48 protein-coding genes (2 of these 48 running past the window's edge) are annotated in these 57,671 nt (G+C 61.8%); 19 read left to right on the forward strand and 29 right to left on the reverse strand.

Annotation, left to right across the window (positions count from 1 at the left end):
- Nucleotides 1–1,769, forward strand: partial view of a TonB-dependent hemoglobin/transferrin/lactoferrin family receptor gene (locus WFP36_RS12690; RefSeq protein ID WP_336980883.1) — the 3' portion only. The gene continues 373 nt to the left of window position 1, outside the view; the window shows 1,769 of its 2,142 coding nt (coding positions 374–2,142); the start codon falls outside the window, past its left edge; its stop codon occupies nt 1,767–1,769.
- Between the two features lie 22 nt (nt 1,770–1,791).
- Nucleotides 1,792–2,778: a DUF6607 family protein gene (locus WFP36_RS12695; protein ID WP_336980884.1), complete on the forward strand. Its 987-nt coding sequence runs from the start codon at nt 1,792–1,794 to the stop codon at nt 2,776–2,778.
- A gap of 178 nt (nt 2,779–2,956) precedes the next feature.
- Here the strand turns inward: WFP36_RS12695 and WFP36_RS12700 are convergent, their stop codons facing one another.
- From WFP36_RS12700 to WFP36_RS12710, 3 genes are read right to left on the reverse strand one after another with little or no spacing between them, the layout of a single operon-like run.
- Complete coding sequence (locus WFP36_RS12700) at nt 2,957–3,790, reverse strand: class I SAM-dependent methyltransferase (RefSeq protein ID WP_336980885.1); 834 nt, start codon at nt 3,788–3,790, stop codon at nt 2,957–2,959.
- Nucleotides 3,787–5,193: an FAD/NAD(P)-binding protein gene (locus tag WFP36_RS12705; protein ID WP_336980886.1), complete on the reverse strand. Its 1,407-nt coding sequence runs from the start codon at nt 5,191–5,193 to the stop codon at nt 3,787–3,789. Before WFP36_RS12705 ends, WFP36_RS12700 begins: the two co-directional genes overlap by 4 nt.
- 9 nt (nt 5,194–5,202) lie before the next feature.
- Nucleotides 5,203–6,333, reverse strand: coding sequence for a pyridoxal phosphate-dependent aminotransferase (locus tag WFP36_RS12710; RefSeq protein ID WP_336980887.1), 1,131 nt, complete (start codon nt 6,331–6,333; stop codon nt 5,203–5,205).
- A 489-nt stretch (nt 6,334–6,822) separates the two neighbouring features.
- On the opposite strand from WFP36_RS12710, the gene WFP36_RS12715 reads away from it, so the two are divergent.
- Genes WFP36_RS12715 through WFP36_RS12725 form a run of 3 tightly spaced genes read left to right on the forward strand, consistent with a single transcriptional unit; the run spans nt 6,823 to nt 9,602 of the window.
- Nucleotides 6,823–7,995 (forward strand): MalY/PatB family protein, encoded by a 1,173-nt coding sequence (locus tag WFP36_RS12715; protein WP_336980888.1) that lies wholly within the window; start codon nt 6,823–6,825, stop codon nt 7,993–7,995.
- A 9-nt stretch (nt 7,996–8,004) separates the two neighbouring features.
- Nucleotides 8,005–8,853: a glutathione S-transferase family protein gene (locus WFP36_RS12720; RefSeq protein ID WP_336980889.1), complete on the forward strand. Its 849-nt coding sequence runs from the start codon at nt 8,005–8,007 to the stop codon at nt 8,851–8,853.
- The gene (locus WFP36_RS12725; protein WP_336980890.1) at nt 8,850–9,602 is read left to right on the forward strand and encodes a glutathione S-transferase family protein; all 753 of its coding nucleotides are present in this window, start codon (nt 8,850–8,852) and stop codon (nt 9,600–9,602) included. The genes WFP36_RS12720 and WFP36_RS12725 overlap by 4 nt, the downstream gene beginning before the upstream one ends.
- A 12-nt stretch (nt 9,603–9,614) precedes the next feature.
- Here WFP36_RS12725 and WFP36_RS12730 read toward each other — a convergent pair whose 3' ends face one another.
- Nucleotides 9,615–10,514 (reverse strand): LysR family transcriptional regulator, encoded by a 900-nt coding sequence (locus tag WFP36_RS12730; RefSeq protein WP_336980891.1) that lies wholly within the window; start codon nt 10,512–10,514, stop codon nt 9,615–9,617.
- Between the two features lie 584 nt (nt 10,515–11,098).
- On the opposite strand from WFP36_RS12730, the gene WFP36_RS12735 reads away from it, so the two are divergent.
- The 4 genes from WFP36_RS12735 to WFP36_RS12750 are packed head-to-tail and all read left to right on the forward strand — an operon-like array spanning nt 11,099 to nt 15,997.
- The gene (locus tag WFP36_RS12735; protein WP_336980892.1) at nt 11,099–12,472 is read left to right on the forward strand and encodes a spinster family MFS transporter; all 1,374 of its coding nucleotides are present in this window, start codon (nt 11,099–11,101) and stop codon (nt 12,470–12,472) included.
- Nucleotides 12,469–13,632, forward strand: coding sequence for an alpha-hydroxy-acid oxidizing protein (locus tag WFP36_RS12740; protein ID WP_336980893.1), 1,164 nt, complete (start codon nt 12,469–12,471; stop codon nt 13,630–13,632). The genes WFP36_RS12735 and WFP36_RS12740 overlap by 4 nt, the downstream gene beginning before the upstream one ends.
- 55 nt (nt 13,633–13,687) lie before the next feature.
- Nucleotides 13,688–14,203, forward strand: coding sequence for a c-type cytochrome (locus tag WFP36_RS12745; RefSeq protein ID WP_336980894.1), 516 nt, complete (start codon nt 13,688–13,690; stop codon nt 14,201–14,203).
- 33 nt (nt 14,204–14,236) lie between these two features.
- The gene (locus tag WFP36_RS12750; RefSeq protein WP_336980895.1) at nt 14,237–15,997 is read left to right on the forward strand and encodes a pyrroloquinoline quinone-dependent dehydrogenase; all 1,761 of its coding nucleotides are present in this window, start codon (nt 14,237–14,239) and stop codon (nt 15,995–15,997) included.
- A gap of 4 nt (nt 15,998–16,001) precedes the next feature.
- Here WFP36_RS12750 and WFP36_RS12755 read toward each other — a convergent pair whose 3' ends face one another.
- The 8 genes from WFP36_RS12755 to WFP36_RS12790 form a co-directional block, all read right to left on the reverse strand.
- The gene (locus tag WFP36_RS12755) at nt 16,002–16,781 is read right to left on the reverse strand and encodes a sulfite exporter TauE/SafE family protein (protein WP_336980896.1); all 780 of its coding nucleotides are present in this window, start codon (nt 16,779–16,781) and stop codon (nt 16,002–16,004) included.
- 40 nt (nt 16,782–16,821) lie between these two features.
- Entirely contained in the window at nt 16,822–17,688 is an 867-nt protein-coding gene (locus WFP36_RS12760; RefSeq protein ID WP_336980897.1) for an MBL fold metallo-hydrolase, read from the reverse strand.
- Nucleotides 17,689–17,764: 76 nt separating this feature from the next.
- Nucleotides 17,765–18,538, reverse strand: coding sequence for a glutathione S-transferase family protein (locus WFP36_RS12765; RefSeq protein WP_336980898.1), 774 nt, complete (start codon nt 18,536–18,538; stop codon nt 17,765–17,767).
- An 89-nt stretch (nt 18,539–18,627) separates the two neighbouring features.
- Nucleotides 18,628–19,476: a 3-mercaptopyruvate sulfurtransferase gene (sseA, locus tag WFP36_RS12770; RefSeq protein ID WP_336980899.1), complete on the reverse strand. Its 849-nt coding sequence runs from the start codon at nt 19,474–19,476 to the stop codon at nt 18,628–18,630.
- 109 nt (nt 19,477–19,585) lie between these two features.
- Entirely contained in the window at nt 19,586–21,880 is a 2,295-nt protein-coding gene (locus WFP36_RS12775) for a TonB-dependent receptor (RefSeq protein ID WP_336980900.1), read from the reverse strand.
- A gap of 307 nt (nt 21,881–22,187) precedes the next feature.
- Nucleotides 22,188–23,081, reverse strand: a complete 894-nt coding sequence (locus tag WFP36_RS12780; protein ID WP_336980901.1) for a TauD/TfdA dioxygenase family protein — start codon at nt 23,079–23,081, stop codon at nt 22,188–22,190.
- A gap of 149 nt (nt 23,082–23,230) precedes the next feature.
- A complete protein-coding gene (locus WFP36_RS12785) occupies nt 23,231–25,339 on the reverse strand; it encodes a PQQ-dependent dehydrogenase, methanol/ethanol family (protein ID WP_336980902.1) in 2,109 nt (702 codons plus the stop codon).
- A 190-nt stretch (nt 25,340–25,529) separates the two neighbouring features.
- Nucleotides 25,530–28,658, reverse strand: coding sequence for a TonB-dependent receptor plug domain-containing protein (locus tag WFP36_RS12790; RefSeq protein ID WP_336980903.1), 3,129 nt, complete (start codon nt 28,656–28,658; stop codon nt 25,530–25,532).
- A 315-nt stretch (nt 28,659–28,973) separates the two neighbouring features.
- Between WFP36_RS12790 and WFP36_RS12795 the strand changes: the two genes are divergently transcribed.
- A complete protein-coding gene (locus WFP36_RS12795) occupies nt 28,974–29,486 on the forward strand; it encodes a MarR family winged helix-turn-helix transcriptional regulator (RefSeq protein WP_336980904.1) in 513 nt (170 codons plus the stop codon).
- Nucleotides 29,487–29,553: 67 nt separating this feature from the next.
- On the opposite strand, the gene WFP36_RS12800 is transcribed toward WFP36_RS12795, so the two are convergent.
- A complete protein-coding gene (locus WFP36_RS12800) occupies nt 29,554–30,501 on the reverse strand; it encodes a TauD/TfdA dioxygenase family protein (RefSeq protein WP_336980905.1) in 948 nt (315 codons plus the stop codon).
- Between the two features lie 321 nt (nt 30,502–30,822).
- Here WFP36_RS12800 and WFP36_RS12805 point away from each other — a divergent pair, with 321 nt between their 5' ends.
- Nucleotides 30,823–32,187, forward strand: a complete 1,365-nt coding sequence (locus WFP36_RS12805; protein WP_336980906.1) for an MFS transporter — start codon at nt 30,823–30,825, stop codon at nt 32,185–32,187.
- A gap of 300 nt (nt 32,188–32,487) precedes the next feature.
- Here WFP36_RS12805 and WFP36_RS12810 read toward each other — a convergent pair whose 3' ends face one another.
- Both WFP36_RS12810 and WFP36_RS12815 read right to left on the reverse strand, forming a co-directional pair.
- On the reverse strand, nt 32,488–32,937 hold the full coding sequence (locus WFP36_RS12810) for a DUF3237 domain-containing protein (protein WP_336981211.1): 450 nt from the start codon (nt 32,935–32,937) through the stop codon (nt 32,488–32,490).
- Between the two features lie 2 nt (nt 32,938–32,939).
- A complete protein-coding gene (locus WFP36_RS12815; RefSeq protein ID WP_336980907.1) occupies nt 32,940–34,232 on the reverse strand; it encodes a flavin-dependent oxidoreductase in 1,293 nt (430 codons plus the stop codon).
- Between the two features lie 197 nt (nt 34,233–34,429).
- Between WFP36_RS12815 and WFP36_RS12820 the strand changes: the two genes are divergently transcribed.
- The 3 genes from WFP36_RS12820 to WFP36_RS12830 all read left to right on the forward strand — a co-directional run bounded on the left by WFP36_RS12820 (nt 34,430) and on the right by WFP36_RS12830 (nt 36,951).
- Entirely contained in the window at nt 34,430–35,743 is a 1,314-nt protein-coding gene (locus WFP36_RS12820; protein WP_336980908.1) for an MFS transporter, read from the forward strand.
- Between the two features lie 219 nt (nt 35,744–35,962).
- Nucleotides 35,963–36,433: a DUF3237 domain-containing protein gene (locus WFP36_RS12825; RefSeq protein WP_336980909.1), complete on the forward strand. Its 471-nt coding sequence runs from the start codon at nt 35,963–35,965 to the stop codon at nt 36,431–36,433.
- A 2-nt stretch (nt 36,434–36,435) separates the two neighbouring features.
- The gene (locus WFP36_RS12830) at nt 36,436–36,951 is read left to right on the forward strand and encodes a nuclear transport factor 2 family protein (protein ID WP_336980910.1); all 516 of its coding nucleotides are present in this window, start codon (nt 36,436–36,438) and stop codon (nt 36,949–36,951) included.
- A gap of 8 nt (nt 36,952–36,959) precedes the next feature.
- Here WFP36_RS12830 and WFP36_RS12835 read toward each other — a convergent pair whose 3' ends face one another.
- The 4 genes from WFP36_RS12835 to WFP36_RS12850 all read right to left on the reverse strand — a co-directional run bounded on the left by WFP36_RS12835 (nt 36,960) and on the right by WFP36_RS12850 (nt 43,329).
- Entirely contained in the window at nt 36,960–37,748 is a 789-nt protein-coding gene (locus WFP36_RS12835; RefSeq protein WP_336980911.1) for an SDR family oxidoreductase, read from the reverse strand.
- 312 nt (nt 37,749–38,060) lie between these two features.
- A complete protein-coding gene (locus WFP36_RS12840) occupies nt 38,061–39,401 on the reverse strand; it encodes a spinster family MFS transporter (RefSeq protein ID WP_336980912.1) in 1,341 nt (446 codons plus the stop codon).
- A 54-nt stretch (nt 39,402–39,455) separates the two neighbouring features.
- Nucleotides 39,456–40,868 (reverse strand): aldehyde dehydrogenase family protein, encoded by a 1,413-nt coding sequence (locus tag WFP36_RS12845; protein ID WP_336980913.1) that lies wholly within the window; start codon nt 40,866–40,868, stop codon nt 39,456–39,458.
- A 112-nt stretch (nt 40,869–40,980) separates the two neighbouring features.
- Nucleotides 40,981–43,329, reverse strand: a complete 2,349-nt coding sequence (locus WFP36_RS12850; protein WP_336980914.1) for a TonB-dependent receptor — start codon at nt 43,327–43,329, stop codon at nt 40,981–40,983.
- Between the two features lie 192 nt (nt 43,330–43,521).
- Between WFP36_RS12850 and WFP36_RS12855 the strand changes: the two genes are divergently transcribed.
- The 3 genes from WFP36_RS12855 to WFP36_RS12865 all read left to right on the forward strand — a co-directional run bounded on the left by WFP36_RS12855 (nt 43,522) and on the right by WFP36_RS12865 (nt 45,655).
- Nucleotides 43,522–44,496, forward strand: a complete 975-nt coding sequence (locus WFP36_RS12855; protein WP_336980915.1) for a LysR family transcriptional regulator — start codon at nt 43,522–43,524, stop codon at nt 44,494–44,496.
- Nucleotides 44,497–44,823: 327 nt separating this feature from the next.
- Nucleotides 44,824–45,303: a DDE-type integrase/transposase/recombinase gene (locus WFP36_RS16815; protein ID WP_419716636.1), complete on the forward strand. Its 480-nt coding sequence runs from the start codon at nt 44,824–44,826 to the stop codon at nt 45,301–45,303.
- A 7-nt stretch (nt 45,304–45,310) separates the two neighbouring features.
- On the forward strand, nt 45,311–45,655 hold the full coding sequence (locus WFP36_RS12865; protein WP_336980916.1) for a hypothetical protein: 345 nt from the start codon (nt 45,311–45,313) through the stop codon (nt 45,653–45,655).
- Between the two features lie 52 nt (nt 45,656–45,707).
- Here WFP36_RS12865 and WFP36_RS12870 read toward each other — a convergent pair whose 3' ends face one another.
- Together WFP36_RS12870 and WFP36_RS12875 are read right to left on the reverse strand one after the other, a co-directional pair.
- Nucleotides 45,708–46,058, reverse strand: coding sequence for a hypothetical protein (locus WFP36_RS12870; protein WP_336980917.1), 351 nt, complete (start codon nt 46,056–46,058; stop codon nt 45,708–45,710).
- A gap of 101 nt (nt 46,059–46,159) precedes the next feature.
- Nucleotides 46,160–47,041, reverse strand: a complete 882-nt coding sequence (locus WFP36_RS12875; RefSeq protein ID WP_336980918.1) for a hypothetical protein — start codon at nt 47,039–47,041, stop codon at nt 46,160–46,162.
- 285 nt (nt 47,042–47,326) lie between these two features.
- On the opposite strand from WFP36_RS12875, the gene WFP36_RS12880 reads away from it, so the two are divergent.
- Both WFP36_RS12880 and WFP36_RS12885 read left to right on the forward strand, forming a co-directional pair.
- Complete coding sequence (locus tag WFP36_RS12880; RefSeq protein ID WP_336980919.1) at nt 47,327–47,875, forward strand: pseudouridine synthase; 549 nt, start codon at nt 47,327–47,329, stop codon at nt 47,873–47,875.
- A 74-nt stretch (nt 47,876–47,949) separates the two neighbouring features.
- Entirely contained in the window at nt 47,950–48,780 is an 831-nt protein-coding gene (locus tag WFP36_RS12885) for a 23S rRNA (adenine(2030)-N(6))-methyltransferase RlmJ (protein WP_336980920.1), read from the forward strand.
- A gap of 315 nt (nt 48,781–49,095) precedes the next feature.
- On the opposite strand, the gene WFP36_RS12890 is transcribed toward WFP36_RS12885, so the two are convergent.
- From WFP36_RS12890 to WFP36_RS12925, 8 genes are all read right to left on the reverse strand, one after another.
- Nucleotides 49,096–49,623, reverse strand: coding sequence for a hypothetical protein (locus tag WFP36_RS12890; RefSeq protein ID WP_336980921.1), 528 nt, complete (start codon nt 49,621–49,623; stop codon nt 49,096–49,098).
- The gene (locus WFP36_RS12895; RefSeq protein ID WP_336980922.1) at nt 49,620–50,000 is read right to left on the reverse strand and encodes a c-type cytochrome; all 381 of its coding nucleotides are present in this window, start codon (nt 49,998–50,000) and stop codon (nt 49,620–49,622) included. Before WFP36_RS12895 ends, WFP36_RS12890 begins: the two co-directional genes overlap by 4 nt.
- On the reverse strand, nt 49,997–51,532 hold the full coding sequence (locus WFP36_RS12900; protein WP_336980923.1) for an FAD-binding oxidoreductase: 1,536 nt from the start codon (nt 51,530–51,532) through the stop codon (nt 49,997–49,999). The genes WFP36_RS12895 and WFP36_RS12900 overlap by 4 nt, the downstream gene beginning before the upstream one ends.
- Nucleotides 51,533–51,614: 82 nt before the next feature.
- On the reverse strand, nt 51,615–52,751 hold the full coding sequence (locus WFP36_RS12905; protein ID WP_336980924.1) for an oxidoreductase: 1,137 nt from the start codon (nt 52,749–52,751) through the stop codon (nt 51,615–51,617).
- Between the two features lie 16 nt (nt 52,752–52,767).
- Nucleotides 52,768–53,628: a hypothetical protein gene (locus WFP36_RS12910; protein ID WP_336980925.1), complete on the reverse strand. Its 861-nt coding sequence runs from the start codon at nt 53,626–53,628 to the stop codon at nt 52,768–52,770.
- Complete coding sequence (locus WFP36_RS12915; RefSeq protein ID WP_336980926.1) at nt 53,625–54,974, reverse strand: spinster family MFS transporter; 1,350 nt, start codon at nt 54,972–54,974, stop codon at nt 53,625–53,627. The genes WFP36_RS12910 and WFP36_RS12915 overlap by 4 nt, the downstream gene beginning before the upstream one ends.
- A 74-nt stretch (nt 54,975–55,048) precedes the next feature.
- The gene (locus WFP36_RS12920; protein WP_336980927.1) at nt 55,049–55,741 is read right to left on the reverse strand and encodes a nuclear transport factor 2 family protein; all 693 of its coding nucleotides are present in this window, start codon (nt 55,739–55,741) and stop codon (nt 55,049–55,051) included.
- A gap of 8 nt (nt 55,742–55,749) precedes the next feature.
- Nucleotides 55,750–57,671, reverse strand: the 3' portion of a protein-coding gene (locus tag WFP36_RS12925) for a TonB-dependent receptor domain-containing protein (protein ID WP_336980928.1). Its footprint extends 925 nt past the window's final position; 1,922 of the gene's 2,847 nt are visible here — the last part of the coding sequence; its start codon lies off the right edge, out of view; its stop codon occupies nt 55,750–55,752.

Genomic DNA, 57,671 nt, shown 5'->3' on the forward strand with positions numbered 1-57,671 from the left:
ATGTCGATCTGGGCCTGGTCAAGCAGGTGGAAATCCTGCGCGGACCGGCCTCTGCGCTTTACGGCTCGGACGGGCTTTCCGGCGCGGTGGCCTTCACGCTTAGCGAGCCGCAGGACTTCCTCGACAATGGCGCCACTGTCGGCGGCCTTGCCCGCGCATCCTACAATTCGGCGGATAACGAGTTCACCGAGACCGCGATCGTTGCGGGCGGAAGCGAGCGGCTTTCCGCCATGGTCGCCTATACCCGCCGCGACTTCGACGAGCTGGACAACAAGGGCACGAACGACGTTACCGGTTCCGCCCGGACAACCCCCAATCCGCAGAACGGCCATTCCAATTCCGTACTCGGCCGGATCGTGTGGCAGCCAGGCAATGGCCACAAGCTGCGCCTGACGGGCGAATATACCGGCACCTACCTGTTTACCGATGTCCTGTCGGGCCTCAGCGGCACCGTGCTGGACCTGAAGGGCACCGACACCGGTAATCGCAGCCGCATTGCCGCCGACTGGACCTGGGAAGGCGAAGGCGCGGTCGATTATGCCCAATTGGGCGTCTATTGGCAGGATGCGGAAGACCGGCAGTTCACTGCCGAGGACCGCAACCCTGCTGTGGACCGCACCCGGCTCAACACCTTCGAGAACCGCGTCTACGGCGCCTCGGCCGAACTGCGCAGCAGCTTCGCTACTGGCGGGCTGGATCACCGCATCGTGTTCGGCGGGGATGTCAGCTTCACCCGCCAGGAGGGGCTGCGCGACGGCACGGTGCCGCCTGCGGGCGAGACCTTCCCGACCCGCGCCTTCCCGATGACCGACTTCACGCTGGGCGGGCTGTTCGTGGGAGACGAGATCTCCATCGCAGACGGTGTCCTGACCCTGTTCCCGGCATTGCGCTTCGATGCCTACAAGCTCGACGCCAGTGACGATCCGCTGCTGCCCAGCTTCACGGGCGCGGACCAGTCGGCTTCCCACCTCTCCCCCCGCATCGGCGCGGTGGTGAAGCTCTCGGAGAACATCCGCCTGTTCGGCAATTACGCCACCGGCTTCAAGGCACCCGAACCGGGCCAGATGAACCAGTTCTTCGAGAATTTGGCCTTTGGCTACACCTCCGCACCCAATCCCGATCTCGGCCCTGAAAAGAGCGAGAGCTTCGAAGGCGGCGTCCGGGTGACTACCGGAGACCTCAGCCTGTCCGCCACGGCGTTCCATGCCGATTACAAGGATTTCATCGCGCAGGAAGTGGTCGGCGGCTCCTTCACCCCGCAGGACCCGGCGATCTACCAGTTCATCAATATCGGTCAGGTCGAGGTCGAAGGACTGGAAGGCAAGGCCGAATATCGCGCGAAGAACGGCATCACGGCCCGCTTCGCCATCGCCTATGCCAAAGGCGACGAGATTCTGGATGGGGGCGGCAAGGCTCCGCTTGCCTCGATCGATCCGCTCAACCTCGTGCTCGGCCTCGGCTATCGCGATCCGGGCGGTGCCTTTGGCGGCGAAGTGGTGCTAACTCACAATTCCCGCAAGGAACTCGACCGCACGACCGGGGTCTGTTCCGGTGACTGCTTCCGCCCGGACGTCTCGACCATCATCGACGCGACAGCCTTCGTGAAGCTGGTCGAGGGGCTGACCCTGCGCGCGGGCATCTTCAACATCACTGACGAGAAATACGCCTTGTGGAGCGATGTGCGCGGCCTCGCCGCCACCTCCACCGTGACCGACGCCTACACGCGGCCCGGCCGCAATGCGAGCGCCTCGCTCAGCTTCCGCTTCTGAACTTCAACAGGGACATTCATCTATGAAACCGATCAAGAATTTGCTGGGCGTCGGGCTTGCCGCGCTTGCCCTTGCCGCCAGTGCCCCCGCATTTGCCCATGGTCCATTGCCGGAAGGCACACCGGCAGAGGAACGCGCCGCCTACGAGGCCGACCGGGCCGACATTCTGGCCATGGCGGGCGATTTCCGCGTGCGTTTCGACATGCAGGAATCCACTCGCTGGCGCAGCGATTACGAACCGATCCCGGCCAAGGTTTCGGGCGGATATGAAAGCGTGCGGGTGATCGAGGATACAGGCACGAAGATCGTGCTGCAGCACCTGCTGGTGGTGGATATCGAAGGCAAGAGCCACGTCATCAAGCACTGGCGGCAGGATTGGGAATATGCGCCGGAGAAGATCCTGGCCTATTCCGGCCCGGATAGCTGGATCTGGGAGGAAGTACCCGCCAACCTGCGCCACGGTCGCTGGTCGCAGACCGTCTGGCAGGTGGATGACAGTCCGCGCTATTCCGGCTGGGGCCAGTTCGAAACCCAGGGAGGCGTGCGCCGCTGGCGCTCCAGCTGGACGTGGCGCCCCCTCGCCCGCCGCGACGCGGTACGCCATCCGGTCTATGACCGCTATCTGGGGATCAACCGCCACCAACTGACGCCGGATGGCTGGATCCACTGGCAGGACAACACCAAAATGGGTGTAATCGGCGGCAAGCTGGAGCCGGTGGTGCAGGAATATGTCCTCAACACCTACACACGCTTCAACTCCTATGACGTGAAGGCCGCCGACGATTACTGGGCCGCAACCAAGGGCTACTGGGCCGCTGTGCGCGGTATCTGGGATGAAATCGCCGTGAAGAAAGGCGGCATTCGCGTGAAGGAAGAGGCCGAAACCGGCACCGTGATCTCCGCCCGCCTGCTCGAACTGGCAGACGACGTCATGGCCGGCAAAGTGAAGGAAACCAAGGCAATCGCGGAAGCCCGCAAGCTGATCGACGGGAATACCGGGGGCAACTGATCCCCGTCGGCCGCCAAGGGCTAGTGCCCGCCCCCGTCATGCAAGGGACCGGGGGCGGGCACTATCGCCTGAGGCCGCCTCGCGAGCCGCTGAGGGACGAGCCGCAGTTCCGCAGCGATGCCTTGTCCGGCAAAAGGCCGGACCTGCTGCTGGACGACAGGCCGCGCCTTGTTGCGGATTATTTCGCGACAGCGGAGACCAGCCAGGTTGCAGCAGGCAGAAGGACCCGATCCCCTACAAGATAACCCGACAGAAGGGTGCGAAGGCGCTGCACGAACTCGCTCCGTTCCTGCGCATCGAATTCAGCCGCGGCAAAGGAAGCCGGGCCGATATTCAGAAGATAGGAAACCGCATCGTCGAGCGGATCGGAGCCCGCACCCACGGCCATCCCGTAATCGAACGGCTCGAAGACGGCCTGGGTCCAGCCGGACCGGGCAAGCAGATGCTCGACCCACTGCCGGTCTGCAAAGGCTAGCGGCCCCGGCTGGCCCGCTCTCAACCTGACCTGAAAACGCTCGGGCAATAGGGCCAGTATGTCAGCGATCCAGCCATTTTCCTCGTTGGAGCGAAAACAGGAGAAGATCAGCCTGCCCCCGCCCTCGGTGAGCGACGCGAGATGGCCGAGCACGGCTTGAGGATCGTCGAAGAACATCACCACATGCCGCGCGACGATGAGATCGAACAGCGCTCCGTCATCCGGGCGGAATCGAGCCACGTCGTCGCAGATGAAACCTACGTCGGCCACGCCCGCCGCCCGCGAGCGGGCCTCCTCTATCAGTTCCTCCGAAATATCGACGCCAATTGCCTGCAGCCCTGGGTGGCGGGCTGCCAGTCTGATCGCGAACTCGCCCGCCCCGCATCCTGCATCGAGCATCCGCGTCATTGGCGCCGCTTCGCAGAGTTGTTCCATCCGCTCGGTCAGCCCGCCGAATGTCCGGTCGGTCATTGCCCAGGAGGCGGCCCATTTCCGTCCCAGGAAGCCCTTCCAGGCGTCGCTGTTCATCGAATTCATTCTGTTCTCTCCATCCGGGCAAGCGAACCCAGCTTCCTTGGCCGCTGAGCGATACGCTGGGCAACCTGCCAGACCTGGGTCCGTATGTCGGGCACGGCGTTGATCTCCCAGAACATCCCTCTGGTCAGTGGGCCGAGCGCGAACAATTGTGGATCGGCCTGCCCGTTACGGCCGATCACCTCGCAATCGCTGGTGACGTCAACGCCCAGACGCAGGCGGTCAGGACGGATCGCGCCGCTCACGACGAGGTCCGAAAGCAAGGGGTCCGATGTCGTCGAAAGATCGCATTGGGGGCCCGTACAATTGAATATTCGCCGCACATCGAGTGCAATGGGAGTGCCCTCATGCCGGGGTCGGTACACCACCCGGGCGCCTTGCTTCCCCTGCGCGACTTCCAGAATCCGGCCAGCCACGACCTGTAGCCGGCCCGAAGCACGCAAGGCATCGATCCGTGCGGCGATCTGCGGCGCGAGCCTGTGCCGATGTACGTCCCACCAGGCCCGCAAGTGCCGCAGAAACCTGCGGCGCTCCGCCTCCGACACATCCATCCACAAGCCTTGCGAATAGGGACGCAGTGCATCGATCGCCTCACGCCAGCCGCGCGCTTCCGCATCGGCGCGCACGCGGCGGAGCAGGCTCGTCCCACGCTCCGGATAGGGTCCGAGCGGAACGGGCCTTGTCACCGGGTCGGGAGAATGACTGCGAGGAATCAGCCCCCGGCGGGACAAGGCGACGATCCGGCCGGAAAAACCGGCCTTGTCCAGCGAGAGTACCGTGTCGATCATCGTCAGCCCCGTACCGACGATCAACACGGTGTCGTTCCCGGTAAGCCCCTCGGCAAGATCGCCCGCGTTAACGGCATTTCGATAGACCTCGACCGGGAGCCCCGCCGTGGCGAGAGCCGGCGGATCGAGCGGCGCAAGATTGCCCAGCGCAAGTGCCACCGTATCGGCGACGATCTCTTCCCCATTGTCGAGGGTCAGCACCTTGCGCCCGTCGGCCTGCCTCAAGGCTAGGCAACAGCCTGACACCAGCTCCAGCTGCCCGGGCCAAGCGGCCTGCGCCTCAGCAATCAGTGCGCCGATATAGCGGCCGAAATCCCTGCGCGATGCGAAGCCCGCTTGTGCATCCAGCCCTTCGCGCGCGAGCCAGTTGGCGAAATGGTCCGGCTGGTCATGCAGCGCGCTCATATTACTGGCAGGAACATTGAGCAGATGCGAGGCCTCGCCCGTGGAATAGGCCAGACCTCGCCCGAACTCCCCGCTCCGCTCGATCAATGTTACGCGCGGCGCGCCCATGCGCAGCAGGTTCACTGCCAGAAGCGCACCCGAAAATCCGCCCCCCACGATAGCAACGCGATGGTCGCCCGTGCCGACGGACCAAGGCTTGCCGGATGTCTGCACCCGCCGCCCTTATTTCCTCAGCGCTTCCACGATCTGCGGCAGTGCCTCGGCGTAGCGCGCCACATCCTTCAGATCGCCCACCGAAACGCGCGAATAGTGTTTCCAGCTGCCGAACGCGCCGCGAATAACGATATTGCGCGCGGCCATTGCCTCTTTCACAGCATCGGCATCGGGCACGTCGACGAACACAAAATTGGTCTGGCTGGGAAGCGCGGTGCATCCGGCCCTGGCCACGGCATCCAGGATCATGTCCCGGCCTTCCCTGATCGCCGCGAGCGAGCCCTGCAGAAAGGGCTGGTCATCGAAACAGGCGATCGCTGCGGCGAGGCCTGCCATGTTCCCGCCGAAGCTGGTCATATGTCCGCGGACGCGGGCCGCATTCGCTTCGCTGGTCAGCGCATAACCGACCCTCAGGCCCGCCATGCCGTAGATCTTGGAGAAGGTCCGGCAGACGATCACATCCTCGCCCGCGCGGACGAGATCGACCAGAGAACTGCCCTCGGGATCATCGGCAAGTTCATTATAGGCCTCGTCCACCAACAGGGTCGCGCCGCTCCTGAGCACCTTCGCGGCGAAGGCTCGCAGGGCGCCATTGTCGAGCGCCATTCCGGTCGGATTGTTGGGGTTCACGAGATGGACCAGCGAAACGCCATCGCCCAGCGCCGCCGCCATGCCGTCCAGATCGAGGTTCATGTCGCCAGCGAGCGGGACATAATTGCAGTCTACGCCCTTGCGTTCCGCATATTGGATCGGCGCATCCCAGAAGAGATCCGGGCAGACGATCGAGCCTTCCCGCCCCCAGGCGAACGCCGCGGCGCAGAGAATTTCAGTCGATCCCGACCCGAGCACCACCTGCGAAGGCGAAACACCGTGACGTTCCGCGATCATGGCGGTCAGATAAAATACGCTCCGGTCCGCATAATAGCAGCCCAGCCCGGCCGTATCCGCCATTGCCTTCAGCGCGCTGGGCGCCGGGCCGAACGGGTTTTCATTGCCGGCAAGGCGGGCCTGCCCCGGCGTCGGGCCGAACAGATCGGCCACGGCCGCGCCCTTTTCGGTCTGCATGTAGGGCATGGTCACTGCCCCGCCCTGAACCAGGCCGGGCGCCAGCGTGGGCTTGCGCGTCTTTTCCGGCATCATACGACTGTCTCCTCACCATTCTCGCTGTTCAGGAGGCAGTCGCGACAGTGCGACGCACAAGCAGGTTTCCCGCGTGTGCAGCCCGCCCTTTCGCCTTGCAGATGATGACAAGCCCCGCCTGCCAAAGCCGATCGCGGCCCCGGCCCTCAATCGAGGCGAAGAACGCGCCGCTCCGCTCACATCCCGAACGAAAGACCGGGCGGATCGACACCGACACCTCCCGAAACTTCATTAATATATTGAAATATATGTATTTTATTTCGACGAGATGGTATGAAGCGGATCGAGCAGCGTCAAGAAAACGCCCATGAACCACGCTCATAACGCTTATCTGGAATCATCATTGGAGAATGGTCGGCGGAAACTTAGGAACCACGGCGGGGCAATGCTCTGAGATTTCAGAGTTTCGCGGCGACACGATCAAGATGCGCCACCCGAATGCATACCTTCGATAACAATAAGATGCCTTTGATTATTTGAGGATTTCCTGTGAGCCTATTCGAACAGATCGACGCCATCACGCTGGATGACTTGCGGCGGACCGGGGCGACCAAGTGGGCCAGCCGGGATGACATGATCGGCGCCTTTGTGGCGGAGATGGATTTCGGCATCGCCCCCCCGATCATCGATGCGCTTCATCGCGCGGTCGACGAGGGTTCCTTCGGCTACCTTCCCGCAACCATGGTCGCAGACCTGCGCGAAGCCACTGCCGGAATGCTGGCGGCACGCCACGGATGGAATGTGGCGGGCAGCGACATTCATCCGGTGCCCGATGTGATCAAGGCGCTGGAACTCGCCATCAAGCATCACTCCGCCGATGGTTCGAAAGTCATCGTGCCAACCCCTGCCTACATGCCGTTCCTGTCCATGCCGCCCATCTTCGGGCGTGAGGTGGTCGAGGTTCCGATGATCTTCGCCGACGGCCAATATGTGCTCGATCTTCCGGGCATCCAGCGGGCCTTTGACGAAGGCGGCAATCTGCTGATCCTGTGCAATCCCTATAACCCCACCGGCAGGGTCTTTGGCCGTGACGAACTCGTCGAGGTGAGCGAAGTCGTCGACCGGAATGGCGGGCGGGTCTTCTCCGACGAAATCTGGGCACCGCTGGTCTATCCCGGACAGAAGCATGTCTCCTATGCGTCCATCAGCGAAGTCGCGGCCGGACATACGGTAACCGCAATCTCCGCTTCGAAGGCCTGGAACTTGCCCGGCCTGAAATGCGCGCAGGTGATCACGAGCAACGATGATGACCGCGAGATCTGGCGCAAGATCGGCTTTTTCGCCGCGCATGGCACAAGCAATCTGGGGGTCGCGGCGAATGTCGCGGCCTATCGCGCTGGCTTCGACTGGCTCGGCGAAGTCATCGCCTATCTCGATCGCAACCGGCATGCTCTTGCGGCGCTTGTGGAGGAAAAGCTGCCCGGAGTGAAATATCACGCGCCGGAAGGCACCTATATCGGCTGGCTGGATTTCAGGGACACCGCCATTGCCGATGCCCCCGCGGCGTTCTTCAAGGAACATGCGCAGGTCCACCTTACCGAGGGCGCGACCTGTGGCAGCGGGTTCGAAGGCTTTGCCCGGCTGATCTTTGCAACGCCGCTGCCCATTCTCGAAGAAGCCATCTCGAGAATGGGGGCCGCGCTGGCCTCCCGGGAAGGCTGAGACACCGACATGACGCTCACCGAAATCCGTTACCCGGACATTCCCGTCGATCTCCTGCCGGGAGGAGTTCCCGTGGTCCACACATGGGACCCGAATTCGCGCACCGGTTACCCGCTCTTCACGATGATGGAAAAGGGCGCGCCGTTCGACCGGAAGTTCTGGGATCTCCTGAAGTTCGAGGAAGGGAGCGCGGAGTTTCTGGCGATCGATCCGAACGGAGTGATGCCGGTAGTCGCTCACAAGGGCCGGATATTCTCTCACTCGCTCTACCTGTGCGAATATCTCGATAATGCGATGCCGGGCCCGGCACTCGTCCCGCACGATCCCGCAACTCGCTACCGGATGCGCCATCGTTGCCGCCTGTCGGACGAGATCGCCCATTCCGTGAGCATGAACGGCTGGAACCGCTTCATGCGGACCGCGCTGGCGGGCAAATCCCAGGCCGAGATCGAGGAACTCATCTACCGCAACCCGTCCAAGGAACGCCGCATCGCCTGGAGCAAGGCGCTGATCGACGGCTTTTCGGAGCAGGACCTCGATAATGCGCGACAGAATGTGCGCGCCTATGTCGACGAGCTTGACGCACTTCTGGCAAAGAACACCTGGCTGATCGGCGAGCAGTTCACCCTGGCCGATATCGTGACCTTCGCGAATTTCTACGCCTCGCCGGAGAGCATTCCCGAGACCGTAGCCGAGGATCGAGTTCCGCACTTCGTGGCATGGCTGAGGCGTTGCTATGCGCGGCCACGCCTTGTCAAAACATTCGAACTGGCGCGGGCCGTGGGCCAGCGGGCGTTTGACGTCGCCGCAAAACTCGGGGTCGAACCCGGCAGCGAAACGCAGGGAGCCACCCGATGATCCGACTTACGCTGGGCAGCGGGGATGCCAGCAGTTTTCGCCTGATCTTCGCGCTCGAGGAAATCGGCCTGCCTTATGAGGTGACCTTGATCGATCTCGACGCGCTGGAACAATGGAGCGACGCTCAGCGGACCTTGTCGCCAACCGGTGCGGTACCCTTGTTGCAGATCGACGACCTGTTGATGGAGGAAAGCGATCTCGCCCTGTTCTTCCTGGCCGAAAGCAATCCGGCCCACGGCCTGTTACCGCGGGAGGCGGCCGCGCTCTATGATTGCCAGGACACGATCTACACACTCGACCGGCTGATGAACGCCAGCGGCAACCTGCTTGGCTGGCTCGCCGGTACGACCGAAGCGACCCGGCAAGACTATCTTGCCCGGCTGGCCGCCACTCCCAGCCGCCCCGTCCTGTCCGGCTGGTCAGCCGTCCTGCGGGACGCGGTGCCGCTGGATCAGCGCCCACAGGCGGCGCTGGCGGACCTCGAGGAAGGACTGGACATCATCGAAGGCTTGCTGGCCAAAGGCGACTGGTTGCTGGGGAATGAGTTTTCCATCGCCGATATTGCCGGCATGTCGCTGGTCCATCGCCTGGTTCCTGACCTGCAATCGGCTATCGCCCCAGCGAAGCGCCCCCGTATTGCGGCCTGGATGGGGCGGATCAGCGGACGGCGGGCATATCAGAAGGCCGTCGGCCGTCAGGTAAGCGAGGGTATCTCGCTGTTCCACTCGCCGCCAAGGGATCACCTCTGACGGATTTGGGGTTCAACCTTCCGAGCCCCTGCCCCGTCGTCCCTCGCCGAAGATCGAGAACATCGACTTTCTGAGCCAGGAAATCAGCGGGTCCTTGTTATAGCGCCGATGCCAATACTGGCTCACCTCGATCGTCCCGGTATCGAATTCCGGCTCGATGATCTTGATCTTGTATATCTTGCGCAAATAGGTCGCGAGAGAACGCGGATAGATCGAGATCAGCGTCGGATCGTTGGCGACGATATAGGGTGTGGCCGTTGCATTCGGCGTAATGACCTTCGCCTTGCGATAGAAACCCTGGCTTTCCAGCAGTTGGTCGATCCGGTTCTTCGCCTGCGAGCGGATTTGATGGATCACATGATCGGCCGCGGCATATTGCTCGATGCTCATGCTGCCTTGATGCGGATGGTCCTGCGAACAGACCACCACCATGTCGTCATCGTAAAGCTTCTGGCACATGAGATCGAGCGACGGGGACGAGATGAAGCCGACATAGAGATCGAGCTTGCCGTCCAGCAATTGCCGTTCGGCCTCATTCGCCTGGCTCATCAGGGTCTGGATGCGGCATTTGGGGGCTTCACGCGTCACATAATCGAGCAGGGCAGGCAGCATCATGATCTCGCCGACGTCCCCTAGCGCGAGAACCAGCGTCCGCTCGGTCTCGCGCGGGTCGAACGAAGACGTCGCCAGCAGGATGTCTCCGACGGAATTTAGGATGTCGTTGACCGGCTCCGCAAGTTCCAGCGCCTTGGGGGTCGGGATCATGCGGTTGCGCGTCTTGACGAACAACTCGTCGCCCAGCAGCCGACGAAGGCGCGTCAAGGCATGGCTTGCCGAGCTCTGCGACATGGAAAGCTCGTCCGCCGCCACGCTGACGCTGCGATGCTGGAGAATGGCACCGAGCACAATCAACAGATTCAGATCGAAATTTCTAAGCTTGCCTAGCTCCATCGTACTCTCCCGCCGGTCATCCGCGATGACGGCATTCATTCAAAGCGTTATCGCCCTTATCGATAACGGGTACAGGAGTTGAAGGCGCAGTCAACGCGCCGGCACCACGATCTCGCCTCGCTTGGCGCGGCATTGCATTCCCGAGCGCCATATCCTCAGCTCTCATACGGCCAATCCGGCCGCGTCTTGATCGGAACGCCGAAAAACAGCCATTGATAGTGCTCAACACGCAAAGAACTGGCGCAAATCGTCATTTTTCCCCAATCGCTCTGCGCCTTTGCCTGACGCTAAGCAGCGAGCATCATCGCGCGCGCCGGCGCACCGGCCTCGCACAAACCGAACCATGCTTTAGTTATGCACAATATCGATAGGAACTATCGGAATTCCGTCTGTGGCTGAACCTCCGTCCACATGTTAGCGAGAATATGTCCAAATCCATACCTGATGACTAGGGATTACCAGCTTCAGGAGTAAAAGCAAATGATACAAAGGGTTTCGGACAGAGCCGGACATTCCGGCTCGGGAGACGCGGAGCAGTGGAAGGCATGACCAGTACCAGCACAAATCCCCCGGGCGCTCATGCGCCCGCCAGCGAAGCCCTGTCCGTGCCCGCTGTGCCCGCGCCCGCTGCCGCATATGATGGCGGGTGGAGCCTGCGCTCGATGTATGCGCTAGCGCTGCTCACGCTCGCCTATGCATTCAACTATTTCGACAGGCTGCTGATTTCCCTTCTGTTTCCGCTGATCCAGAAGGACCTGCAACTCACCGATACGGAACTGGGCCTGGTGACCGGCGTTGCCTTTGTCCTCGTCTACGCCGTGATGGGCATCCCCGTGGCGCGACTGGCCGATCGCTGGAACCGCAAAGCGATCATCGGCATCGGCTTCTCGTTCTGGAGCGCGATGACGGTGATGACCGGCTTTGTCTCCAATGTCTGGCAGCTCGCTGCGACACGCTTCCTGATGGGCGCGGGCGAATCCGCAGGGACGCCGCCATCCACTTCGATGCTTTCCGACATCTTCGACAAGAAGCGCCGCCCGCTGGCCTTCTCGATCATGGTCTCGGGCACCGCCATTTCCGGCCTGATCCTTACGCCCATCGCGGGCTGGATTGGCCATCTCTACGGCTGGCGCATCACCTACTGGATCGCCGGCGGCGTCGGCCTGTTCCTGGGCCTGCTGCTGATGTTCACCGTCCGCGAACCGCTTCGCGGAACTTTCGACCCGGCGCCGAAATCCGCAGACGATACGAAACCCTCGTTCGGCCCGTCCCTCGCCTTCCTCCTGAAGCGCCGGACCTATGTGTTCGCCACACTGGGCGCCGCGCTCGTGACCATTTCCTTTTATGCCCATGTCGTGTGGAGCACGACATTCATGCTGCGCGTTCACGGAATGGACGTGGCCCAAAGCGCCAGTCTGCTGGGCCCTATCCGCGGGATCGCCGGGCTGGTCGGTGCGCTGAGCGGGGGCGTGCTGATGACCCGGTTGCTCCGTTTCGACGAGCGCTGGCGCATCTGGCTGCCCGCAATCTGCTTCACCACTGTCGGCCTGTCGCAATATGTGTTCCTCTTTGCCCCCAGCATCCCGCTGGTGGCGCTGGGCGCGGCGATCGACAGCATGGCGGCCAGCATGATGGTTCCGCTGCTCTCGCTGTTGCTCATCCAGGTGATGCCTGTCTCCATCCGATCATTTGGCATGGCACTCTACGTGCTCTCCATCGCCATTCTCGGCCAGATCATCGGCCCGCTCGGGGTTGGCTGGCTGAACGATCAGCTGGCGATCATCTGGCAGGAGGAAGCGATCCGCTATTCCATGTCGATCACCGCGCTGGTCGGCGTGATTGCCGGGCCGATCATGATGCTCGCCGGCCGTTCGCTGCTGCAGGACACCAGCCATGCTCAGGAGTGGCAGGGACAATGACCTCTCGCATCTTGTATCCGAACCGGCGTGCACTGCTTGCAGGCGGGCTGGCTACGGGTGCGCTGGCCCTGCTTCCGGTCCACCGTGCCCGCGCGAACGTTCCGGCAAAAGGCACGGCAGCCGGAAGCAGGCCATTCGAGCTGCTGAACCTGATAGAGCTTGAAGAACGGGCGCGCGGCTCCATTCCCGCGCCCGCCTTCGCCTTCATCTCGAACGGCGCTGGGGATGAATGGAGCCTCAGGGAAAACCGACTCGCATTCGACCGGAGGGAAATCTACCCGCGCGTCTATGCTGGTGTCGGTCACACCGATACGAACTGCACTCTGCTGGGCACCACGCTGCAAACGCCCCTGATCGCCCCTCCGACCATGGGCCACGGACTGGTCCATGAAAGCGCGGAAGTGGGCACTGCGCGGGGTGTGGAACAGGCGGGTGGCCTGATGGTGCTGAGCACGCTTTCCACCCGCCGGATGGAAGATGTGGCGCAGGCGACAAAGGGCCCGCGCTGGTTCCAGCTCTATCAGGACGAAGATGACGGCGTCACGCGCGAGCTTTTGTGGCGCGCCCGAGACGCGGGATACACGGCGATAGTCCACACGGTGGACGTGACCATGGGCGGCAATCGCGAGGCGAATATCCGCACCGGCTTTACCTGGCCCAAGGAGGTGCCGCTGGGCAATTTCCCGATTTCCGGAAGAGGGCTGCGCCCCAAGGCGGGCCTGAGCTGGAAAGATCTGGAACTGGTCCAGAAAGAATCCGCCCTGCCGGTGATCCCCAAGGGCATTCTGCGCGCTTCCGATGCCGCTCAGGCCGTACGGCTGGGCGCGGCAGGCATCTGGCTGTCCAACCATGGCGGCCGCCAGTTGGATGGCGCGCCTTCCGCTTTCACCGTGTTGCCTCGGGCCGCCGAGGCTGTGGAAGGGCGCGTGCCGATCATCCTCGATGGCGGCGTGCGGCGCGGGCTGGACGTGTTCAAGTCTCTCGCCCTCGGGGCGACGGCAGTCGCCCTGGGACGCCCCACGATCTACGGCCTCGCCCTCGGTGGAGAGGAAGGCGTGCGGGCCGTCTATGAGAAGCTGACCGATGAACTGCGCACCGTGATGCACCTTTCCGGAACATCGCGCGTGCAGGACATCGGGCCGGACATGCTCCAGCAGTGATCCGGCTCGTCCGGCCAGATTGCCTTCAAGACCTTCGCAGCACCGAGGCACTCAAGTGACAAACCGGTTCAAAGCTATCGCCGTTCTTCTTGCCGCCAGCTTAGCCTCGGCGGCATCTCTGGGCGCTGCGGCGGGCGACGAGGGTGTGTTCAGCGAGGAACAGGCAAAGGCAGGGGAACTTGGCTATGCCTCCCAATGCGCGGCCTGCCACGGCGCAAAGCTGCTCGGCCCCAATGCGCCTGCGCTGATCGGCAGCGATGTGATGCAGACCTTCGATACGGTGGCCGGGCTCTACAACTACATCGCCGTTGCCATGCCCCCACAGGCCCCGGGGCGGCTGGATGAAGAACAATATCTGGAGATCGTGGCCTTCATCCTGAAGGAGAATGGCGCGCGCGCGGGAACGGTCCCGCTCAGGCTGGACCAGGCCCGGATGCGCCAGCTTTCGCTTGCCGTGATCACGCACCCGGAGGCCGGAACCACGCCTGACGACACTGCGCCATCCGCAACTCCTCAGGAAGAGGTCCCGCAGGCCTACACCTGGGGCAAGAAGCTGCCGAGCGTGAACTGAGCGGCACAGACGAGATATCCGATGGAGAACAGGATGCCCCAGCCATTCCGCAGAGCCTTGCCGCTTCTTGCCATCTGCCTCTCGATTTCAGGCATCCCGGCAAGCGCGCAAGGTGAGGAGCGCGATTACGCACCTGTCACCGACGAATTGATCGCCAATCCTCCGGCCGGGGAGTGGCCTTCCTGGCGCCGGACGCTGGACAATCAGGGCTATAGCCCGCTGGACCGGATAGACGCGCAGACGGTGGGCAAGCTGCAACTGGCCTGGGCATGGCCCATGGCGGATGTCGGCATGCAGGAAACCGCCCCGCTGATGCATGACGGCATCCTGTTCCTGCAGACCAACAACAACATCGTCCAGGCGCTGGATGCGCGGACCGGCGACCTCATCTGGGAATACCGCCCTGCCCTGGCAAAGATCCCGGCAGAATGGGCCTATCAACCCTATCAGGCGCGGCGCCAGAAGAACTCCATCGCGCTGTATGAAGATGCCGTGGTGCTCACCACTGTCGATGCCCGCATCGTGGTGCTTGACGCGAAGAGCGGCAAGGTCCTGCGCGAAACTCAGGTGCTCGATACCAATAAGGGCTACAGCTACACGGTGGGCCCGCTGGTCGTCGAAGGCAAGATCATCTCGGCCATCTCCGGTTGCTCGATCCCCGGAACGGCGGGCGGGTGCTACATCATGGCCCACGATTTCCGGACACTGAAGGAATTGTGGCGCGTCAACACGCTCGACGATCCGGCGAACCCCAAGGTCGGCGAGAGCTGGGGCGAAGTACCTCCGGGCAATCGCTGGGGCGGCACCCCCTGGGCCACGGGGTCATACGATCCGCGCACGAAGCTGACCTTCTGGGGCACGGGCGGCCCCGGCCCTTACGCCGAACTGATCCGCGGATCCGGCGACGGAGATGTGCTCTACACCAATTCGACGCTGGCCATCGATACCGAGACCGGCAAGATCAAATGGTATTACCAGCATCTGCCGCGCGACAATTGGGACCTCGACAGCCCGTTCGAGCGGGTGCTGGTGGACATTCAGGACAAGGGCAAGACCCGGCACCTGCTGATCTCCGTGGCGGGCAAGAACGGCATCTTCTTCGCGCTGGACCGCGACAGCGGCAAATATCTCTGGTCGAAGGACACCGTCTTCCAGAACTCGGTCACCAAGATCGATCCGGACGGCACGGTGCATGTCAATGAGGAGCTGATCCTCAAGGCACTGGGCCAGGAAGTGACGATCTGTTCCTCCATCTCGGGCGGGAAACTGTGGCAGGCCGGCGCTTACAGCCCGCAGACCGGGCAGTTCTATGTTCCGCTGACGGAAGCCTGCAACGCCGTCTCTGCCACGCAGACGAAGTTCACGGCGGGCGGAACGGTCGGCTCGATGAAGTTCGGCCCACGCGTCCTGCCGGAAGGCATTTCGGACGCCGGGCTGGTGGAAGCGATCAAGATCGGCACCCGCAAGGACGAGAATGCCGGGTGGAAGGTTCGCCAGCGGGCGATCCCCACCTCATCGCTCCTGACCACGGGCGGCGGGCTGGTGATCGGCGGCGATGCCGGACGCTATGCCAAGGCGTGGGACCAGAAGACCGGCGAAGTGCTATGGCAGCAGCGCCTCAACGCACCCATCGGTGGATCGCCCATGACCTATGAACTGGACGGCGAGCAATATCTGGTGATCCCCACCGGCTACAGCGCTTCCGCCGGTTCGATTGCATCGGCCTTCCCGGAAATGCCCCTGCCGTCCGGAACCGGCAATTCGATCTTCGTCTTCAAGCTGCCGCGGCAATAGGGGCTCAGCCCCTCAGGGCGTGCCAGATCATATAGGCTGCCACGCAGAGGACCACTGCCGCGAAGACAGTCGATAGCTGCTTCCTGCCCCGGCCCAGACGGCAGGATAGCGCCGTTCCAGCCATGCTTCCCGCAAGACCGCCCGCGATGAAAGTCGCCGCCAGTGGCCAGTCCAGCAGGCCGGACAGGGCATAGCTCACCGCTACAGTGAGGGCGAAGGCCGTCACCGCCACCAGCGATGTGCCCACGGCAAGCAGAGTCGGCATGCCTGTTGACGCCACCAGGGCGGGGACGATCAGGAAGCCGCCGCCAATACCGAAGAAGCCGGAGAACAGGCCTGCGCCAGCCCCCATGCCCAGCAGGCGAGGCAGTTTTTCGCGAGTGCATTCCGCGGCCGGATCGCCTTCCCGCCCGCGCTTCAGGAACATCACCACGCCCACGGGGATCATCATCAGCGCGAAAAGCAGCAGCAGCTTGCCCCCGTCCATCGCCTTGCCCAGCGACGATCCGGCCAGTGCCCCCAGCGTACCGGCAAGCGCGAACAGCCCGCCGCAACGCCATTTCACATTTCCGGAACGCGCATGGGAGGCAAGGCTGGCTGCGGCATTGGCCGCCACGGCAACGGCACTGGTGCCAATCGCCAGATGAGTGTCCCCAACACCCACCAGATAGATCATCAGCGGCACCGCGAGGATCGAGCCGCCGCCACCCACCAATCCAAGCATTCCGCCCACAAGCCCGCCCGAGACGGCACCGAGCAGATATTGGGCAGGCTCAAGCGTCACGCCGCCTCTGACCGCTTCGGGCAGGCACGGCGCAGCGCCATCACAACAGGTTCAACGGCAGCTTGAGATAGCGGACGCCGTTCTCCTCGGGATCGGGCAGATGGCCCGCCCGCATGTTCACCTGGATCGAAGGCAGGATGAGGCGCGGCATTGCGAGCGAAGCGTCGCGGGCCTCGCGCATGGCAACGAAGCTGTCCTCGTCCACGCCATCGCGAACATGGATATTGGTCGCCCGTTGTTCCCCAACGGTGGTTTCCCAACGATATTCATCGCGGCCCGGCGCCTTGTAGTCATGGCACAGGAACAGGCGCGTCCTGCCCGGCAGAGAGAGGAGCCTGCGGATCGACCGATAGAGCATGCGCGCATCGCCGCCGGGGAAATCCGCCCGCGCCGTTCCATAGTCCGGCATGAACAGCGTATCGCCGACAAAAGCCGCATCCCCGACCACGAACGCCAGATCCGCTGGCGTGTGCCCCGGCACATGCAGAACCTCGATGCCAAGCTGCCCGAGGTCGAGCCTGTCACCGTCTTCCAGCAGCCGGTCGAATTCGGAACCGTCACGAGCGACGCCGTCGCCGTGGTTGAACATCGGCCCGAAGAGCTGCTGCACTTCCACAATCGGCCTGCCGATGGCCAGCTCCCCTCCCAGCTTGCCCTTCAGGTAGGGAGCTGCAGAGAGATGATCGGCATGGACATGGGTTTCCAGATGCCACGCCACATCCAGTGCCAATGCTTCCACATGGCCCAGTATCCGGTCAGCGTGATCCGTGGAGGTCCTGCCGGATGCGTGATCGAAATCGAGCACGCTGTCGACGATCGCTGCCTGAAGCGTGTCCGGATCGTGGACGACGTAGCTGACAGTAAAGGTCGGCTCGTGAAAGAACGCGGCAATCTGCGGTCCGCACATGCCTGTCGCACCCTCCATGCAGCCTGCCCTTTCAAGATGGAAGAACCGGGGGCAGCCCTGCCCCCGGCCGATACGATCAGAGCTTCACGAAAGGCGCCGGATCGCCTTCCCGCAGCTTGAGCCCGAACAGCGGGTTAAGCCCCGGATGGCGGCCGATACCGCCAAACAGATCGCAACCGCGCTCATACCAGTCGCGCAGCGGATCGTCCTCGGTCAGCGGCGGAGTGCGCGCAACGGAAGACGCCCAGAGGAATACGGAAAGCGCGGCATAATCGGCAAAGTCCGGTGCATCGCCGCCCAACCAGGGAATTTCGCGCAGCACTTCGCGCAGCGGTTCCAGCGTGGGCGGAACCAGCGGCAGCCGATCTTCGCGACCCGCCTGAACCTCTTCCAGCGTCTGCCCGCCCAGGAAGTCCCGCTCGCGGCTTTCGCGCACATAGGGGCGATCCTCGGGGACGGAGAGGTCGTGATAATCGAGGATATAGCAGCGGAACCACGGCTTGATCGCAGTCGCCCAGAGCCAATTGTCGAGGAAGCGCACGAAGTTGCGATGATCGGGGTTCTTGAACAGCTTCGGATGGTCCGGATAGGCCCGGTCAAGATAATCGGCGACGACGAATTCGCCGCAACGCAGGCTTTCGAACACCCATTCGTCACCATCGCTGATGCCGGGGTGATAATCCGTACGGCCGCCCGTGCGAGCGGAAAGCGACGTGAACCCGCCCTCTACCGGCTTCATCGGCAGGCCCTTATGCGCGATGGCGTATTTCGCCTGCCAGCAGAACGGGCTGATCGTGCAGCCGGTCACGAGGTTCAGGTCATAGACGTGGATCGGGTTGGTCGCGTTCATGGTGCAATCCTGTTGTAAGGGCCTCGGCCACGGGCCAGCGCCGTCCTTCGAAAGATGGCGGCTCCCGGCCGTTGGATGATTTCGCAGTGTCAGGGCCGCGCCGGGCCGCGCTCCTTGGGCAGCGACGGATCGGCGCCCCATTCGGTCCAGCTTCCGTCGTAGAGCGCGACGTCATCCTTGCCGAACTGATACATCGCCAGAGCGAGCGCACAGGCGACCACGCCGCCGCCGCAGCTTGTCGTCACCGGACGGGACAGATCGACCCCGCCCTGCTCGAAGATCGCGCGCAGGCTGTCCTTGTCCTTGTAGGTGCCGTCCGCCTCGAACAGGTCCCAGAAGGGCACATTCAACGAGCCGGGAATATGGCCTGCCGCAACCTTGGGGTTGGGATCGTCATCAGAGCCGGTGAAATGGGCAGCACCGCGTCCGTCGACATGTTCGGCCACCTTGCTCTCGATATTGGCCAGCACATCGTCCCTGGTCTTGAGACGTGCCGGATCGAAGGAAGCAGTGAAATTGCTGGCCGGCCGGATTTCGATCCCACTGGCGAGCGGACGCCCTTCGGCCTTCCACTTGCCGAGGCCGCCATCCAGCACAGCGACATTTTCCAGCCCATACATCCGAAACATGAACCAGGCCCGGGTGGCGGTCTTCACCACGCTGTCATCATAGATCACGATCCGCTGATCCCGGTCGATGCCCAATTCCCGCATCCGGCTTTCGAACTGGCTGGCGGCAGGCATGGTGTTGTCGATGGGGGAAGACGCATCGACCAGCGCGACCAGATCGAGAAACACCGCGCCCGGTATATGGCCCGCCGCATATTCGGCCGCGGAATCCCGCTGCGGCTCGAAATGATGCCTCGTCGCATCGACAATGCACAGATCGGCCGCGCCCAATTCGTTCGAAAGCCACTGGGTGGAAACAAGACTGTCCATAAGCTCAGGCCTTAACGCGTTGATGCAGCCTGCATTCCTGCAGGCCCGATGCTGTCTCCCCGCGCCGGGGAAGGGTTGGTGCGACGCGGGAAGACAGCGGGTACCTTCCTCAGAACTCGTAGCGTGCGGTGAGTGACCATTCACGAGGCCGGGAAGGAGTTGCGTGGATACCGGCAGTCGATGCCGGGCCAATGCCGGTGTAGTAGAAGGTATTGGTGATGTTGCTGACCGAAGCCGCCAACGAGAAGCCGCTGTCGTTCGGACGCCAGCTTACGCGGGCATCGAGCAGGCCGTAGGGCTTCTGCGACTGGCTGTAGGTATTGGGCAGATCGTAATAGATCCGGCTGCGCCAGTTCCAGTCCGTCCGCAGGGTCAGTTCGCCCGCCGAACCTAGGTCCGCATCGTACTGCGCCCCCAGGCTGTAATTGAGTTCAGGCGCGCCGACCGGCTTGCAGCTCATGCACGGGCCATTCGCCACATTCGCGGCTGCGCCCAGATCGATATAGTCGAAGTCATTATAGCCGATCATGCCGGTGAGGGTCAGCCCATCCACGGGACGCGCGGTGACTTCGGCTTCCACACCCCTGATCCGCGCACTACCCGCATTGGTACGCAGGGAGTTGGGCGTTCCGCTGAGATCCGGGACGACCGCAGTGACCTGACGATTGGTGAAGTCGGTCTGGAACACTGCGATATTGGTCTGCAGGCGGCGGTCGAGCAGATCGAGCTTGGCGCCCACTTCGTAGGACGTGACCGTTTCGGGAAGAACCGCCGTGATCTGGTTGGCGTTCAGCGGACGCGGATTGAAGCCGCCCGAGCGGAAGCCGCTGGAAACCGAACCGTAGAGGAAGATATCGTCACTGAGCTGGTAATCCAGGCCCGCGCGGTAATCGACCCGGTCATAGCCGACATCCGCCGTAGTCAGGGCAAAGGGCCGCAGGCCGGTCTCGTAATAGACGCGATCGAACACATAGCCCTTGCTCTCGTCGCTGTAGCGCACGCCGCCGCTCAGCTTGAGCTTGTCGGTCAGCTTGTAGCCGACATGCGCGAAGGCGGAGTAATTGGTGCTTTCGGCGACGTCATAGGTTTCCTGCGTCAGGTTCAGCGTCGCGAAGTAGACCCAGCTGTCGTAATTGCCGGTGGCGGTGTAGTAATAGCCACCCACGGTCCAGTCGAACCGGTCATCGAACAGCGTGCCGGAAAGGCGCGCTTCCTGGCTGAACTGGCGGTGGCGCAGGTTTTCGACGCTGCCGCCCACATCCATGGGCGAACCATCGCCGTCGCGGCCGAAGAAGCCGTCGTAATTGCGCCATGCCGTGATCGAGGTGAAGCCGATATTGTCGGCCAGCGTCCAGTCGACCTTGGCGCTCACGCCCCATTGGTCGAGATTGCTCTCATTCGGTGTGGTCAGCCCGTTCCGCCCACGCTGATACCCGGCGTAGGTGGTATAGGGGGAATCCGTGATGAAGCGGCTGTCATAGGGGATGCCGTATTGCGGGATCGCGATGTTGTTGTTGTACGAAGTCAGCGTGGAACTGATCGACAGCAGCTTGTAGGCGCTCTGGGACGTGTGATCGCGCGTATAGTCCCCGGTGATCGTCACTTCGAGATCGTCGGAGATCACTGCGCGGAGCGATGCGCGGGCCGCCTTGGTATTCACATCGCCCAATTCGCCGACTTCGCAGCTGTCATCCGTGGTGCGCTGTTCGAGCAGGCCGGAAAGAGGGGCGGTTCCATTGCCGATCTGCGTCGGGTTGACGCAGGCGAAGTCCAGGATCTTCATATAGCCGTCACGGCTGAGCGAAGCGCCCGAGACGCGCAGGAACAGACGGTCTTCGATCAGCGACGCATCATAGGCGCCGCGCACGTCGAGACGGTTGTAGCTGCCCGTGCTCGCCTCGAAATAGCCGGTATTGCTGCCGCTTGCCTGCTTGGAGACGAGGCGAACCGCACCGCCCAGCGAGTTCTTGCCGAACAGGGTCCCCTGCGGACCGCGCAGCACTTCCGCACGCTCGAGATCGAGCAGGCCGAGAACGCCGCCGAACACGGTGCCGTGATAGACATCGTCCACATAGATGCCGATCGCGGGCTCGATAGTGAACTGATAATCCGCTTCGCCGATGCCGCGGATAGTGGACTGCAGCGACTTGCCGTAGGCGGCACTGCCTTCACGCAGATAGATGTTCGGCGTTGTGTTCGACAGCGCCGTCACGTCCCGCGCATCGCGGGCCGCCAGTTCGTCGCCCGACACTGCGGTGATGGCGATCGGCACGGTCTGCAGGTTTTCCTCGCGAAAACGTGCAGTAACCAGAATTTCCCTGATTTCGCCGCTATTGTCCGCCGCAAGCTCGCTATTGGCGGCCTCTTGCGCGGCAACCGGGCTCGCGGCGAAAGCGCCGCCCAAAGCCGCTACGGACGCAGTGCAAGACAGAATGGTCCTAAAGCCCATCAGAATCCTCCCAAATGTTCCCATGAAATCGGCGCCGCTCTATCGGCGATCGCTCGCTCGAACTCACCTGGCGCCGACAAGCCGAAATGGCTTTGAGTCAGATCCGGTGGTCCGGTAGAAACCCGGCTAACACTACGGTCCCAAGGTCGCCATAAGGGCGCCGCGATAACCGTTATTCAGACCATGCATAGTGCAGCTTGCTAACCATCCGGACAGGCCACACGCGCGCGTGCCCGGCACATTCGCCCGGTTTTGTGCGGCCTCAGGCAGCCGCCGCAGCCTCGATTGCGGAGATTTCCGGCCCATATTCGCTGATCGTCGCGCGACGCAGATCGCGGCGCACGCTCGTGTAATCGTAAGGCCTGGCGCGATGCAGAGTGCAGCGATTGTCCCAGATCAGCAGATCGCCCTTCACCCAATCGTGGCTGTAGATGAAGCGCGGCTGCGAGGCGAATTCCACGAGGGATTCCAGCAGAGCCCGCCCCTCGTCCTCGTCCATGCCGAGGATGTAATCGGCATGCGATCCGATGCAGAGGCATTTGCGGCCCGAGGCGGAAGTCTGCACCACCGCGTTGTGCACGGCGGGATAGAGATCCTTCAGCGACAGGTTGCTGTCGAACCCGATCCGCTTGCGCGAAATCCAGACATTGTGCTCGGCCACCTGGCCTTCGATGCGCTGCTTCGTCTCTTCGGGCAGAGCGTCATAGACAGCGCGCGTATCGACGAATTCCGTCTGCCCGCCCTCGCCCGCGACTTCATGGCCCAGCAACAGCGACCATTTGGTGGGCAGCGCATGAAACGAACCGTCGATATGGAACAGTTCGTTGCCTTTGCTCATTGCCGCAAAACGCGGGTTGGACGCCATGATCTCGCCATCCAGCCCGAGATTGGAAGCATCGTAGAGTTCCGCGCCGATGCGCTTAGGCGCGACTACGCCGCTCGTCCTTGTGCCATGGGGCAGTTCGAGCGGGCCAAATGCCCGGCTGAAGCGGACGTGATCCTCGTCGCTGATGTGGGCCTGGCCGCGGACGACCAGCACGGCATATTCGGCCATCGCATCTTCGACCAGATCGACCAGCGCCTGATCGGGCGCCCGGGACAGGTCCGCTCCGGTCAGTTCCGCCGCGAACAGCGGGTGCAAGGGGGTTACCTTCATATGTCGTCTCCCATTTTTCAGGGATCGTATGAAGGGGGGTATCAGGCGGCAATCGCGCCAGCCCGAACAGTCAAATCGATCTCATGCATAATGACCTCGCACACGGTCCGAACCCGCCTTGCGACCCGTGCCTGGCGGTTACAGACGCATCACGGGCGCGGGCCTTTCTGCTGGGTAAGCTCCTGCTCCCTGGCCGATTTCAGCACATAGGCGCGGATTGCCTCTGCCTGATCCGCATCGATCCACGGCGCGAAGCTGATCATGCCGTTATCCTTCAACGCCCCTTCGATCACGACGGACCTCCAGGCATCGCGGTTCGTCGCCAACTGGCTCTTGAACAGGTTCGGATTGACCGGGCCGGTGTGACAGATCGAGCAGAAGGCGAAATACTGCTTCTCCCCTTCGGCATATTGCGCCGCAGTAAATGTCTCGTCGCTTTGCGCGTAGGGCAGTTGCGGGATCGCCGGCAGCTTGGCCAGAGTCCCCTTCCCGTCGATACGGAAGGCCAGCAGCACGCCATTCGCGGGCGGGCGGCGCATCCAGTCGCTGGCCGTGGCCATGCCCATGGAACCACCATAGCCGGCCAGCACGGCGACATATTGCACGCCCTTTGCCCGGAAGGTGACGGGCCCTGCCATGATCCCGCGCTGGGCGTCGAACTTCCACAATTCCTTGCCCGTATCGGCAGCGCGGGCGCGGAAGATACCATAGGGATCGCCCTGGAAAACGAGGTTGCCGCCGGTTGCCAGCGTTCCCCCATTCCACGGCCAGGGCATGTCGACTTGCCAGCGCGCCTTTTGCGCGACGGGATCCCATGCGACCAGCATCCCACGGTTCATCTTGGCCAATGCCGCACGTCGTTCGGCCGGAGTTGCACCCGGCACAGTGCCTTCGGGCGGATCGAGGAAAGTGACGCCGGTATTCCAGCGCCCGATATGGCGGGTGTAATTCACGTCGTCGCCATAGGAGAGCGGCACATGCATGGCCGGGATATAGACCAGCCCCGTCTTGGGCGAATAGCTCATCGGGTGCCAGGCATGTGCCCCGATACCGGCGGGATAGACGAGATAGGGCTTGTCGGCGAAGCGGGCCTCCGGCCGTTCGACCGGGCGCCCGGTGACGAGATCGATCTTCTCGGCCCAGTTCTGCGGCACGAAGTTTTCGGCGCTGATCAGCTTCCCGTTGCTGCGGTCGATCACATAGAAGAACCCGTTCTTCGGCGCCTGCATGAGCACCTTGCGCGGCTTGCCGTCGATGGTCAGGTCAGCCAGCGTGATCTGCTGCGTGGCCGTGAAGTCCCAGGTCTCGCCCGGGTTCACCTGATAGTGCCACTTGTATTTGCCGGTGTCGGGATCGAGCGCGAGGATCGAGGAGAGGAACAGATTGTCCCCCTTGCCCGCCGAGCGTGCGCGGTGGTTCCAGGGCGAGCCATTGCCCACACCGACGATCAGCTGGTTGAAATCGGCGTCATAGACCACCGAATCCCACACGGTGCCGCCGCCGCCCATTTCCCACCATTTGCCGTTCCAGGTCTTGCCCGCGAACTTGGCGAAGGCTTCGTCCGATGCGGCCCCGTCCGGCCCGTCGGCCGGATTGCCGGGCACGGTGTAGAAGCGCCACACCAGCTTGCCGCTATTGGCGTCATAGGCACTGACATAGCCGCGCACGCCCAGTTCGGCGCCGGAATTGCCGATGATGACCTTCCCGCGCACGACGCGCGGGGCCATGGTGATGGTATAAGGCTTCTTCTGGTCGACCGTGACAGTGGACCACACTTCCTTGCCGGTTCCGGCATCCAGCGCGATCAGTCTTCCGTCGATCGTGCCTACGAAGACCTTGCCCTCCCACACCGCAACGCCGCGATTGACCACGTCGCAGCAGGCATGAGCGCCCTTCTGGCCATCCACCTTGGGATCGTAACGCCACAACACCTCCCCGGTGCTGGCATCCACGGCCATGACCTTGGACCAGGCGGTGGAGAGATACATGATCCCATCGACCACGATAGGCGTGGCTTCCTGCCCGCGATTGGTGTCGAATTCCACGGCCCAGGCAAGGCTGAGCTTGCCGACATTGCTGTCGTTCACATCCTCCAGCGGGCTATAGCGCTGTTCGGCATAGGTGCGGCCATAGGACAGCCAGTTATCGGGATCGTCTTCCGCGGCAAGCAGACGCGCTTCGGTGACATTCCCGGCCTGCGGTTTCTCGCATCCTGTCAGAAGAAGTGCTGCGGCCAGCATGACTGCCCTGTAGAACACCGGCTTTACTCCGCGCTGATTGAAGGCAGCACCCGCTTTGCGTGCTGGGAACGAGTTGCGCTACCGCGCGTCCGATCCGGCCACTCGCGATTGCCCATCGTCGGGTGCGCTGCCTTGTGGAAGAACAGGATAGGGTGTGGGGCTCCGGGAGGATTTGCTGAGGAGCCCCACATCCATGGGTAACGCCAGGTCAGAACTTGGCGTTGAACCCGGCATAGAAACGACGCCCGATCTGATCGAAGAAATAGGCGTTGATCGGGAAGCCGCCGATGGTGTTGGCAAGGCCGGTCGCCGAAGCATTATATTCGGTAAGCGGCGGTGCCTTGTCGAACAGATTGTCGACACCGAAGCGAAGCGTCACATTGTCGGTCACCGCATAGGTACCGTTCAGATTGAACAGGTCATAGGCCGGGCTTCCGACGAAGGGCGTGTTCGGATCTGACGTATAGGCGATCGACTTTGCTGCCGGCAGGTGCTGCCATTGCAGGCCGAGAGTGGCCTTGCCGATGGAATAGGTGAAGTTGTTCAGCATCTTCCAGCGGAACGTGCCGGGATTGAGGCCGTTTTCAGCAATGGCGTTGCTGCCTGCCGGGCCGAGCGTGCCGGCATATTCGACAAGCTGGCCAGCTGCACCCGCGCTGGCGGGAAGTGCCGCCGACTTGAGGGTGAGCAGGTAGTTGAACACCGTATTGAGGCTGAAGGTGCCCGGCCCGACCGGGAAGGACCAGTCGAGCTGGACATCGATGCCTTCCGTGCGGAAGCGGCCATTGTTCAGATAGGTGACCTGAACATTGCCCAGCGCACCGTCACCCGCGACGCGGCCCACCGCCTGACAGAAGGGCGAAGCCGCTGCCGTGGTGGGGTTGCTCGAAACCGCGGGATTGAAGGTGGGATCGAAGCAGAAACGCTGCGCCGTATCCAGCGTAAGCGGCCCGATCGCATCGTCGACGGCGATGTTGTAATAGTCGACCGACAGCCGCAGACGATCGAGCATCGGCGTCTCGAACGGCGAACTGATCACCGCACCCATCGTCCAGGTCTTGGCGGATTCCGGCTTCACGTCGGGGTTGCCGACCAGTGTGGGGAACGCGAATGCCGGGCCCAGGGCATTGTAGAACTGCGGGTTGGAATAGAACGTATCCGCCGTCCCTGCGATCGACTTGTCCATCAGGATGCGGCAGACCGCTTCGACATTGGCGGCATTGGCGTTCTTCGCCGGGTTGGCCGACCAGCCCAGAGTATTGTTGCGGCGGCAGACGTCACCGCCACCGGCCGCCGTGAAGGTCTGCTGCGGGGCCAGATAGAGTTCGGCGATATTCGGTGCACGAACCGCCTTGTTGAAGCCACCGCGCAGGCGCAGCCAGTCGGTCACTTCCCAATCGGCCATCGCCTTCCAGGTGAAGCTGTTGCCGGTGGTGTTGTAGTCCGACGAGCGGGCGCCAAGATTGAGTTCGAACTTCTTGATGCCCGGCACGTCGGCCAGCACCGGAATCAGAAGCTCGCCGTAGATTTCATCGACCTTGATCTCACCCGAGGAATTGCCGCTCGGATAAATGCCGATCGCCTGGTCATTGAACGAACGGCCCTGCGTGGTCAGCGTGTCATTGATGAAATCATAGCTGTTCTCGCGGTGGCTGGCACCGATGGCCGCACGCAATTGCCCTGCCGGCAGTTCGAACAACCCGCCCTGCGCGTTGAATTCGAAGACCGTCTGCTCCATCGTCGCCTTGTTCTGCAGATTGGCGGAAATGGCCTCGATGCAGTCCTGCGAGATCACCTGATCGACATCGAACGGATCGAACCCGCTGGTGCAGGTCGCCGTGGAGGCACCGAAGCCGCCGAATGCGGAGTTACCCGTTGCCTTGAAGCCCGCCCCCCAGTTCGGCGATCCGATCACTGCGCGGAAGCGCTCGAGCGAAGCCGTACCGGTAATCAGCGAGGTGGTCTGCGATTGGCCGCGAGACGCGTAGAGTTCCCAGGTCCAGTCGCTACCCGGAACGGTGCCCTCGAACCCTGCGACAAGGTTGTAGGTCATCACTTCGGTCTTGGATTCGCGATTGGCGTAATTGAGATAATAGGTCAGCTGCCAGTCGCAGCTTGCGCCGGAACCCGCCGCACCGGCAACCGCCAGAGGATCGCAATGCATCAGATTGCGGATCGCATCCGACGTGCCGACCGGAATCACGCGGCTATCCAGGATCGAGCGCAATTCCGCCGGTACCTCGCTCGTCGCCGGCACGAAGCCCGACCAGCCGTTCACCGAAGGCGAAGGCTGCTGCACGGTGTTGGTCGTGACATGGGTAAAGGTGCCCTGCCCGAATACGCCGATCCAGTCGTTGATCTCGTAATTGCCGCGCGCATAGATATTGTAGCGCGACAGCGGCAGCTGGACATAACCGTCGAGGAAGTTCTGGCCGAGCGTTCCGTCCGCCTGCTTCTTCCACTTCGGACCGGACGTATCGCCCTTGAAGCGCGAAACACCGCCCGGAGGGCTCTGGAAGAAGCCCGTGAACGCCGTGCCGTCTTCATTGAAATACAGACGGGAGCCGGCAGCCACCGCCCCGGCACCGAAGACCGCATCATAGGATGCCTGAGTGGGATTGATCCCGCCATAAGGCTGGAAGCCCGAGAAATCCGGGAAGAATTCCGTGCCGGTGAAGCGCGGGTCCGACCAGACTTCCTGGAACCATTCGCGCTCCGCCTGGGCGGCCGAACGACGATCGTTCATCGACAGGCCGAAGGTCACATTACCCCGCCCATCGGCGAAATTCGCGCCCATGATGCCGCTGATGGAATATTCCGTACCGTCGCCGCGCTCGGTCGTGCCGATCTGCCCATCCAGATTCAGACCCTCGAAGTTCTTCTTCAGGATGAAGTTGACGACGCCGCCTACGGCGTCCGCGCCATAGGTAGCCGATGCGCCGCCGGTGATGATTTCCACGCGGTCAATCGCAGCGGCGGGGATGGTATTGATATCGACCACGCCAAGCGCGTTGGCCGGCGTCGCGCGCCGCCCGTCAACCAGCACGAGGTTACGGTTGGTGCCCAGGCCGCGCAGCGAGACCGTCGCCGCGCCGGGGGTGTTGGTTGCGGTAGGCTGGATGTCGCCGCCCAGTGAAGGCGTCTGCACCGGAGTGAAGGCCGGAAGCTTGTTCAGGCTGGTTTCGATTGCGGCAGTGCCCGTCGCCTTGAGCAAATCTTCGCCGACCGACACGATCGGACTATTCGCTTCATAGTCGCGCCGAACGATGCGCGAACCGGTGACGACAATTTCCTGAGCTTCCGGCTCAGCCTCATCGCCGGATGCAGATTGAGCCATTGCAGATGGCGCTGTCGCCACGGCAGCAATCGCTGTTGAACACACGAACGCCAGACGCAACTTTGCTGTAGTGCCCGTCATAACCTTCTCCCCACTCAACTCTTCGGTGGAATCTCTCGCAGAAGATTCCCTGCCGTGAGTCGCACTTGTTGTGCGCAGTGCCGCTTTTCGGCCTTAACAATCTATCTATCGTGGTAGATAGTTCAACATCAAATTGGTCGTTTGCGGTAAAGCGTCCGCTGGCGTAGCCAAAGTCCGGGGGTTGGAATGAACAGGGGCGCTGCGGGGGCGTCGTAGCGCAAGAGGTAGTTGACAATGACCGAAAACGACGCAGGCAAGCTGGATGATTTTGACGCCTGGAGCGACCACTACAACCAGTATTATCCGGGTGGCTCACGCCTCGATCAGGAGTTTCGCACCTCCCGCCTGCTCGTACTCGCCGCGCGCAGCTGGATGTATCGGATCGACAATCTGCTGCGTCAGGAAACCGGGCAAAGCCGGGCTCGCTGGCAGGTGCTGTTCGCCATCGCCTTTGCCGAACAGCCCGCAACCATGTCCGACATTGCACATCGCGCGCGCGTCCAGTGGCCCACGCTGGTGCGGGTGGTCGAGGGCATGGAAAGGGACGGGCTCATTAAGCGCGAGGATAATCCGGCTGACAAGCGCTCGAAACTCCTGCGCCTGACTCCTGCGGGAGACGATGTGGTGGCCCACATCCAGCCCACGCTCGACCGCGAAAGGGCAACCCTCCTCTCCAGCCTTTCGGACGAGGAACTTACCCAGTGCACCGCCATGCTTCAGAAGGTCTTCGAAGCGGCGATACGGTGACGGCCAGCCATTTATGACCGGCCCCCACCGCCTTCATGACCCGGCCGCCTTTATGACCCGGCCTCCTTCATGACCCGTCAGTGCGGGCCTGCTGAATGTCCACCACCTTGGGCGCCCGGGAGAAAAGCTCGGTATAGGGATCGTCGAGATCGATGCTGAATGGCTCCGTACCCTCGCGTACCGTGGTGCGGCGCATGTCGCGCTTGAATTTCGCTGAATCGAAATCGCCGCCCCGATGCATGCTGCACAGATTGTCCCAGATCACGAGATCGCCCGGCTTCCAGGTGACGTAGAAGGTGTAGCGCGGCTGGGTTGTATGATCGATCAGCCGCTTGATCAGCGCGCGGCCCTCTGCCTGATCCATCCCTTCGATATCCATCGTATGCGCTGCGATGAACAGCGACTTGCGACCGGACCCGGCATGGGTGTGGACGATAGGATGGCGCGCCTTGAAGCGGTCGTTGATGGCCTCTTCCGAAATATCGGCCCCCGCCTGCTTGCGGCTCCACCAAAGGGAATTGATGCCGATCTTGCCTTCGATCAGCGCCTTGGTTTCATCGTCGAGGTCTTCATAGGCGCTGCGGGCATCGGCGAAGCCGGTCTCGCCGCCTTCCGCCGGAACCTCATGCGCCAGCAGCAGCGAATAGGACGTCCGCTTCTCCATGAAGGCGCTGTCGGTGTGCCATAGGCGGTCGCCCTTGCGATACTGGATCGCGGCAGGGTCCTGCGTGATTTCCCCGTCAGCATTGAGATTGGAGGCATCGAACAACTCGCGATGAGGCAAGCGAGACTTCATGCCCGCGGACTTGGGCACCCGCTCCAGATAGCCGAAATTGCGACTGAACTGGACATGCTGGTCATCGTTCATGCCCGTGTTGCGGAACACGCAGACGCCATATTGCGACATGGCGTCGATCACCTGCTGCACCTCGCCGGCCGTAAGCGGTTTGGTCAGGTCCAACCCCGAACACTCCGCCCCGAACTTCTGCAGAATCGGCTCACACTTCAACGCCATTGGCACCCCGGAATCCTTATTGAATGCACTTTGCCTACCATAGTAGGAACTATAAGGGAAGTTCCGGCAGGATTGAGGCATGCACAGGCCTGCCTCCGCTCACTGGCCTGCCCCCGCCGCCCCAGACTCCGTCTCGGGCTTCGACGCAGGCCCTTCAGCGTGAGACAACGTTGTCCATATCGCCCGCATGTGCAATGAGGGCGGGCAGAACGGAAGAAAGGCTGCAGATGAGGCCCCATGGGGTATCAATGGGCACAGATGCAGGCACAATGACGCTCAACGGCAGCATACGACTTGCCGCACAGACCCTGAGGCCCTGAAATGGTACAGACCGGTTCATCCACCACCCGCGTATCCGCCATGCAATCCGGCCAGCGGCCCGGTGCGACTGCCGCCTTTGCAGTCATCACCTGCCTGTTCTTCGCCTGGGGCTTCATCACTGCGCTGAACGACCCGCTGGTGGCCGCTGTGAAGGGCATCTTCACGCTCTCGCGCGTGGAAGCCCAGCTTGTCGCCTTCGCCTTCTTCATCGCTTACGGGCTGGCATCCTTCCCGGCGGCAGGGCTGATCGCGCGCCTCAGGCCCATGGCGGCTATTCTGTGCGCCCTGGCGATGATGGTCGTGGGCTGTGCAACCATGCTGGCGGCCGCGAACCTCGCCGTATTTCCGCTGGTTCTGCTCGGCCTGTTCATGCTCGCCAGCGGGATCACCGTATTGCAAGTGGCCGCCAATCCGCTGGTCGCGGCACTGGGCGACCCGAAGCGCAGTCACTTCCGCCTCACCCTGAGCCAGACCTTCAATTCCTTCGGCACGTTCCTCGCGCCGATCCTTGGCGCGCATTTGTTCCTCAAGGGACTGGAAGTGCAGGAAGGCGCTGCGGTCACCGAAGAAGTGCGCTCCCGGGCGCTGGGCGGTATCGACACCGCCTATGTCTGGCTTCTGGGCATGATCATCGCCCTGGGCCTGTTCCTCTGGCTCAACCGCAAGGTCGTGAATGACGCCCTGCCCCCTTACGATGCGGCACCCGGGAAGAGCGTCGCCGCGCTGGTGAAGGAAGCATTCTCCGCGCCCTGGGCGCTTGCCGGGGCCTTCGCCATCTTCGTCTATGTCGGCGCGGAAGTGTCCATCGGCACGCAGATGACCGCCTTCCTCAACGATCCCGGCATCTGGGGAAGGTCCGACGCGGCCTTCTCGGTTCCATTCCTCGGCTGGGTAATGGGCAGCGACGGCGTGCCCGGCGTCTCGGTGGAAGAGGCCGGCAAGGCCGTCGCCTTCTACTGGGGCGGCGCAATGGTCGGGCGCGCTATCGGCTCCGTCCTGCTGGCGCGTTTTTCCGCACCCAAGCTCCTGGCCAGCTTTGCGGCAATTGCAGCGCTTCTTTGCATATATATCGCAAGCATCGGCGGTGTTGGGGCTGGCTTTGTCGCACTGACGATCGGGCTGTTCAACTCGATCATGTTCCCGGTGATCTTCACCATCACCCTCGAACGATCCAGTGCCAGCGAAGAGGCGACATCGGGGCTGCTTTGCACCGCGATCATCGGAGGGGCGTTCGTCCCGCTGCTGGTGGGGAAGATTTCCGAACTCACTTCCTACCACGCGGCTCTGATAGTGCCCGCGATCTGCTATCTCCTGATTTGCCTGTTCGCCCTGCGCGCAAAAGCGGCTGCGGCAGATCGAGATTAAATCTCGGATGGACAAGGAGTGCCCCGGAGCCGGGCAAGCTCCGGGGGCGGGAGAGTAAGGAAGAGCCCAGGGAGGCAGCCTCCTCTTCTCGACGGTGATCGAGGCGTCGCTTGAGCGCATAGCCACCCAGCAAAGCAGCCATCAGGCCGAAAGGACCGACCTTCTTCAGCGCGGTCACGGTACCCGCTCCAAGAAGAGCGCCCGCAGGGCCGTTCACGCCATCGAGATGCCGCGCAGCCCGTTCGTCCACATAGTGGTGCAGCCCTTCGCCTCCTGACCGACCGCTCGATGACGGCGGCGTCAATTCACCCGATAGACCGACAGCCGCACCGTCGGCCCAACCTTTCCACCGGTCGCGAGAAACAGCGCGCGGTTGACCCAATCATAATCTGGATGGCCGCTTTCGAGGCGAATGGCAGTGCGCATGTAGTATTCGGACGGGGGAACAGCTTCGCCAGCTGCGATGCGTGCCGCAACCTCTGGCGGGGCATGGCGGATACCCTGGCTGACCACTTCGATTACCGCACCGTCATCCGTTTCGATTGCGTAGCGCGCATCCAGGTCTGCAATCCCGCCAGCCAGCACAGTCTGCCAGTCTGCACCGACGTTGAGCACACGCCCCTGAAGCAGCGGCCCATTCGCCGTTCCGCCGACAATGGGAATGATCCGCCGAACACCGGCGGGACATACGCCCATTTCGTGCGGGCGGGACAGTTCGACGACCAGATCGAAGGCATGCTCCAGCTGCATTGTCACGCCGGAACCTTCGCCACCTTGGCGCCTTCCGAAATAGTTCGGGGCGCAGCATTGAGCCGATCCTTGGCAAAGCCTGCTGCCTGCTGATAGGCCAGCATGAAGGCAGAGCGCTCTTCGGCGGAGATGACGTCGTCGATATTGTCGAACTGGCCCCCGCACCGATCTTCCACCATGCCAAGCAGGCCAAACGGACCCGCCCCGCGATTACGCATGGCAACCTGGCCGATGGGGCCGCACATCTCCTCGTCGAAAGTCTTGAGGGCATCCGGAGTGATGCCGCGATCCAGCATTATCCTGCCAATCACCCGGGCATCGATGATAGCCTGAGAGGCCCCATTGGAGCCGGTCGGATACATCGGATGGGCCGCATCGCCCATCAGGGTTACTGGGCCATCGACCCAGCTTGGCAAGGGATCGCGGTCGATCATCGGGTTTTCATAGGCCACGTCGGATTTGGCCAGCAGAGATGGCAGATCGATCCAGTCGTAAACAAACCCGTCGAACTGATGTGCGAATTCCGACAGCTCGACCGGCCTGAACCAGCCGGACTTGGTCCAGTCATGGTCGGTGTCATAAGTCTGCTCGGCAATCCAGTTGATGTCCGCCAGCCCGTTCTCGTCCGGATAGGAGATCGGGTAGATCACCACGCGGTGGCGGCTTGTTCCCAGTCCGACGAAGGACGATCCTGTACGGATCGGCACGCCGCGCGCCGTGCCCCGCCACATGATCGTTCCGCCCCAATGAATGGGTGGCTGTTCGGGATGCATCTGCGCACGAACCGAAGAATGGATTCCATCCGCTCCGAATAGCAGGGTGCCATTGAACTCTTCCGTTTCACCACCGGCTTTTGTGACCAGCGCCGTTACCGAACCGTCCAATTCCTTGCGGTAGCCTGTCACTCTGTGACCGAGCTTCACTGCGTCCGCACCCAGCCGCTCGATCACCTCGCGCATCAGGAGAAGGTGGAATTCACCCCGGTGAACCGCATATTGGTGCCAGCGATATCCGGCCAGTTTGCCGCGAGGTTCGGAATAGATTTCCTTGCCGTTCAGCCCGACGAGTGCCCATTCGCGTGCGGGTATGCCAACCCGATCAAGTTCCAACTCGCCAATTCCGAGATCTTCAAGTTCGCGCACGGCGTTGGGCTGAAGATTGATCCCCACGCCCAGAGGCCTGAGTTCACGCACGCTCTCGAACACGATGCAATCGACACCGATCTGGTGAAGTGTCAGTGCAAGCGTCAGGCCCCCGATACCGCCTCCGGCGATCAATACGGTCTCATTCGGCATCGCGATTATCGTCTTTCAGTCCCTTGTCCCCCAGCCCGCACTATCGGTGAGAGCGACGCCGTCAACCTTCCTTGTTGCGCATGACAATCTGCGCCTGCTCGGCCATTGGCGCGGCCGCAATCTGCACGAGGCGATTTCCGGTTGCCTAAGGGCCCGCGCTGGTCGATCCCGTTTCGATATAATGGGGGAGACAGTGGATGCAGGAAGCTGCAGGCGTAGAAACGTCCTTGAAGCGGCAGGTCGGGCGCAAGATCGCAGTCCGGCTCGTTCTTCCGATCGCCATACTGACGTTCGTGAATTCGATCGACCGGGTGAATGTCAGCTACGCAGGCAGCGCCATGTCTTCCGATCTGAACCTTTCGCCCGAGCAGTTCGGACAGGGCGTGAGCATGTTCTTCATCGCGTACCTCCTGTTCCAGTACCCCCATGTCCGGTTGCTGAAGCGCCTGGGCATCAAGCTCTGGCTGTTTATCTCCGTGCTGCTGTGGGCCTGTTCCGGGATATGGATGGCCCATGTGCAGAGCGCGGGAGAATTCTATGCGGCACGCTTCCTGCTCGGAATGGCGGAGGCCGGCTTCGCGCCTGGGATGACCTGGCTGATCTCGCGATGGACGCCGCCTTCCATTCGCGCGCGGGCGCTTTCCGGGGCACTTTTGGCAGTGCCCCTCTCGATGGTTCTAGGCGGGCCGCTCTGCGGGTGGCTGCTGGGTATCGCCAACCCGCTGGGCATGGAGGCCTGGCGCTACATGTTCCTGGCCGTTGCCGTCCCGAATGCGGTCCTGGCGGTGGCGGCAGCGTTCTATTTCGTTGACCGGCCGGATCGGGCTCGCTGGCTTACGGCCGAAGAACTGGCCTGGCTCGACAAGGAGATGGCACCCGGCGACGGCGGTGACGGACAGCCTGCCCCAGCCTTCGCGCAGATCGCTCGGGATCCCTGGCTATGGCGCTGTTCCATCGGCTGGCTGCTGATCATGACCGGCGCCTATGCGCTGGCCTTCTGGCTGCCCCAACTGGTCCGCAAACTCGATCTGGGCGGTAGCGAACTGATGATCGGAACGCTCAGCGCCCTACCTATGCTGGGAATCGCGATCGGCCTTGCGGTGAACGGCAGGCTGTCAGACCGGGCGGGCGAACGCTTGCGCCATGTCGGCATACCGAGCGCGGCGGCCGGCCTTGCCATGCTCGCCGCTGCGGCGCTCCAGCCAGGCTGGCCAGTGCTGGCGCTGTTGTTCGTCGCCGGACTGGGCCTGGGGGCTGCGCAGGGTGTGTTCTGGGCGATTCCCAGCGCGGTCCGCCTTGGCGGGGACAGCGTTCCTGTCGGTGTGATCGCGCTGATCAGCATGTTCGGCACGGCTGGCGGGATCATCGGCCCCTGGCTCACCGGCGTTCTCGTCGGCAGCAGTGGCAGCTTCTCGCTTGCCATCGGCGTACTAGCCTCTCTGCTGGTGGTCGCTCCCTTTATCGTGAGCTTCGATCGCGCCGGGCGGAGCAAGCCCGCCGGAGGGGACTGAACGAGTATTTCCCTCGCCTTTCTCCAGGATCGCCTTTCTCCGGGATCGTCACGGCCCGCAACTGGAGATTGCGGCGCGGGAATTGGGGCGTGCAAAGGCCCAGCCCGTGCTTTCCGCATCCAGGCTTGGTGCAGTGATACACTTTCACCCGGTATGCCTCTCGGTTACTGTCTGCCCGCAGCTGAGCGCATAACGCGGCTACCGGGTTGGAGGATTGTCTTGGACGTACCGAAGCTGGACCTTGCCTTTCGCATCAGGCTCGATTTCGGCGAAGGACCGCGTGTGCGATTTACTCCCGGATACACCTCCTTCACGCGCGGCTTCGTGGGGCTGCAGGGCGGAGAAATCCTCGGCCCTCGCCTGACTGGCAGGGTCGTGCCCAATTCCGGCGGAGACTGGCCGCGCATGTGGTCCAGCGGGCTGATCGAGTTCGAGGCGCATTACATGCTGGAAGCAGACGACGGCACCCCGATCTATATTCACAATCGCGGCATCGCATATTCGAACCCGGACGTGATGGCGCGCATCGAGGCGGACGAGACCGTTGCCCCAGCCGACAATTACTGCCGCGTCACTCCGCGCTTCGAAGCCCCGGCGGGGCGGCATGAGTGGCTCAACCGCACGATCTTCGTTGGCGTTGCAGAGCGCCAGGGTGCCTCGACCCTGTTCGACTATTACGCGGTGAACTGACCATGGCACCGGAACTCTCCATTGCCGACCAACTGGCAATCCGCGACGTCATTTCCCGCTACGCTTGGGCGCTCGACACGGGCGATGTCGAAGACTTCGTTACCTGCTTCTGCAGCGACGGGGCGCTGGTGTGGGACGCCTTCGAGACACCGATGCGCTGGCAGGGCCATGATGCCCTGCGCCATTTCGCCACGTTCTTCCGCGACCTGCCGACCTCCGCGGGGCGTCAGCATCATGTGACGAACACGATCGTCAGCCCCTCCCCGGATGGGGCCCGCGCCCGGTCCTATGCAGCAGTGGCCCTGCGCCAGGGAGACGGGCCGCACCTGCTGCATGTGATGGGATATTACGAGGATCTGTTTCGCCAGGAAGACGGGAAATGGGGCCTGGCCGAACGCGTCATCCGTGACTGGTCCGGCCCGATCCTCAAGGAATTTGCCGGGCAGACGGGCGAACACGTCGCCCGTCCCATGCCCCCGCCGCTGGCAGGGGCGCTCTTCCCCGGCAACGGCGGATAATCGCTCCGTCAGAAGGTCGAGGTCGTCGCCCCGCCATCGATCACCAGGCTCTGGCCGGTGATGTAATTGGCGAATTCGCTGCAGAACATGGCCACGAAGGCACCGACATCGTCGCAATCGCCGAAGCGGCCTGCCGCGATGCGCCATTCGCGGGAAAACTCGGCCACTTCCTGCTCATAGGTCGTGCCATTGGCCCGTGCACGACCGGTGAACTGCTCTTCCACCGTGGCGCTGTGATGCATGCCGGGCAGGAGGTTGTTGATCATGACGTTGTGCTTGGCGACCAGTTTCGACACGGCCACAGTGTAGTTCACCAGCGCGGCGCGGGTGCTCCCGGACAGAACCCGGATTTCACCGGGATATTTGGCGGCCACTGTCGCGATATTGACGATCCGTCCCCATTTGCGTTCCACCATGCCGTCCAGCACACGGCGCATGAACTCGACCGGCGAAAGCAGCGATATGTCGATCGCCTCGCGCCATTGATCGTCGGTAATGGCGCGGTAATCGGGCGTGAAAGCTGGCGGCGCGCAAGTACCTACCAGAATGTCCGGTTCGGGACATGCCGCCAGGATACGCTCCCGCCCCTCGGCACTGCTGTGATCGGCACAGATGGGAACGATTTTGGCTCCGGTTTCTGCGGCTATTTCAGCGCAGGCCTTAAGCAGCCGTTCTTCGCCGCGGGCAGAAACGTATACCTCCGCCCCTTCGCGCGCCAAAGCAAGGACTGCGCTTCGCCCCATGCCCGCGCTGCCCCCATTGACGATCGCTTTCCGCCCCCTGATGCCCAGATCCATTTTTTCTTCCTTCCCCCTTCGGTCTCGATCGACCAGTCGGTCGTCTATGACATCGGGCCAGTGCGGACAATCCAACCGTCGCCAGCTCCTGCTAGTGGCGAGAGGCCTGTATCTCCTGCGCTGGTGCCTTCAGTCTAACCGCAACTTGCCTCCTATTGGCATAGCTGTGGCTTTGAGCACGAGCAGCTACGCCGTTCTGCCACTCAGCCAAGACGACTAAACGATGTTCCTTGTCAGCGTTTCAATCGAAGAGATGGCGCACACACTGCTTGAAAAGCAGGTGCAGCGGGTTTGGCAGCCCTGCCGAACCCGCTAGCGCCCGAATGCCCGGTTCTCAGCAGCCTTTCTGTCCTCTTCGATGTGCCGCCCTGCCAACAGCAGGACTGGCCCTGCAACGATCGCGATCCCGGCCGTGATCGCCATGGAATATCGGATGGCCTCATCGCCCCAGATGGCATTGAACTGATCGTTCAGGATGCCCACACCCAGCGGCCCCAGAATATCGCCCAGCAGTGAGTTGATGAGGAAATAGCAGGCCATGCCCAGCGTGCGTATCCGCGACGGCATGATCTGGACGAGCAGCAGCGAGATCAGGGGCACCGCCATCGTCACGGCAAAGCTGTCCACCGCAGCGCCCAGCCCCAGAATCCAGAGATTGGGCGAGAACAGGAACACATATTGCGCCAAGCCCTGCGTCACGAAACACAATGCGGGCAGCCACACCTGCCACCGTTCGTCCCGACGCATCAACCAAGCCAGAATGAAGCCGGATGAGAGCCCCCCGGCCAGCCCTGCCGCACCGCGTATCGGCCCCAGCAGGCTAGCGCTTTGAGCCACGTCGATATGATGGACGCGCACCATGAAGGTCGTGTTCCAGATGATGTAGGCATAGAAGGAGATGATCAGCAGCGAGGCGGCCAGCGTCGTGTAGATATAAGTCCGCCTGCGCAGCAGATAGAAGACAGCGTCCCAGAACGGCGCCTTCTCTTCCGGCGGAGGGCCGCCAGCGTCGAACTGGCCCCGCTTGGGCTCCTTCACCGTAAGCATGACCAGCAGGCCGAAGAACAGGCCAACGCCGCCTGCAATCCAGTACGCCGTCCGCCAGCCATGGGTATGCGCGATCCAGCCCGCTGCCGGGGTCAGCAGCAGGGAAGAGATCGACGTGCCCGACACCATCACCGCAAAGGCAATCGGGCGCCTTTTGCGGTCGAACAGATCGGTCAGCAGCGAGGAGGAAGACGGGTTGGCAGAGGATTCCCCCACCCCCATCAGGAAACGCGTGGCGGCAAGCTGCCAGAAATTCGACACAAACCCGGTCAGCAGCGTCATCACGCTCCAGAAGGAAAAGCCGCAGCCGATCACCAGCTTGCGGCTTCCGCGATCCGCCAGCCGCGCCACCGGCACGCCCATCACGGCATAGACCAGCACGAAAGCGACCCCGGTGATCAGGCCGAACTGCGTATCGGTAAGCGGCACATCCTCGCGGATCAGCGGGTAGAGCAGCGAGATCAGCAGCCTGTCGAAATAATTGAACGCATAGGTGATGGTCAGCATCACCAGCGTGTAGACAGACACTGTCGTCCACCCGCCATTCGGGGCAGGAACTCCGCCTTGCTCCAGCGTGGGAGCATTCTCTTCAGCTGAAGTCGTCACGGATATCCTGCCCCGATATGTTCAAGTCATGGAAGTGACCTTGCCCCTTTGGGCTCAGGCCAGTTCCACCGCGTTCATGACATGTGCCTGCGTGTATTCATTCAGGCCCGCTTCGCCCAGTTCGGCACCGATGCCGGACTGCTTGCTGCCGCGGAACGGAATGTTCGGATCGATCGCCAGCGTCTGGTTGATCCAGACCGTGCCGGAATCGATCTGGCGCGCCACGTCCATGGCCCGGGCCAGATCCTTGCCCCAGACCGAACCGCCAAGGCCGAATTCGGAATTGTTGGCACGCGCGATCACATCGCCGATCTCTTCATATTTCAGCACCGGCAGCACAGGCCCGAACTGTTCTTCGCGCACGATGGCCGCATCCTCGGGAACGTCGCGCAGGATCGTCGGCGGAATGAAGTAGCCGTCGCTTTCCAGCGGAGTGCCACCGGCGATTACCGTCGAACGCTCGCGGGCTTCGTCGAGCATCGAACAGATCTTGTCGAACTGCATCTTGTTCTGCACCGGGCCGATGGTGACGCCCTGTTCGGAACCGTCGCCCACGTTGGCATCGTCAGCAATGCGGGCGATCTCGTCGCAGAAATCGTCATATAGGCCTTCGGGCACATAGACGCGCTTGATGGCAACGCAGATCTGGCCGGCATTGGTCATCGCGCCATCGTAGATCTTCCGGGCGACTACCTTGGGGTCGGCATCGTCCAGCACGATAGCTGCATCGTTCCCGCCCAGTTCCAGCGTCACGCGCTTGAGCGAAGCGGCAGCCGAAGCCATCACCTTCTTGCCCGTGCCGGTCGAACCGGTGAAGGCGATCTTGTCGATGCCCGGATGGCTGGTCAGCGCCTCGCCCAGATCGTTCTGGTCGGCGATGATATTCACCACACCGGCAGGCAGAACCTCGGCGCAGATTTCACCGAACAGCAGAGTGGTCAGCGGCGTGGTCGGCGCGGGCTTCACCACCATGGTGTTGCCGGTAACGAGTGCCGGCCCGAGCTTGTTCATCAGCAGGACCAGCGGGAAGTTCCAGGGCGTGATCGCCGCGACCACGCCCAGCGGGGTGCGGTGTTCGATAACGCGGTTGCCGCCTTCGTCGCGCAGGACCTTGTCCTGCAGGCGGCGGTCACGGAACGCGCGCAGGATGAAGGTGCAGCCGATCACTTCACCCATTGCCTGGTCAAGCGGCTTGCCCTGTTCGCTGGTCAGCAGGCTGGCAAATTCCGGCGCCCGTGCTTCCAGCCGGGCGGCGAGCTGTTCGATCATGCCTGCACGATCGTCCGCGCTCAGGCGGGACCATGCGGGGAAGGCATCGCGGGCGGCCTTCACCGCGCGGTCGAGAATGGCCTTGTCCGCCTTGGGGCACGTGGCAAATGCCTGACCGGTTGCCGGGTTGATCACGTCAAAGTCCGAAACGCCGGCCTCTGCCTTGCCGTTGATCAAAAGATTGAACTCACGCTGCACTGAAATCCTCCACGATTAAAACGCGCCTCCTACCGCGCAGTGAAGACAAAATCTCCACCGACCTGCTCGAGCCAGTGGAGATTTCGCCGTCAGACACCAGGGAACTGGGAGGTTAGAACTGGCGGCCGATGGAAAGGCTCCACTCGCGCGGGCGCCCGGGGGTCCCCGCCGTGCCCGCAGAAGAACCCGTGCCGATGGACGCGTAATATTCTTCCTTGGTGATGTTGGTCACGTTGAATGCGACGTCCCACAACCCATCGGGCGATGACCAGCCGATGCGGGCATTGAGCAAGCCATAGCCCGCCTGCGAATTCTCGATATTATTGGTCAGGTCGTAATAGACCCGGCTGCGGTAGTTATAATCCGCGCCGAAAGAGATATCGCCGATGCTACCGGCAGGAACCGCATATTCGGCCGACAGGCTGTAAGTGGTCTTGGGGACCCTGATCGGCTTGCAGGACAGGCACGGTGCACCCGCGATACCGGCGGCCGAGCCGAGGTCCTTATAGTCGTAGTCGGTCAGGCCGAGGCTGCCGCTGAAGGTCAGTCCGTTGACCGGACGGATCACGGCTTCGACTTCCAGGCCCTGAATGGTGGATTCGCCCACATTGGTGCGCGTGATGATCGGCGCGCCCGTATTGGCATCCGGGCCGAAACCGGTCTGCTGGAGGTTCGAATATTCGCCATAGAATGCCGACACGTTCAGGCGGAAGCGCCGGTCGAACAGATCGGCCTTGAAGCCACCTTCATAGCTGATCAGGTCTTCCGGTTTGACGATAGTATCCTCGCCCGGGAACAGCGGGCGCGGGTTGAAGCCGCCCCCACGGAAGCCGGTCGACACTAGGCCATAGACCATGACGTCATCCGTCACCTTGAAATCGGCACCGATCTTCCAGTCCACCCGGTCATAGGCGGTGGTCCGCACCGAGCGGGGGAAGAACACGTCGCCCTGCCTGAATTCGCCCGCAAACACGCGAATGTAGGAATAGGTCTTCTTCTCATCCGAATAACGCAGCCCCGCGCTCAGGTTGAGGCGGTCGGTCAGGCTGAGAATGCCGTGGGCGAAGGCGGCCTTGGTCTCGCTGGACACGGGGTCGTCCGTCCGCAGTACGATGGGCGGCCAGAACAGCAGTTCGGGGATGTGGATTTCGCTGATGTCGCGGCCCGAGCTGTCGAAGTAGAAGCCACCGACAGTCCATTCGAGGCGATCGGCGAAGGAAAGGCCGGACAGGCGCAGTTCCTGGCTGAACTGCTCATGCTCCAGCCAGGTGCGCGACCCGCCGACATCGAGCGGAGACTGGTCCCCGTCGCGGCTGAACTGGCCGTCATAGGTGCGGTAGGACGTGATCGACTTCAGGCTGATCTTGTCGCCCAACTGCCAATCGATATTGCCGCGTAGCCCCCAGCTGTCGACCACGCTGATATTGGGCAGGGAAAGCCCGGTCAGGTCCGCACTGAAAGTGGAGTAGCTGGTGTACATGTCCGGCGTGATGAAACGCTCGTCATAGGGCACGCCATAATTGGCCATATAGACCAGATCATTGGCATTGCCGAACGTGCCATCGGTGCTGAGGTCGGACTGGGCGATGACCTTGTAGGGCGAAGTTTCGCCGCCATCGTGCGAGTAATCCCCGGCAACGGTCACAGTCAGCGCGTCGCTCAGCGTGGCTTTCAGCGTAGCGCGGCCGCTCCACACATCCTCGCCGCCTTCGGTGCCGACCTTGCAGTCTTCCGCAGTGGTCCGCGGGCGCATCACATAGGCCAGCGGCCCTTCGCCGGTTCCCGTCAGCGTAGGATTGGCGCAGGCGAAGTCGATCACGTTCATGTAACCGTCGCGGCGGCGCCCATTGGCCGCCACGCGCAGGGCAAGGCGATCCTCGATCAGCGAGAGGTCCATATGGCCGCGCGCCTCGAAGCGATTGAAGCTGCCAGTGGTCAGCCGCAGCGATGCCGAATTGTCGCCCTTGGGCTGATTGCTGACGAGACGGATCGCGCCGCCGATGCTGTTCTTGCCGAACAGCGTGCCCTGGGGCCCGCGCAGCACTTCGACCCGCTCCACATCCAGCAGGTCGAACAGCGAACCGAAGACGGTCGAATGATAGACATCGTCCACATAGAAGCCCACCGCGCCTTCGACGGCGAAGTTGTAATCCCCTTCGCCGACGCCGCGAATGGAAACGCTAGCGGATTTGCCGAGGAACGTCCCGCCGCTGGTCAGCAGCATATTGGGCGCGGAATCCGCGACCGTGGAAATGTCGACCGCGCCCTTCTTGAGCAGGTCTTCGCCGGTCACGGCTGTAATCGCGATGGGCGTATCCTGAAGTGCCTCCTGCCGGAAACGCGCCGTAACCACGATTTCCTGGCCGGTCGGTTCAAAATCAGCCGCTTCGGCCGCATTACCGGCTTCCTGAGCCGAAGCCTGCCCACCGACAAGCGCGCTGGCGAAAACAGCAGCAGACACGGTCTGACAAAGAAATGTACGGAGCCTCATTTAATCCTCCCCTCGCATTTTGCTCGTGCCGCGCCTCTTGGCGTGCGCGGTCCGCACCGGGGGCCGGGTTTATCCACCCGCTCTCATCCCTCGGCGAAGGGCTGATTATCACCGCCAATTTCCGTTCACTATAACACTGACGCGATAATCATTATTGACGGCATGCATATTTACGGCCGAATTGCAGGTGAACCGGGAGGGCATATGGGCAGGGAAAAACTGCGGGAACTCGATCTGAATCTGCTCGTGATCCTGGACGCCCTGCTGCGCTGCGAGAGCGTTTCACAGGCCGCAGAAGAACTGAACATGTCGCAAAGCGCAGTGAGTCACGCGCTGAAACGCCTGCGCGAAGTATTCGGCGATGCCCTGTTCGTCCGCGCGAAGGACGGCATGGCACCCACGCCCAGAGCCATCGAGATTTCAGGCTATGTCACTGAGATCATCAGACTGGCACGCGTCACTCTGCTGCCGAGCCACAATTTCGATCCCGAGAAGTCCGACCGCCCCTTGATGCTGGCTCTTGGCGACGCGGGCGACATGGCGATCCTGCCAAAGCTGGCCGCCTATCTTCGCGAGCACAATGCAACAGGCAGAATTCTCTCCCTGCCCTATACCGCCGAAGAGGCCATGCCCTTGCTCGGCGAAGGGAAACTCGATCTCTATGTCGGGACGATCAACACCGCATCTGCCGACATACTCTGTCAGAAACTCTATGAAGACAGGCTGGTTATCGTAACATCGCAGCACCACAAGATCACCGGCACGATCAGCGTGGAACAATATGCCTCATGCGAGCACATCATGCTCCAATCGCGCACACGCGCTCAAACCGGCACGACGATCTTCGACCTGTTCGAGAAGGAAGGGCTCTATCGCAAGGTTCGGATCGAAACCCCGCACATGGCATCCATTCCCCTCATTTTGGAAAAGAACGATGGCCTTATTGCCACCACCGCCCTCTCCATCGCTCGATATTACCAGAGATCCGGCAATATAAAGATTCTGGAGCCATCCTTTTACCTCCCGAGCCTGACCATCAACCAGTATTGGCACCGGAGGTTCAATAATGACCCGTTCATCCTTTGGGCCCGCCGAACGTTGTGCGATCTATTCCAGAACAGGGAACTGAATTACTGAAGGGCGGGCTCAAAGGCGTGTCTACATTCAGAACATTTGACCCAGATAGCGACTTAGATGGTCGCTGCATTCTAACCGCAACTTGTATCCACACGCGAGTTTTTTGTCGGCAAACAGAGGGCGATGAAGCCCAATTCCTTCAAACGCCATCGCTTTCCGCCGGAGATCATCCGCCACCCGGTCTCGCCGCATTTCCGGTTCGGCGTGAGCATGCGGGTGTCGAAGACCTGCTCGCAGAGCGTAGGATCGGCCTGAGGTAGATATCTCCGGTGCTGGGCAACAAGTTCGGTCCGGCGATCGCAACGAACATTCGGCGCAGACGCGGCCGTGCCGACGGCCTGCGGCATCTCGACGAAATGGTTGTTCGCATCGGCGCCAAGTGCATGTCCATGCGGCGAGCTGTCGACAACGAAAGGGAAGCCCTGGACGTACTCGTGCAGAAGCCCGGAACAAGGCCGCCGCGATGAAACTGCTGAGAAAACTGCGAAAGAACCAAAGCTTCGCGCCGGACAGGATCCTCACCGACCGCCTTGCTTCATACCGGCCTCGTCGTGCGTACAGAGTGGTTTGGCACTGCACCAGCCCGGGCGATTGCAGGAGAACAATCGGGCAGAAAATTCCCACCTTCCGTTGCGAAGGCACGAACGAAAGATGCAGCGTTTCCAGTCCCCAGAGCAGGCTCAGCGCTTCGCTTCCACTCACTGTGCGATCTACAACAGCTTCGTCATCCAGCGCCAACTCACCCCAGAGAGACAATGCCAGACTTCTGATCAACCGCTTTTGATGTGTAGGATGCCGCGTCAATAGCTGCTGGATGAAATTATGCCCTCTTGGCCGCAGTATTGCGCTAAATCGCGCTCAATCCCGTAAGCGCCGCCTCGTCGAAAGTGCGCGCGAATGGCGCTGGTCGAGCGCACACGATCTGTTCGATCTGGCGCTAAGCGACGGGCCCACCGCCGCTCGTCCGGTGCTCGACCGCTTCCCGGACATCGCCGCACTGATCGAGGCAAGCGAAGACCTTGAACTTTCGCAGGCTTTGCGCCGCTCGGAACCGGTGGGCCGCCCATTGGGCGAGGACGCATTTCTCGATCGGGTGGCGGAACTTGCCGGGCGCAATCCCAGACCCGCCAAACGGGGACCAAAACCCGCCAAGGCATAATTAGTGCACTGTCACCGTAATCCCGAATTCTACCCGGAATTCTAGTGCACTGTCAGCGCAGTTTCTCAAGCTCAAAGAACTTCGGTATCATTCCAATAAGAATTCCAGCGTGCTCCACCATATTTGAAGAACCTGGGGTATTTTTTATATGATATGAAACATCCTCTAAAGAATGCGAATCCCCAACAAATGGATATATTTTGCTTAGAACATCAATGCGCTCACCAGACTTATATATACACGAAAGACTTATTCCTTCAGTAAAATGATATTTCAATGAAAATATCCGCCCCATCTTCTCGAAGATCAATTCGAGAAAGCCACTCCGAGCTTCTTCACTAATAACCTTGCCGCCAGCTTTGGCGACAAGTTCTGCAATCTTGGAGAATGTCTTTGACGTCATCGGGGCTATCTATCTTTTTACGTAGCTCGATCCACGTAGAACGTATCCATATTGATCCAAATTCGATTCTATGAACCTAATCTCACGTGCCGTGAACGAGTTTAGATTTCTTGCTGCATGCTCCAAACCCTCTGATGTAATATCAATTCGAGCGATGCCTCCCCGCATTTGTTGACGCAGAACCGATTCATTGACTTGCCAGGCCTTGGCATCTGCGAAATCCACCCCCCATACGCTTCCAACCGGCGGAAGAAATCATTAGGAGTTTCATACCAAACCCCGCCGTTTTGCATGGCTTCTTGAATGTAGCCGGGATGCCTTCCAAGGACAAGCCTATCCCCAGAACCATGCATGGACATGCTCGCCAATTCATCCGCCAGACGCGCCGCGTCATCACCTTCGGCGACCATAAATTCGTCAAGCTTGCGGTAGAATATCTCTGCAAAGTCATCGGTGTGCCGTGCGATTGCTTCTACCGCATCGTCGCTATTTCTGATGCCTGCTTCGCCGAGCCCCTCAACACCTTCTCTCAAGCCATGCTTTGCCAAGCTCCGCGGATCACCAATGCTGATGACGAATCCGGCCCACTCACCAGCAGCGAAATCAGTATTCTCCTCTCTAATTCGAGCAATATGCCCATCAGATTCAAAGAGTTCAGCTCCAGTTACCTCCGTGACAACTCCCGCAGCAAATGCCGTGTTTTCATTTGTGTAAAACTCGCCAATTGCCCTCTGCTTAATTGTAGCTCTCACCTCGTACACAAAGTTGATCTCTCGATTTCCCACGATCCGACCGTCATCGGTCAGGTTGCTTTTCATGGCATTGAGCAGAGGATCCCAGGCGGATGCGTTGGGATTTAGGCCTGTAAATCCAGGCATTTGGTCTGCATATTTGCGATGTAAGGGAACAATCACTCCCGAAAGGAATTGTTCAGCACTCATATCCCGATTGTTGAACACGCCTTGATAGGCGTCGGTGACCATGTCTGCGGGCCAAGCGAGCAATCGAGTTTCGTCTTCCCAACCGCCGATATCATTCTGGGATCCGCCGGCTGATCGACTCTGAGCATCTGGGCTCCTTGGCGCGTCTCCAGCCGCCGCAGCCTGCTCCAAGCGCAACGGCCTGGTCGAGAACGTGCGCCTGTCGCTACGCCCTACCCTCGCCTACCCAAAAGGCCCGGCGCATCTGATCTGACAGCGCCGACGCAGCCTATCCGGCAGCGGCATGAGCCTGAAGACATAGCCGCAATCGAGCGATATGAGCTCCAGATGGCCCGGCTGCTTCTGTTCAACAAACCCTTCGGGGTCTTGTCGCAATTCACCGACCGCGGATCGCCAACGGTTCGCTCGACATTGTCGGACTTCATTGCGGTGAAGGGCGTCTATCCCGCTGGGAGGCTCGATCGGGACAGTGAGGGCCTGCTGCTGCTATGCGATGACGGGCGGCTGCAGGCGCGAATTGCCGATCCACGCTTTAAGCTGCCCAAGACTTACCTTGTGCAGGTCGAAGGCGATCCACAGGAACTGGAGCTGGAGCGCTTGCGGAAGGGCGTCCGGCTCAAAGATGGCATGACCCTGCCGGCCGAAGTTGCGCGCATTGACGAGCCGGACCTGTGGCCGCGCGATACGCCGATACGCCAGCGCAAGTCCATTCCCGACAGCTGGCTGAAAATCACCATCCGCGAAGGGCGCAACCGGCAAGTGCGCCGAATGACGGCGGCGGTCGGCTTGCCCACTCTCAGGCTGGTGCGCTGGTCGATCGGCGACTGGACTGTCGCCGGGATCGCACCGGGCCAGTTCGAGGATATCTCTGTCTAGGCGAAGTCAACAGCGGGAGGCACCGCTACGCTCTCAATCGTCATCAAGGCAAGTCGTCAGGATTTTACAGCCCAATGAATTATCGCCATTCCTTCCATGCCGGCAACAGCGCCGATGTCGTGAAGCATAGCCTGCTGATCGCCCTCGTCCGAGCCTTGCAGCTCAAAGAGAGCGCGCTGACCCTGATCGACACTCATGCCGGCTGCGGGCTGTACGACCTTTACGGCGATGAGGCCCAACGCACCGGCGAGTCCATGCAGGGCGTGCTGCGGGCCTTTGCCGACACGAACCCCTTGCTGGACCATTACCGCGCCGCCGTAGAGGCGGTGAATGTCGGGGCCGAGCCGCACCTCTACCCCGGCTCGCCGCAGATTCTGGCGCAGCTTCTGCGCCCGCAGGATTCCCTGATCCTCAACGAAAAACATCCCGAGGACGCCTACGCCCTGCGCGGCGTGATGCGCGGCACACCCGCTGCCGTGCATGAGCGCGACGCCTACGAGCTTTGGCTGGCGATGGTGCCGCCCCGAACGCCTCGCGGCGTGGTGGTGGTCGACCCGCCATACGAGCAGACGGACGAACGCGCGCGCATCACGGCCACCCTGGCCGCCGCTCACCGCAAATGGGCTCATGGCGTGACGGTGATCTGGTATCCACTGAAGGAGCGCCCCACTCATGCGCAGTGGAAGCACAAGTTGCGCAGGCTCGGCATCCCGAAATTCCTGTGCGTGGAGCATTGGTTGTACGACAGCGATCAGCCCGGCATCTATAACGGCGCGGGCCTATTCATCGTCAACCCGCCCTACGCCTTCACCCAGGCGCTGCCGCCTATGCTGGAGGCCCTGCGCGCCGCGCTGGCGCCGGAAGGGCATAGGGGCGAGATCACAGCCGATTGGTTGGGCGATTAAAGAAACCCACCTCATCCCCGCTCCCAAAGGAGGAATTGCCATGCCGCAGGTTGCCAACAAATCACCTCGCGAGATTTGCTCGACGTCGGAGGTTGGCTGGTGACCAGCGCTGCATTTGCACCACGTTAATAGCGGAACGCTGGTAGGTCCGTTTGGTCTACCAACCGGTGCACTTTGTCTGACAGCGCCGGCTTCATCCACGCAAGCCGCGCAATTACGCCATTCAGGCTTTGCCACTCAGTCAAGGCGGTTCAGCGTCTCCTTAATGAACTGCAAAGCTGTACCCTCGTCGGGGGTCTTGTTCGTCTGGCAGAGCTATCTCGCCCTGTTCCCAGCGCCGGGCAAGGCAAGCCAGATGCTCGCCCCACGTTCCTGGGCCAGCCTCGTCACGATGGCTTTCCATTCCGCAGGTATGAGCTTCACGTTCAGGTGACGGACCATATCCCGCTCAAGCCGGTTCCAATGGCCGGCGGCCAAACGCCCGTTCACCGATCTCTCATCGCTCACCAGATGGAATTCATGGCCCATCTGCCGGGCCAGCCCCTCAAAGATCAGCCGGTCGGAAAACCTCGTTATGCCCACGAGCGGCACCGATCCCGCCTCCTGGATGATAGCCTGCGCGTTCGTCAGATCGGCTCCGCCCTCAAAAACGCGCAAAGGGGAACTGCCATCGGCGGTGAGCGCATTCGAGTTACGCGCCAATTTGGCCGCCTCTCGAAGCCGACCATCGATCAGCAATTGCAGATGTGCACGCCCGCCGCGCTGGGCGGCCAGCGCCGGACCGGCAACAGACCCGGCACCGACGATCAGCCCTGCCTTGAGGAAACTACGCCGACCGATCACTTGCCCCGCTCCTGATCGCGCGTCAGGTAAGCTACGATCTCTGCCAGCTCCTTTTCCGTCACATCGGCGCGGGTGATCGGAGGCATGGAATTTATGCCGTGCCGCACGACATATTCGACATACTCACCGGGCAGATCGTCCCTCTCAGCCAGAAGCGAGCCCTCTTCGCCCAGCCGCAGGCGCAGCATACGTGTGCCCGTGCCGCCCGGCAGGTGACACATGCCGCAATGCTGCAAATAGGTCGCCTCCGGCCTGGCCGCTTTCGCTGCACTGCCATTGGCCGACACCTGACCGGTTTCGGAAGAGGCTGTGCTGGCCAGGGCCAAGCCTGCAACGGCGACAATCCCAAGCGCGACTGCGCGGACGTTCCGGCTCATGCCGTCCTCCCATAGGTGAAATTGCTGCCGATCCCGCTCTTGCCGGGCGCGATGATGCCATTGGGGTCAAGCGCCTGCTTTATCTGGTTGTTTAGCCGGGCCAGGGCGGAATCGTTGTAATCGAACGTGTCGGCGATCTGCTGCATATATTCGACATGGGTGCGATATTCGGCATAGCCGTTCGCCTTGCTGTCCTTAATCAGGGCGTCGAACAGGCCCCGCGCACGGCTGATCATGTCCTCGTCGTCACGGTCGTAAATGATCAGGTTGATGTTGTTGATGTGCCGCTGGCCCATCGAGAACGATGTGTAGTAATCCAGACCGAATTCGTCGAAGCGGCCCTTCATCTCCTTGGCCTGTGCCAGTGCCAGCGCCCCATCGGGAGGCATGACGGGGGAAAAGCCCATGTGCCCGCCTCTGCCGCCATGCCAATTGACGATGTGCAGTGCCAACACACTTGGAACACCCCGGGCGGAACTGGCTATCGGCTGCCCCTTCTCCCAGGTCTCCCACTCGATTTCATGTTCGATGCCCGGCCCCAGGGCAGCGGCCATCGCGTCCATATGTGCACGGACCTTGCCCTCATGCCCGGTCGTGTTCAGCCCGAAGCTCCACCAACCGCAATCGTATTTGTCGATGATCTTCTGCGCGACCGCATCCGGCAGTGCCCCCTTGCCCTGGTACCAGTCCTCGCGGCGCGTCAGCACTGCTGCATCGTGGAGATAATTGCCGAAAACGAAATTGTGCTCGATCACGTTGAGGCGACGCAGTTCCGCCAGCTTGTCGATGGCCCAACCGATATCCTCGAACTTCGGAAGGCGGATCCGCGTCTTGGCCGACATCTGCGGCTCAGGCTGCAGCCACACCCCAGCCTGAGTGACGATCCCGAAGTTCGACTGGAAGAACAGCTGGTCCCAGGAAGGGCCGAAGCCGAACTTGTAGCAATGCGCGGCCTTGTTCCCCGCCATCGCGCCCAGCCCTGTCCGCATCATCCCGCCGTCAGGCATGATGACCTCCAGGCCGCAAAGCTGCTCGTAATGATTGCCGTAGGAAGTGTAGCCAAGGCCGCGCTCCAGCGCATTGCCGATAATGCTGCCCCAGGAATTACCCGGCACCGACATCCACAAGGGGATGCCGTTTTCTTCCAGATAATTGAACAGGTCGAAGAAACCGACGCCCGGTTCGATCACGGCATAGGCCTGTTTCGGATCGACATCGATGATCCGGTTCATGCGCGTCATGTCCACGACGATGCTGCCTGCAATCGCCGGAGATGCAGTGCCATAGCCGAGGTTCTTGCCGCGCGAGACGGGCCACAAGGGAACGCGATGCTCATTGGCCAGCCTGACGATGGCCTGCACTTCTTCCTTGTTCGCAGGAGCCACCGCGGCCGAAGGGGCGTATTTCTCGCCACTGCCGAAGGCATAGGGATCGGTATAGGTCAGCCGGTCGTTCTCGGTGGCAAACAGCCATTCATCGCCGACGACACGCCCGAATGCCGCAAGCGCACTGTCGAGCGCAGACTTGCTCAATCCCCTTGGCAGCACAGGTTCCATTCCCTCAATTCCTCCTTGGATTTCACTTTCACGCAGCGCAGCGGCGTTCACCGCATCCTCACCGCAAGACTTCCTGAACTTCACGGCCAAAGGGCTTGAGTTCCGCCTCGCGCCCTTCCCTGATCTTTTCCGCCCAGGCGGCATCCGCCAGCAGCGCCCGGCCGACCGCGACTAGATCGAATTCCCCGGCTTCCAGCCTGCGGATCAGATCGTCGAGCGCCGCGTGGCGCAGTTGGCCGCGATGGAAGAAATCGCCGGTCAGGCCGACCGACCCCACCGTCATCGATGCCCGCCCGGTCAGCTTCTTGGCCCAGCCGGCCAGGTTCATTTCGGAAAACTCGAACTCCGGCTCCCAGAAACGGCGCTGCGAACAATGGAACAGGTCCACCCCCGCATCCGCGAGCGGCCCCAGCCACATTTCCAGTTCCGCCGGTGTTTCGATTGGCCGGGCCGAGTAATCCTGCGCCTTCCACTGGGAAATCCGCATGAAAAGAGGAAACTTCGGCCCGACCGCGCGGCGCACCGCCCGCATCACTTCGATGCCGAAGCGGGCACGTTCCGCCAGGGTTTCGCCGCCCCATTTGTCGGTGCGGCGATTGGTTTCCTTCCAGAAGAACTGATCGATCAGGAAGCCGTGGGCACCATGAATCTCGATCGCGTCGAAGCCCATTGCCTTCGCCGTTCCGGCAGCTGTGGCGAATGCCGCAATCGTGTCTGCGATGTCGTTCTCGCTCATGCCCTGACTTGCCGGAAGCCAGGGATCGTTGATGCCGGACGGGCTTTCTATCGGGCCGGGGCGGAAATCCGCATCGCGGTTCCACGCCGATCCGGCGTGCCATAATTGCAGCGCAATCTTGCCGGACGCCGCATGTACGCTGTCGACCACGTCCTGCCAGACAGGGAGAGCTTCCGAATGGAAAATGGCAAGGTTGGGATCGTTATTGGAGGCCGGGCGCGCAATGCCGGTTGCGCCGGTCATGATCAGCCCCACGCCGCCTTCCACGCGGCGCCTGTGATAGGCAGCAAATTCTGCCGGGGGGATGCCAGATGGCGAAACGTATCGCGACATGGGTGACATGACCACGCGATTTGGCAATTCCAGGCCCTTGATCTTAAAGGGAGCGAACAGCGGTTCCATTTCCGGATTAGTCGCCTTGGCAGTCGAAATTGAGGTCACCATGTTGTCCTGAGGCATTGATTTGTCCTGCTGCTCACCACCCGGTGGGCATCAGAAAGGGGCAATTTTCGAAGATGGTTTCGATGGCGGTGATCCGGCCATGGTCGACCTGGAAAGCCTCCATGATCAGGATCGAGCGCGGCACGCGCTGGTGCGGTTCGGTCGGGCGTTCTTCCCCACGCCTGAAGCGCCATGAACGGACCGTACCCGGGAAATCGAACCGGGCCATCGCAAAGGCGATCCCCTGTTCCTCATCCACATAGACGCGGCGCTCCTCGATCGCAGTGCAGTAGCAGAAGAACTGGCAATCGATCTGTTCGGCGACCCCCATGGAGTAGAGATCGAAGCCACGGGCTGCCTTGCGCGCGCCATCTTCTGGCTGACATGTCACCGCCTCCCCGCATTCGATGCGGACACAATCGTCGCGGATGGGAAGCATGGCGGCATCGTCGGCAATGATCGCGTCGAAATAGAGATGCGGCACTCTGGCAAGGAATTCCCTGTCGGGCGGGCAGTCCGGCTTGCGCAAAATGGGCGATGGGGCGAACATTGCCTCAGGCCGGAACAGCACGCCCCGTCGGCGACAGACCACGGTCTCTATTTCGGTGATCGTCCCGGCTTCCGATAGGGCGAGGCGCACCATCAGCACGGCCAGATCGCCACCTTCGCGAACCGCGCAATAGCCTGCCACCTGGCCAAGGCGGACGTCGGCAAACCGGGCGTAGCACGATCCGACCTGCTCGACCGTGCCCCACAGCCCACTGCCGATGGGCATCGCCTGGCCGCATTCGGTAAACCGCACGCCTTCATCCAAAGGCAGGCTTTCGGGCCGTCCTTCAGCCAGAGCCCGCAGATAGGCATCAAAGGCGGCGACAAGGGCTTCGCGTGCGATCATGCCCCGGCTCTCCTTTCAGGGCGAAAGGCATCGCGTTCAACAAACCCGGCGGCCAGAAAATAGAACACCGCGCTCAAGGCAAACAGCCCGCAGAGCACCAGGAAAGCCCCCTGCAATCCGCTGGCAGCCGCGCTGGTGCAGGCTTCCACAAGTGCGGGTGCGCTCCCCTCCGCCGCTACGCCATTCGGGCAAACCGCGTGGAACGCGCCGCCCCCGTGATCGAAGGCGGCAACTGCGAAGCGATCGCTCAACACCCCGGTCAGAGCTGGCCCGGCCCCGCCCCCGATCAGGCCGGTAATCACGGAAATGATCGCGATGGCCGAAGCCCGCATGCGCGGCCCAACCATATTCTGGACCATAGTGAGCGTGGGCACATAGAAGAAGAACTGCGTCAGCCCGCCCAGCATCACGAAGAAGCCGGTGCTGACCATGGAATCCCGGCTGAAGGCGATGGCGTAGAATATCGCGGAAAGCAGGACGCCCGCAGCCGGAATCCAGGCATGCCAGCGACGATCCAGTCTGCCCGCCCAGTCCATGCCGAAGCCCGCGATCATCATCGAACAACCAAGCGCGAAGGCATTGATGAAGCCGTACATCATCGCCGCCTGTCCGGTCGAAAGGCCGAATGTCCTGCCGTAATAGGCGGCCAGAAAATTGCTGATCCCGTGCATGCCCATGGTCACCAGCAAGGCGGCGAGCGCAACGAACAGGAAGCTGCGCCGCCTCAGGAGCGCCAGCAGCACATCCAGCAGCGACGGCACCGCTTCCTCCACCACGCCATCCGCCTTGCCGCGCTCCGGCTCGCGCAGCCTCCACACCAGGATCATGACCAGCAGCCCCGGCAGGCCCGCAACGAAGAAGGCAACCCGCCAGCCAAAGGTTCCGGCGACGAATACGGTCAGCAAGGCGGCGAAAATGGCCGACACCGGGCTGCCGAGTTGCAGGATCGACATTGCGCCGCCGCGGCGGTCTGCGCGGAAGGCATCGCCCAGCAATGACGATGCCGCAGGCAGGAAGGCGGCCTCGCCTATGCCCACCCCCATGCGGCCGATCATCAGCTGGGCAAAATTGGTCGCCAGTCCGCAGGCCGCCGTCATCAGCGACCAGAAGCCGGTGCAGACAGCGATGATCGTCGTGCGGCTGCGGCGTTCGGCCAGACGGGCCAGTGGCAAGCCCAGCAAGGTCTGGAAGAGCGCGAAGGAAATACCTCCGGCAATGCCGATTTCGAAGTCCGACAGGCCAAGGTCCACCTTGATATCGTCCACCATCATGAAGAAGATGACCCGATCGGTGTAATTGAGCATCGACACGAGGAAGAGCACGCCCAGAAACCAGCGCCGCGCCATGGCCGAGGAAAAGGTGTCGGGAGGCGGCACTGCAATCGCCGGTGTGCCGGAAGTAGATGCAACGGCGTCCATATTCAGCTTTCCGGGGCAGTCGCTGACCAGCGCTGGCCGGTCACGGGATTTGGATAATGGAAGGGGACAGTCTCGTTATCGGGGAAGAGCGCCGGCATGGCCTCAAGCCGATCCGGCCCGCATGGATCTTCCGGGAAACATGTGTCCGCAGGCTTCGCCCGATTGCCTGTGGGATCGGCCTTGCCCCAGCCAAGATCGTAATCCGCTTCCCACACAGTGGTGTAGCGGAAGGCCTGGATCCGCCAGGCCCCGCTGGTCCGGCTGTAGGAATTCTCGTAAAGTCCTGAGTGCCAATATTGATTGCGGCGGCCATCTGACGCAGCGACCGTTTCATGCACGCCACCCTGGACAAGGCACCGGAACCGCGCATCGGCAGTGTTTCCATCCGGAGCGATGTCGATCACCCCCTGCAGCATGAGGTGATCGACCAGCAGCCCCTTGCGCTGTGCAAACTGTCCCAGCCTGCCGCCATAGAGCCGCCTGGCACCCGCCTTGCCGAGATAAACCCCGCCCTGGAAATGGATCGAACAATCATCCTCGAACAGAGCCACCACTTCATCGAAAAGCAGGCGATCCATGTAATAGCCGTAGGCATAGTGGAGCCTGCGGATCGCCTCGATCGATTGCTGCCGGTCAAGCTCTCGCCGCAAGTCCTCGAACTCGCGGCGAGACACGGGATGATTGTCCGCTTCCATCGGCCTGCTCAGAACGAGAACCGCGTGCCGACGCGATAGGCCCTGCCCACAACGTCGAAATAGGCATTGTTGGTAGCGCCGGAATTGGACGGAGCGACCGGGGGATCCGTGTCGAACAGATTGCTCACCGTCGCGTAGACATCGACCTCGGAACTGCCGCCCAGATCGAGCTTATAGTTCAGGGTAAGGTCGAAATAATGCCGCCCATCGACCGTATTGTCGTTGATGCTGTTCGGCAGTGAGGGATTATAGGCCGGATCGTCGGGACCGATCAGCGTGGCGTCATATTTGCTGGGCGCGATCCACCGGTGAGCCAGTGCGACACGCAGCTTGTCGAAATCGGCGCTGACGGTGTTGTAGATGATCCAGTGGGGCACACCCGACACACCCGAGATCGGCCTGCCGGACTGGCCCGCCCGGTTGATGGAACCACGGGAATCGACCGTGATCAGATCCTTGGTGTAAGTGGCAAGCGACCGGAAATCGATCCCGACAGAACCGATCGAACCGCTGTAACCAAGCTCGAAGTCGATACCCCTCGCGATATACTGATTGAGATTAAAGGGGATTTCACGCACCTGCGTGATCTCGCCCTGGTTATCGATGTCCACGGCACTGCAGAACTCCGTCGCCCCCGAGAAGCACCGATCGACCAGCGTCTGGGCACCGATGGAACCGATCGCTCCGTTCAATTTAATCTCGTAAAGATCCACCGAGAAACGCAGGCCGGACAGCGGACCAGTGGGTGCGATAACCGCACCGATCGTGGTGGTGTCAGCCTTTTCAGGCAGCAGGTTCGGATTGCCGCCCGTGCGAGCGGGAACCAGCGATTGCTGCAAGGTAGTCGGGTTCACGATACCGCGGAAGGTCGCCACCAGCGGGCTGAACAGATCGCCGATATTGGGCGCGCGAATATCGCGTGAGCGCGAAGCCCGGAAACGCAGCCAATCGACCGGCTCGTAAATCAGCCCCGCCTTCCATGTGACGACAGAGCCGGCAGGGTTGTAATGCGTGAAGCGCACCGCGCCGTTCAGCTCGAGTTTCTCGGCCAGCGGGCGGTCAGCCAGCAGAGGCACGATGGTTTCGGCATAGCCTTCGATCACGTCGATAGTGCCGAGCTTCCCATCGTAGGCTGGCTGGTTGCCGACAAAGAAACCATTGCCCTTGGAAACCGCATCGCTCTGCCCGCTTGCGCTTTCCGAGCGATATTCCACACCGAATGCAGCAGAAACCGGACCGGCAGGCAGATCGAACAGATCGCCCTGCACATTGGCCGCCGCAACATGCTGCTGATAACTCAGGGTCGAATAGGATTCCCCGAAGGCATAGGCATAGGCATCCTGAGACCAGTTGTTCTCCCCGAACAGATTCAGCGGTCGGCAGGGGGTACTCGGGTCAGCGAGCGCCACCCGGCAGACGATGCTGCCATTATCCGCCCGCACAGCATCCACGGCACGCGCGTAATTGGCGGTGTTCTTGAGATTTTCGCCGTCGAATCGGTAATCGGTCCGCCCATATTGGTAATAGAGATCCCAGCTCCAGTTCGACGAGATTTCTCCGCTGAGGCCCGCTGCAATCCGGTAGACTTCATTGGTACTCGTGTACCTGCCCGGGCCGAAATCGTTGCCCACGCGCCCCAGTTGGAACGAAGTGATGTTCTGCTCGTCCATCTCGTCCTGGATGGCTTGCGGGATATAGGGATTGTCACGCTTGATCGCGTTCGATCCGAAATCCATCGGCTCGACGATGTAGTTAAACCCCTGCGACCAGGCGTAGGAACCTTCCGCGAAGAATTCGACCCCGTTGCCAAGCTCGTAATCGAGATGGGCAAAGGTGCTCAGATGCTTGGTTGCAGCGACTTGCTTGATAAAGGGGACCGCGTACCAATTGGTCGGGCCCGAACCACCGAGCATGAACAGGGACGTCCGGT

Source organism: Fulverythrobacter fulvus (genome assembly GCF_037154085.1).
GTDB classification, from domain to species: domain Bacteria; phylum Pseudomonadota; class Alphaproteobacteria; order Sphingomonadales; family Sphingomonadaceae; genus Andeanibacterium; species Andeanibacterium fulvum.

Coding starts and splice junctions, on each gene's coding strand:
- WFP36_RS12695 (WP_336980884.1), top strand. CDS start 1,792: ATGAAACCGATCAAGAATTTGCTGGGCGTCGGGCTTGCCGCGCTTGCC.
- WFP36_RS12700 (WP_336980885.1), bottom strand. CDS start 3,790: ATGAATTCGATGAACAGCGACGCCTGGAAGGGCTTCCTGGGACGGAAA.
- WFP36_RS12710 (WP_336980887.1), bottom strand. CDS start 6,333: ATGATGCCGGAAAAGACGCGCAAGCCCACGCTGGCGCCCGGCCTGGTT.
- WFP36_RS12720 (WP_336980889.1), top strand. CDS start 8,005: ATGACGCTCACCGAAATCCGTTACCCGGACATTCCCGTCGATCTCCTG.
- WFP36_RS12725 (WP_336980890.1), top strand. CDS start 8,850: ATGATCCGACTTACGCTGGGCAGCGGGGATGCCAGCAGTTTTCGCCTG.
- WFP36_RS12735 (WP_336980892.1), top strand. CDS start 11,099: ATGACCAGTACCAGCACAAATCCCCCGGGCGCTCATGCGCCCGCCAGC.
- WFP36_RS12740 (WP_336980893.1), top strand. CDS start 12,469: ATGACCTCTCGCATCTTGTATCCGAACCGGCGTGCACTGCTTGCAGGC.
- WFP36_RS12750 (WP_336980895.1), top strand. CDS start 14,237: ATGCCCCAGCCATTCCGCAGAGCCTTGCCGCTTCTTGCCATCTGCCTC.
- WFP36_RS12760 (WP_336980897.1), bottom strand. CDS start 17,688: ATGTGCGGACCGCAGATTGCCGCGTTCTTTCACGAGCCGACCTTTACT.
- WFP36_RS12765 (WP_336980898.1), bottom strand. CDS start 18,538: ATGAACGCGACCAACCCGATCCACGTCTATGACCTGAACCTCGTGACC.
- sseA (WP_336980899.1), bottom strand. CDS start 19,476: ATGGACAGTCTTGTTTCCACCCAGTGGCTTTCGAACGAATTGGGCGCG.
- WFP36_RS12780 (WP_336980901.1), bottom strand. CDS start 23,081: ATGAAGGTAACCCCCTTGCACCCGCTGTTCGCGGCGGAACTGACCGGA.
- WFP36_RS12790 (WP_336980903.1), bottom strand. CDS start 28,658: ATGGCTCAATCTGCATCCGGCGATGAGGCTGAGCCGGAAGCTCAGGAA.
- WFP36_RS12795 (WP_336980904.1), top strand. CDS start 28,974: ATGACCGAAAACGACGCAGGCAAGCTGGATGATTTTGACGCCTGGAGC.
- WFP36_RS12800 (WP_336980905.1), bottom strand. CDS start 30,501: ATGGCGTTGAAGTGTGAGCCGATTCTGCAGAAGTTCGGGGCGGAGTGT.
- WFP36_RS12805 (WP_336980906.1), top strand. CDS start 30,823: ATGGTACAGACCGGTTCATCCACCACCCGCGTATCCGCCATGCAATCC.
- WFP36_RS12810 (WP_336981211.1), bottom strand. CDS start 32,937: ATGCAGCTGGAGCATGCCTTCGATCTGGTCGTCGAACTGTCCCGCCCG.
- WFP36_RS12815 (WP_336980907.1), bottom strand. CDS start 34,232: ATGCCGAATGAGACCGTATTGATCGCCGGAGGCGGTATCGGGGGCCTG.
- WFP36_RS12820 (WP_336980908.1), top strand. CDS start 34,430: ATGCAGGAAGCTGCAGGCGTAGAAACGTCCTTGAAGCGGCAGGTCGGG.
- WFP36_RS12830 (WP_336980910.1), top strand. CDS start 36,436: ATGGCACCGGAACTCTCCATTGCCGACCAACTGGCAATCCGCGACGTC.
- WFP36_RS12835 (WP_336980911.1), bottom strand. CDS start 37,748: ATGGATCTGGGCATCAGGGGGCGGAAAGCGATCGTCAATGGGGGCAGC.
- WFP36_RS12855 (WP_336980915.1), top strand. CDS start 43,522: ATGCATATTTACGGCCGAATTGCAGGTGAACCGGGAGGGCATATGGGC.
- WFP36_RS12865 (WP_336980916.1), top strand. CDS start 45,311: ATGAAATTATGCCCTCTTGGCCGCAGTATTGCGCTAAATCGCGCTCAA.
- WFP36_RS12870 (WP_336980917.1), bottom strand. CDS start 46,058: ATGACGTCAAAGACATTCTCCAAGATTGCAGAACTTGTCGCCAAAGCT.
- WFP36_RS12875 (WP_336980918.1), bottom strand. CDS start 47,041: ATGGTCACCGACGCCTATCAAGGCGTGTTCAACAATCGGGATATGAGT.
- WFP36_RS12880 (WP_336980919.1), top strand. CDS start 47,327: ATGGCCCGGCTGCTTCTGTTCAACAAACCCTTCGGGGTCTTGTCGCAA.
- WFP36_RS12885 (WP_336980920.1), top strand. CDS start 47,950: ATGAATTATCGCCATTCCTTCCATGCCGGCAACAGCGCCGATGTCGTG.
- WFP36_RS12895 (WP_336980922.1), bottom strand. CDS start 50,000: ATGAGCCGGAACGTCCGCGCAGTCGCGCTTGGGATTGTCGCCGTTGCA.
- WFP36_RS12905 (WP_336980924.1), bottom strand. CDS start 52,751: ATGCCTCAGGACAACATGGTGACCTCAATTTCGACTGCCAAGGCGACT.
- WFP36_RS12910 (WP_336980925.1), bottom strand. CDS start 53,628: ATGATCGCACGCGAAGCCCTTGTCGCCGCCTTTGATGCCTATCTGCGG.
- WFP36_RS12915 (WP_336980926.1), bottom strand. CDS start 54,974: ATGGCGCGGCGCTGGTTTCTGGGCGTGCTCTTCCTCGTGTCGATGCTC.
- WFP36_RS12920 (WP_336980927.1), bottom strand. CDS start 55,741: ATGGAAGCGGACAATCATCCCGTGTCTCGCCGCGAGTTCGAGGACTTG.